The organism is Terrabacter terrigena (assembly GCF_042676085.1).
Classification (GTDB): Bacteria; Actinomycetota; Actinomycetes; order Actinomycetales; family Dermatophilaceae; genus Terrabacter; species Terrabacter terrigena.
Window position 1 is genome coordinate 681019 of sequence record NZ_JBHTKH010000001.1, and the last position, 56137, is coordinate 737155.

The 56137-nt window shown below is 70.8% G+C and carries 52 protein-coding genes and 3 tRNA genes (2 of these 55 running past the window's edge); 14 read left to right on the forward strand and 41 right to left on the reverse strand.

Going from position 1 to position 56137, the window contains the following annotated elements:
• From tuf to rpoB, 8 genes are all read right to left on the reverse strand, one after another.
• Positions 1-35 carry the start of an elongation factor Tu gene (gene tuf / locus ACFQ2V_RS03185; RefSeq protein ID WP_386050639.1) on the reverse strand. 1162 nt of this gene lie to the left of the window's left edge, so the window shows 35 of its 1197 coding nt (coding positions 1-35); its start codon is at positions 33-35; its stop codon lies beyond the left edge, outside the window.
• Positions 36-138: 103 nt separating this feature from the next.
• Entirely contained in the window at positions 139-2256 is a 2118-nt protein-coding gene (fusA, locus tag ACFQ2V_RS03190; protein ID WP_386050641.1) for an elongation factor G, read from the reverse strand.
• A 132-nt stretch (positions 2257-2388) separates the two neighbouring features.
• Positions 2389-2859: a 30S ribosomal protein S7 gene (gene rpsG / locus ACFQ2V_RS03195; protein ID WP_045191913.1), complete on the reverse strand. Its 471-nt coding sequence runs from the start codon at positions 2857-2859 to the stop codon at positions 2389-2391.
• On the reverse strand, positions 2859-3233 hold the full coding sequence (rpsL, locus tag ACFQ2V_RS03200; RefSeq protein ID WP_020143255.1) for a 30S ribosomal protein S12: 375 nt from the start codon (positions 3231-3233) through the stop codon (positions 2859-2861). The genes rpsG and rpsL overlap by 1 nt, the downstream gene beginning before the upstream one ends.
• 375 nt (positions 3234-3608) lie before the next feature.
• Positions 3609-4172, reverse strand: coding sequence for a hypothetical protein (locus ACFQ2V_RS03205; RefSeq protein WP_386050643.1), 564 nt, complete (start codon positions 4170-4172; stop codon positions 3609-3611).
• 35 nt (positions 4173-4207) lie between these two features.
• Positions 4208-5740, reverse strand: a complete 1533-nt coding sequence (dacB, locus tag ACFQ2V_RS03210; RefSeq protein WP_386050645.1) for a D-alanyl-D-alanine carboxypeptidase/D-alanyl-D-alanine endopeptidase — start codon at positions 5738-5740, stop codon at positions 4208-4210.
• Positions 5741-5989: 249 nt separating this feature from the next.
• On the reverse strand, positions 5990-9889 hold the full coding sequence (locus ACFQ2V_RS03215) for a DNA-directed RNA polymerase subunit beta' (RefSeq protein ID WP_386050647.1): 3900 nt from the start codon (positions 9887-9889) through the stop codon (positions 5990-5992).
• Between the two features lie 122 nt (positions 9890-10011).
• Complete coding sequence (rpoB, locus tag ACFQ2V_RS03220) at positions 10012-13494, reverse strand: DNA-directed RNA polymerase subunit beta (protein WP_386050648.1); 3483 nt, start codon at positions 13492-13494, stop codon at positions 10012-10014.
• 430 nt (positions 13495-13924) lie between these two features.
• Here rpoB and ACFQ2V_RS03225 point away from each other — a divergent pair, with 430 nt between their 5' ends.
• Positions 13925-14500: a DUF4282 domain-containing protein gene (locus ACFQ2V_RS03225; RefSeq protein ID WP_386050650.1), complete on the forward strand. Its 576-nt coding sequence runs from the start codon at positions 13925-13927 to the stop codon at positions 14498-14500.
• A gap of 24 nt (positions 14501-14524) precedes the next feature.
• Here the strand turns inward: ACFQ2V_RS03225 and ACFQ2V_RS03230 are convergent, their stop codons facing one another.
• From ACFQ2V_RS03230 to ACFQ2V_RS03290, 13 genes are all read right to left on the reverse strand, one after another.
• The gene (locus tag ACFQ2V_RS03230; RefSeq protein WP_386050652.1) at positions 14525-15535 is read right to left on the reverse strand and encodes an agmatine deiminase family protein; all 1011 of its coding nucleotides are present in this window, start codon (positions 15533-15535) and stop codon (positions 14525-14527) included.
• Positions 15536-15597: 62 nt separating this feature from the next.
• Entirely contained in the window at positions 15598-16560 is a 963-nt protein-coding gene (locus ACFQ2V_RS03235) for a nitrilase-related carbon-nitrogen hydrolase (RefSeq protein ID WP_386050653.1), read from the reverse strand.
• Between the two features lie 107 nt (positions 16561-16667).
• Positions 16668-17447 (reverse strand): hypothetical protein, encoded by a 780-nt coding sequence (locus ACFQ2V_RS03240; RefSeq protein ID WP_386050655.1) that lies wholly within the window; start codon positions 17445-17447, stop codon positions 16668-16670.
• The gene (locus tag ACFQ2V_RS03245; protein ID WP_386050657.1) at positions 17431-18138 is read right to left on the reverse strand and encodes a hypothetical protein; all 708 of its coding nucleotides are present in this window, start codon (positions 18136-18138) and stop codon (positions 17431-17433) included. Before ACFQ2V_RS03245 ends, ACFQ2V_RS03240 begins: the two co-directional genes overlap by 17 nt.
• A gap of 24 nt (positions 18139-18162) precedes the next feature.
• Positions 18163-19470, reverse strand: coding sequence for an MCE family protein (locus ACFQ2V_RS03250; RefSeq protein WP_386050659.1), 1308 nt, complete (start codon positions 19468-19470; stop codon positions 18163-18165).
• Positions 19467-20702 carry an MCE family protein gene (locus tag ACFQ2V_RS03255; RefSeq protein WP_386050661.1) on the reverse strand — a complete coding sequence of 412 codons (1236 nt, stop codon included), beginning with the start codon at positions 20700-20702 and terminating at the stop codon, positions 19467-19469. The genes ACFQ2V_RS03250 and ACFQ2V_RS03255 overlap by 4 nt, the downstream gene beginning before the upstream one ends.
• Entirely contained in the window at positions 20699-21913 is a 1215-nt protein-coding gene (locus tag ACFQ2V_RS03260) for an MCE family protein (protein WP_386050663.1), read from the reverse strand. Before ACFQ2V_RS03260 ends, ACFQ2V_RS03255 begins: the two co-directional genes overlap by 4 nt.
• Entirely contained in the window at positions 21913-22944 is a 1032-nt protein-coding gene (locus tag ACFQ2V_RS03265) for an MCE family protein (RefSeq protein ID WP_386050665.1), read from the reverse strand. The genes ACFQ2V_RS03260 and ACFQ2V_RS03265 overlap by 1 nt, the downstream gene beginning before the upstream one ends.
• A complete protein-coding gene (locus tag ACFQ2V_RS03270) occupies positions 22941-23972 on the reverse strand; it encodes an MCE family protein (RefSeq protein WP_386050667.1) in 1032 nt (343 codons plus the stop codon). The genes ACFQ2V_RS03265 and ACFQ2V_RS03270 overlap by 4 nt, the downstream gene beginning before the upstream one ends.
• Entirely contained in the window at positions 23969-25345 is a 1377-nt protein-coding gene (locus ACFQ2V_RS03275) for an MCE family protein (RefSeq protein WP_386050669.1), read from the reverse strand. Before ACFQ2V_RS03275 ends, ACFQ2V_RS03270 begins: the two co-directional genes overlap by 4 nt.
• Positions 25342-26202, reverse strand: coding sequence for an MlaE family ABC transporter permease (locus ACFQ2V_RS03280; RefSeq protein ID WP_449343036.1), 861 nt, complete (start codon positions 26200-26202; stop codon positions 25342-25344). The genes ACFQ2V_RS03275 and ACFQ2V_RS03280 overlap by 4 nt, the downstream gene beginning before the upstream one ends.
• 10 nt (positions 26203-26212) lie before the next feature.
• Positions 26213-26983: an MlaE family ABC transporter permease gene (locus tag ACFQ2V_RS03285; RefSeq protein WP_386050671.1), complete on the reverse strand. Its 771-nt coding sequence runs from the start codon at positions 26981-26983 to the stop codon at positions 26213-26215.
• Between the two features lies 1 nt (position 26984).
• Positions 26985-28034 carry an ABC transporter ATP-binding protein gene (locus tag ACFQ2V_RS03290; protein WP_386050673.1) on the reverse strand — a complete coding sequence of 350 codons (1050 nt, stop codon included), beginning with the start codon at positions 28032-28034 and terminating at the stop codon, positions 26985-26987.
• A 148-nt stretch (positions 28035-28182) separates the two neighbouring features.
• Between ACFQ2V_RS03290 and ACFQ2V_RS03295 the strand changes: the two genes are divergently transcribed.
• Positions 28183-28650, forward strand: a complete 468-nt coding sequence (locus ACFQ2V_RS03295; protein WP_386050675.1) for a DUF4178 domain-containing protein — start codon at positions 28183-28185, stop codon at positions 28648-28650.
• 3 nt (positions 28651-28653) lie between these two features.
• Here ACFQ2V_RS03295 and ACFQ2V_RS03300 read toward each other — a convergent pair whose 3' ends face one another.
• A complete protein-coding gene (locus ACFQ2V_RS03300) occupies positions 28654-29757 on the reverse strand; it encodes a hypothetical protein (RefSeq protein WP_386050677.1) in 1104 nt (367 codons plus the stop codon).
• A gap of 134 nt (positions 29758-29891) precedes the next feature.
• Here ACFQ2V_RS03300 and ACFQ2V_RS03305 point away from each other — a divergent pair, with 134 nt between their 5' ends.
• Both ACFQ2V_RS03305 and ACFQ2V_RS03310 read left to right on the forward strand, forming a co-directional pair.
• Positions 29892-31283, forward strand: coding sequence for an FAD-binding oxidoreductase (locus ACFQ2V_RS03305; RefSeq protein WP_449343037.1), 1392 nt, complete (start codon positions 29892-29894; stop codon positions 31281-31283).
• Positions 31283-32410, forward strand: a complete 1128-nt coding sequence (locus ACFQ2V_RS03310) for a pyridoxal-phosphate-dependent aminotransferase family protein (RefSeq protein ID WP_386050679.1) — start codon at positions 31283-31285, stop codon at positions 32408-32410. The genes ACFQ2V_RS03305 and ACFQ2V_RS03310 overlap by 1 nt, the downstream gene beginning before the upstream one ends.
• Before the next feature lie 124 nt (positions 32411-32534).
• Here ACFQ2V_RS03310 and rplL read toward each other — a convergent pair whose 3' ends face one another.
• Positions 32535-32921 carry a 50S ribosomal protein L7/L12 gene (rplL, locus tag ACFQ2V_RS03315; RefSeq protein ID WP_386050681.1) on the reverse strand — a complete coding sequence of 129 codons (387 nt, stop codon included), beginning with the start codon at positions 32919-32921 and terminating at the stop codon, positions 32535-32537.
• Positions 32922-32990: 69 nt separating this feature from the next.
• Positions 32991-33605: a 50S ribosomal protein L10 gene (gene rplJ, locus ACFQ2V_RS03320; protein ID WP_386050682.1), complete on the reverse strand. Its 615-nt coding sequence runs from the start codon at positions 33603-33605 to the stop codon at positions 32991-32993.
• Positions 33606-33929: 324 nt separating this feature from the next.
• On the opposite strand from rplJ, the gene ACFQ2V_RS03325 reads away from it, so the two are divergent.
• Positions 33930-34856, forward strand: a complete 927-nt coding sequence (locus ACFQ2V_RS03325; RefSeq protein ID WP_386050684.1) for a DUF3152 domain-containing protein — start codon at positions 33930-33932, stop codon at positions 34854-34856.
• Between the two features lie 102 nt (positions 34857-34958).
• Here ACFQ2V_RS03325 and ACFQ2V_RS03330 read toward each other — a convergent pair whose 3' ends face one another.
• The 7 genes from ACFQ2V_RS03330 to ACFQ2V_RS03360 all read right to left on the reverse strand — a co-directional run bounded on the left by ACFQ2V_RS03330 (position 34959) and on the right by ACFQ2V_RS03360 (position 41275).
• A complete protein-coding gene (locus ACFQ2V_RS03330) occupies positions 34959-36212 on the reverse strand; it encodes a choice-of-anchor P family protein (RefSeq protein ID WP_386050686.1) in 1254 nt (417 codons plus the stop codon).
• 205 nt (positions 36213-36417) lie between these two features.
• A complete protein-coding gene (gene ggt / locus ACFQ2V_RS03335) occupies positions 36418-38310 on the reverse strand; it encodes a gamma-glutamyltransferase (RefSeq protein ID WP_386050687.1) in 1893 nt (630 codons plus the stop codon).
• Positions 38311-38491: 181 nt separating this feature from the next.
• A complete protein-coding gene (gene rplA, locus ACFQ2V_RS03340; RefSeq protein ID WP_386050689.1) occupies positions 38492-39208 on the reverse strand; it encodes a 50S ribosomal protein L1 in 717 nt (238 codons plus the stop codon).
• Between the two features lie 119 nt (positions 39209-39327).
• Complete coding sequence (gene rplK / locus ACFQ2V_RS03345) at positions 39328-39759, reverse strand: 50S ribosomal protein L11 (RefSeq protein ID WP_386050691.1); 432 nt, start codon at positions 39757-39759, stop codon at positions 39328-39330.
• A gap of 95 nt (positions 39760-39854) precedes the next feature.
• Positions 39855-40736, reverse strand: a complete 882-nt coding sequence (nusG, locus tag ACFQ2V_RS03350; protein ID WP_386050693.1) for a transcription termination/antitermination protein NusG — start codon at positions 40734-40736, stop codon at positions 39855-39857.
• 82 nt (positions 40737-40818) lie between these two features.
• Positions 40819-41088 carry a preprotein translocase subunit SecE gene (gene secE / locus ACFQ2V_RS03355; RefSeq protein ID WP_045191936.1) on the reverse strand — a complete coding sequence of 90 codons (270 nt, stop codon included), beginning with the start codon at positions 41086-41088 and terminating at the stop codon, positions 40819-40821.
• A gap of 114 nt (positions 41089-41202) precedes the next feature.
• Positions 41203-41275 (reverse strand) — tRNA-Trp (locus ACFQ2V_RS03360).
• Positions 41276-41486: 211 nt separating this feature from the next.
• Here ACFQ2V_RS03360 and ACFQ2V_RS03365 point away from each other — a divergent pair.
• From ACFQ2V_RS03365 to ACFQ2V_RS03380, 4 genes are all read left to right on the forward strand, one after another.
• Positions 41487-42857 (forward strand): aminotransferase class I/II-fold pyridoxal phosphate-dependent enzyme, encoded by a 1371-nt coding sequence (locus ACFQ2V_RS03365; RefSeq protein ID WP_386050695.1) that lies wholly within the window; start codon positions 41487-41489, stop codon positions 42855-42857.
• Complete coding sequence (locus ACFQ2V_RS03370; protein WP_386050697.1) at positions 42854-43375, forward strand: DUF5709 domain-containing protein; 522 nt, start codon at positions 42854-42856, stop codon at positions 43373-43375. Before ACFQ2V_RS03365 ends, ACFQ2V_RS03370 begins: the two co-directional genes overlap by 4 nt.
• Before the next feature lie 109 nt (positions 43376-43484).
• A complete protein-coding gene (locus ACFQ2V_RS03375) occupies positions 43485-44585 on the forward strand; it encodes an adenosine deaminase (RefSeq protein WP_386050699.1) in 1101 nt (366 codons plus the stop codon).
• A gap of 125 nt (positions 44586-44710) precedes the next feature.
• Entirely contained in the window at positions 44711-45400 is a 690-nt protein-coding gene (locus ACFQ2V_RS03380) for a hypothetical protein (protein WP_386050700.1), read from the forward strand.
• A gap of 79 nt (positions 45401-45479) precedes the next feature.
• Here ACFQ2V_RS03380 and ACFQ2V_RS03385 read toward each other — a convergent pair whose 3' ends face one another.
• The 6 genes from ACFQ2V_RS03385 to ACFQ2V_RS03410 all read right to left on the reverse strand — a co-directional run bounded on the left by ACFQ2V_RS03385 (position 45480) and on the right by ACFQ2V_RS03410 (position 48123).
• On the reverse strand, positions 45480-46553 hold the full coding sequence (locus ACFQ2V_RS03385) for a UDP-N-acetylmuramate dehydrogenase (RefSeq protein WP_386050701.1): 1074 nt from the start codon (positions 46551-46553) through the stop codon (positions 45480-45482).
• A 17-nt stretch (positions 46554-46570) separates the two neighbouring features.
• Positions 46571-47011: a MaoC/PaaZ C-terminal domain-containing protein gene (locus ACFQ2V_RS03390; RefSeq protein WP_386050703.1), complete on the reverse strand. Its 441-nt coding sequence runs from the start codon at positions 47009-47011 to the stop codon at positions 46571-46573.
• Positions 47011-47457: an FAS1-like dehydratase domain-containing protein gene (locus ACFQ2V_RS03395; protein WP_386050705.1), complete on the reverse strand. Its 447-nt coding sequence runs from the start codon at positions 47455-47457 to the stop codon at positions 47011-47013. The genes ACFQ2V_RS03390 and ACFQ2V_RS03395 overlap by 1 nt, the downstream gene beginning before the upstream one ends.
• Positions 47458-47579: 122 nt before the next feature.
• A complete protein-coding gene (rpmG, locus tag ACFQ2V_RS03400; protein WP_034801502.1) occupies positions 47580-47750 on the reverse strand; it encodes a 50S ribosomal protein L33 in 171 nt (56 codons plus the stop codon).
• A 164-nt stretch (positions 47751-47914) separates the two neighbouring features.
• A tRNA-Met gene (locus ACFQ2V_RS03405) sits at positions 47915-47991 on the reverse strand.
• Between the two features lie 59 nt (positions 47992-48050).
• Positions 48051-48123 (reverse strand) — tRNA-Thr (locus tag ACFQ2V_RS03410).
• A gap of 157 nt (positions 48124-48280) precedes the next feature.
• Between ACFQ2V_RS03410 and ACFQ2V_RS03415 the strand changes: the two genes are divergently transcribed.
• Positions 48281-48784: a GtrA family protein gene (locus tag ACFQ2V_RS03415; RefSeq protein ID WP_386050707.1), complete on the forward strand. Its 504-nt coding sequence runs from the start codon at positions 48281-48283 to the stop codon at positions 48782-48784.
• 34 nt (positions 48785-48818) lie between these two features.
• Here the strand turns inward: ACFQ2V_RS03415 and ACFQ2V_RS03420 are convergent, their stop codons facing one another.
• The gene (locus ACFQ2V_RS03420) at positions 48819-49544 is read right to left on the reverse strand and encodes a glycosyltransferase family 2 protein (RefSeq protein ID WP_386050708.1); all 726 of its coding nucleotides are present in this window, start codon (positions 49542-49544) and stop codon (positions 48819-48821) included.
• A 6-nt stretch (positions 49545-49550) separates the two neighbouring features.
• On the reverse strand, positions 49551-50225 hold the full coding sequence (locus ACFQ2V_RS03425) for a class I SAM-dependent methyltransferase (protein ID WP_386050710.1): 675 nt from the start codon (positions 50223-50225) through the stop codon (positions 49551-49553).
• A gap of 185 nt (positions 50226-50410) precedes the next feature.
• Here ACFQ2V_RS03425 and ACFQ2V_RS03430 point away from each other — a divergent pair, with 185 nt between their 5' ends.
• Positions 50411-52678 (forward strand): hypothetical protein, encoded by a 2268-nt coding sequence (locus tag ACFQ2V_RS03430; RefSeq protein WP_386050712.1) that lies wholly within the window; start codon positions 50411-50413, stop codon positions 52676-52678.
• 28 nt (positions 52679-52706) lie between these two features.
• Here ACFQ2V_RS03430 and ACFQ2V_RS03435 read toward each other — a convergent pair whose 3' ends face one another.
• Positions 52707-53606, reverse strand: coding sequence for a hypothetical protein (locus ACFQ2V_RS03435; RefSeq protein ID WP_386050714.1), 900 nt, complete (start codon positions 53604-53606; stop codon positions 52707-52709).
• 59 nt (positions 53607-53665) lie between these two features.
• Here ACFQ2V_RS03435 and ACFQ2V_RS03440 point away from each other — a divergent pair, with 59 nt between their 5' ends.
• The 3 genes from ACFQ2V_RS03440 (at position 53666) to ACFQ2V_RS03450 (ending at position 56046) form a co-directional block, all read left to right on the forward strand.
• Positions 53666-54487: a hydrolase gene (locus ACFQ2V_RS03440; RefSeq protein ID WP_386050715.1), complete on the forward strand. Its 822-nt coding sequence runs from the start codon at positions 53666-53668 to the stop codon at positions 54485-54487.
• Positions 54488-54604: 117 nt separating this feature from the next.
• Positions 54605-54796 carry a BatC protein gene (locus tag ACFQ2V_RS03445; protein WP_386050717.1) on the forward strand — a complete coding sequence of 64 codons (192 nt, stop codon included), beginning with the start codon at positions 54605-54607 and terminating at the stop codon, positions 54794-54796.
• Entirely contained in the window at positions 54796-56046 is a 1251-nt protein-coding gene (locus tag ACFQ2V_RS03450; protein ID WP_386050718.1) for a cupin domain-containing protein, read from the forward strand. Before ACFQ2V_RS03445 ends, ACFQ2V_RS03450 begins: the two co-directional genes overlap by 1 nt.
• A 27-nt stretch (positions 56047-56073) precedes the next feature.
• Here ACFQ2V_RS03450 and ACFQ2V_RS03455 read toward each other — a convergent pair whose 3' ends face one another.
• Positions 56074-56137, reverse strand: partial view of a helical backbone metal receptor gene (locus ACFQ2V_RS03455; protein WP_386050720.1) — the 3' portion only. 701 nt of this gene lie beyond the right edge of the window; the window shows 64 of its 765 coding nt (coding positions 702-765); the start codon falls outside the window, past its right edge; its stop codon occupies positions 56074-56076.

Consider the following 56137-nt stretch of genomic DNA (forward strand, 5'->3'; position numbering starts at 1 on the left):
TGCGGCTTGGTCCGCTCGAACTTTGCCTTCGCCACTGTGGTCCTCCTCAGGACTTTCTCGTGTTACGCCGTACGACCAGGGCAGGACGTGGCGCTGTGGGGTGGTTTCCGATGGAAGAGACTACGGGATGGCCCGCAGTCACTCCCCGCGGGTCTTCTTGATGATCTCCTCGGCAACAGCCTTGGGGACCTCTGCGTAGGAGTCGAACTCCATGGAGAAGCTCGCACGGCCCTGCGTCTTGGAGCGCAGGTCGCCGACGTAGCCGAACATCTCGGACAGCGGGACGAGGCCCTTGACGACCTTGGCGCCGCTGATGTCCTCCATGCCCTGGATCTGGCCACGGCGAGAGTTGATGTCGCCGATGACGTCGCCCATGTAGTCCTCGGGCGTACGCACCTCGACGGCCATCATCGGCTCGAGCAGGACCGGGTCCGCCTTGCGGATGGCCTCCTTGAGGACCATCGAGCCGGCGATCTTGAACGCCATCTCCGAGGAGTCGACGTCGTGGTAGCCACCATCGATGAGGGTGGCCTTGATCCCGACGAGCGGGTAGCCGGCGAGCACGCCGTACTGCATGGCGTCCTGGATGCCGGCGTCGACCGACGGGATGTACTCACGCGGGACGCGGCCACCGGTGACGGCGTTGACGAACTCGTACATCGAGCCGTCCTCGGTCTCGCCCAGGGGCTCGAAGGACACCTGGACCTTCGCGAACTGGCCGGAGCCACCGGTCTGCTTCTTGTGCGTGTAGTCGTACTTCTCGACCGCGCGACGGATCGTCTCGCGGTAGGCCACCTGCGGCTTGCCGACGTTGGCCTCGACCTTGAACTCGCGCTTCATGCGGTCGACGAGGATGTCGAGGTGCAGCTCGCCCATGCCGGCGATGATCGTCTGGCCGGTGTCCTCGTCGAGGTGCACCTGGAAGGTGGGGTCCTCGGCGGAGAGCTTCTGGATGGCCGTGGAGAGCTTCTCCTGGTCCCCCTTCGTCTTCGGCTCGATGGCGACCTGGATGACCGGGTCGGGGAACGTCATCGACTCGAGCACGATCTGGTCGTTGATGTCGGACAGGGTGTCGCCGGTCGTGGTGTCCTTCAGGCCGATCGCCGCGTAGATGTGGCCGGCCATGGCCTCCTCGACGGGGTTCTCCTTGTTGGCGTGCATCTGGAAGAGCTTCCCGATGCGCTCCTTCTTGCCCTTCGTCGAGTTGATGACGCCGGTGCCCGAGCTGATGTGGCCCGAGTACACGCGGATGAAGGTCAGCGTGCCGAAGAACGGGTGCGAGGCGACCTTGAAGGCGAGGGCCGAGAACGGCTCGTCCTTGCTGGGCGCACGCGTCAGCTCGACCTCCTCGTTGCCCGGCTTGTGGCCGATCATCGGGGGCACGTCGAGGGGCGACGGGAGGTAGTCGACGACGGCGTCGAGCATCGGCTGCACACCGCGGTTCTTGAACGCGGAACCGCAGAACACCGGGTAGACCTCGGAGTTGACGGTGAGCTTGCGGATGCCCGCCTTGAGCTCGTCGATCGTGAGCTCCTCGCCACCGAGGTACTTCTCCATGAGGTCGTCGTCGGCCTCGGCGACACGCTCGACCAGGGCCATGCGGTACTCCTCGGCCTTGGCCTGCAGGTCCGCCGGGATCTCGGCGATCTCGTACTTGGCACCCATGGTCACGTCGCCCTTGGCGTCGCCGGGCCACACGAGGGCGCGCATGTAGAGCAGGTCGATGACGCCGAGGAAGTCGTTCTCGGCACCGATCGGCAGCTGCATGAGGAGCGGCTCCGCACCGAGGCGGTCCTTGATCGTCTGCACGGTGAAGTAGAAGTCGGCGCCGAGCTTGTCCATCTTGTTGACGAAGCAGATGCGCGGCACGTCGTACTTGTCGGCCTGACGCCACACCGTCTCGGACTGCGGCTCGACACCCTCCTTGCCGTCGAACACCGCGACGGCACCGTCGAGGACGCGCAGCGAGCGCTCGACCTCGACCGTGAAGTCCACGTGTCCGGGGGTGTCGATGATGTTGATCTGGGTGCCCTCCCAGAAGGAGGTCACGGCGGCAGACGTGATCGTGATGCCGCGTTCCTTCTCCTGCTCCATCCAGTCGGTGGTCGACGCACCGTCGTGGGTCTCACCGATCTTGTGGTTGACACCGGTGTAGAAGAGGATGCGCTCCGTCACCGTGGTCTTGCCAGCGTCGATGTGCGCCATGATGCCGATGTTGCGAACCTTCTTGAGGTCCGTCAGGACGTCGAGTGCCACGTCAGGTTTCTCGTCTCATTCGTCGTGGAGTGAAAATCGTGGGCGCCGCGCGCCGTCGTGCGACGGGCGGGCGCGTGCCCGGTGGTGTGCCGTGGAGCGAACGAGCTCCCCGGCACACCGCCGGACCGCTGGTCACCAGCGGTAGTGCGCGAAGGCCTTGTTGGACTCGGCCATCTTGTGGGTGTCCTCGCGACGCTTGACCGCGGCACCGAGGCCGTTGCTCGCGTCGAGGATCTCGTTCATCAGGCGCTCGGTCATCGTCTTCTCGCGACGCTGACGGGAGTAGCCGACGAGCCAGCGCAGGGCCAGCGTCGTGCTGCGGCCCGGCTTGACCTCGATCGGCACCTGGTAGGTCGCGCCACCGACGCGACGGCTCTTGACCTCCATGGCCGGCTTGACGTTGTCGAGCGCACGCTTGAGCGTGGCGACGGGGTCCGTGCCGGTCTTCTGGCGGCAGCCCTCGAGGGCGCCGTAGACGATCGTCTCGGCGATCGACTTCTTGCCGTCGAGGAGGATCTTGTTGACGAGCTGCGTGACGAGCGGGCTGGCGTAGACGGGGTCGACGACGAGCGGGCGCTTCGGAGCGGGTCCCTTACGAGGCATCAGCTCTTCTCCTTCTTCGCGCCGTAACGGCTACGAGCCTGCTTGCGGTTCTTGACACCCTGGGTGTCGAGCGTGCCGCGGACGATCTTGTAACGCACACCCGGGAGGTCCTTCACACGACCACCGCGCACGAGCACGATCGAGTGCTCCTGCAGGTTGTGGCCGACGCCGGGGATGTAGGCCGTGACCTCGATGCCGCTGGAGAGGCGCACACGGGCGACCTTGCGCAGGGCGGAGTTCGGCTTCTTGGGGGTGGTGGTGTACACGCGGGTGCACACGCCACGGCGCTGGGGCGAGCCCTTGAGCGCCGGGGTCTTGGCCTTGCTGGCCTTGTCCTGGCGGCCCTTGCGGACCAGCTGGTTGATGGTAGGCAACCTGGTTACTCCATAACGTTGCTCGTTGTCGGTCGTCCGATGGGACGGCTCCTTGGCTGTTCGGTTCGTCGACCCCCGAGGTCGGGTGTGTCGGAACCGGTTCTCCCCCCTGCACTTCCCGCTCCTGCGACTGCCTCACGGCGTTCGGAAGGGACGGGTTGCCCGGCGGAAGGTGTGCTCTGGACCGAAGTGGTGTCTCATCCGCATCGTGCGGTTGGACAGGGCACCGAGGCCGTCATCGCGCATGCCTGAGTACGTGCCTCAGACACAGTGTTCAAGCGTACCGGGGTGCGGCACGCCTACCAAATCGGTCGGGCGGGCCCCACGCTCCCGATCACGTATGCCGCCGGGTGGCGTCGGGCGCGACGGCTGGGCTCAGCCGAGCCGCCAGTCACCGGCGTACATGTGCAACACGGGCACGCCGAGCGACTCACGGGCCCGGGAGGCCCAGTCGCGGTGGAAGGTGTCCTCGACGGCGTGCGGCTCGGTGACGACGACGACCTCGCGCGCCCCGAGCCGGGCGACCTCCTCGACGAGGGCCGGCATGGGGTCGTCGGAGGTGATCTCGCCGGTGGCGTCGACGTCGTGGCGGTCGAACTCGGCCAGGGTGGTGGACAGCGCGGTGTCGGCGTCGGCGTGCGCCCCGGTGCGGCTCACCGGGCGCAGCGACTCGAGCGCCTCGCGCATCTCGAAGAGGCTCAGGTGGTTGAGGAACGAGCTGAGCAGGTTGCGCTGGGTGTCGGCCGGGACGAGCACGCGGTAGGTCGGTCGGTCGTCCTCGTGCAGCCCCACGATCTTGGCGACGTCGACGGGCTTGAGGGCCTCCTCGGTGAGCACGATGATCGTGGGCGCTGGGCCGTCACCGGCCGGTGCCCCGGCGGCCGCCGCGGCGTCGTCGGGCTCGGGCGAGTTCGGCGCGTCGGCCGTGGGCTCGGTCATGCGCCCACCCTACCGAGGCGGCCGCTCGCGGCGGGTCAGCGGTTGGTCATCCGCCACCTGGCGAGCAGCACGCCGAGGCGGTCCTCGACCGGGCGCGGCGAGGTGCCCGAGTAGTTGCTCATCATGACGAAGACGTAGCGTCGGCCGTCGGCGCCGGAGACGTAGCCGGCGAGCGAGGTGACGCCGGTGAGGCTGCCGTTCTTGGCCCGCAGGTTGCCGGCGGCGGCCGTGCCTCGCATCCGCGAGGCGAGCGTGCCGCCCTGCCAGCGCACCGGGTCGACGCCGGCCACCGGAAGCGCTGCGCGGAAGGTCGACCACCAGGTCGCGCGCTGCACCTTGTCGAGCAGGAGCGCGAGCTGGTTCGGGGTGAGCCGGTTGGCGCGGGCCAGGCCTGAGCCGTCGACGAGACGCAGCCCCGTGGTCGGGATGCCGATGGCGACGGCATACGCCCGGAGCGCCGCCGTGCCACTGGCCCAGCTGCCGGGCTGGCCGGACCGCGCGCCGAGCGTCTTGGTGATGGCCTCGGCGTGCGAGTTGTTGCTCAGCTTGAGGAAGGGCACGAGCAGCTGGGCGAGGGTCATCGAGGAGTGCCGGGCCAGCAGGGTGCGCGCCTTCGGCGTCGTTCCGCGAACAACCGTGCCGTCGACCCGGATGCCCGCTGCGCCCAGGCGTGCCCGCAGGGCGCGGCCGGCCATGAGCGCCGGGTCGTTCACCGTCACCCACTTGCGCGTGGCGGCGGCCCGCACGGGCACCTGGCCGCTCACGGTGATGGTGTTGGTGCCGGCGGTGCGGCTCACCGCGATCGTCGTCGCGCTGCCGGCCGCAGAGGTGCGCGACCGGTTGACGAGGCGCACGTGGGACGCGGCGGAGGCCGGGGTGACGGTGAGGTGCGGCAGGACCGCAGTCGAGGCTCCCGGGGTGGCGGTGACGATGACCGTGCCGGCGTCGTAGTCGGTGTTCGGCGACAGCGTGAGGGCCGACACCTGGGCCGCGTAGTACGAGGAGGCGTACGACGTCGACCAGTAGGGGTTGTAGCGCACGTCGTCGAAGGCCGAGGCGTCGGCGACGACGTCGCCGGTGACGCGCGTGACTCCCTGGGACCTCAGGGCGGAGGCGAGCGACGTGAGGTCACGCTCGAGCAGCGTCGGGTCACCACTGCCGCGCAAGTAGAGGCGCCCGGACACCACTCCCCCGGCACCGACCGGCGCAGCGGCGTAGACGTCGGTGGCCCACCGGTAGCCGGCGCCGAGCCGGCCGAGCGCCGCGGCCGCCGTGAAGGTCTTCTGCGTCGAGGCCGGGGCCAGCGGGGTGTCGGCGCCGCGCAGGTAGATGCGCGAGCGGGTCGAGCCGTCACGGACCACGGCCCCGACCTTCGCCGTCGACGCGGTGACCCTCGAGTCGGCGAACACCTTGGTGATCTCGCGGCGCAGCGCGGCGTCGCGGGCGTCGTAGACGGTGGCGCCGCTGCCCCGCGGCGCCGACGACAGGACGGCGGCGACGGCGAGCATGACGACGGCCAGCAGGAACGGCCAGCGCGCCTGCGTGCGTGGGCCGCTGGGGCCGCGCACGATCCGGGCTGCTCGCGGCGATCGTGGAGTACGGACCATGACGACCTCCCGACGGGCGTCGCCGGCTGGCTCGGACGCCGCCGGACGACCACCTCCCGAGCGAGGCTAGTCCGGTTTGTCCGTTTTGGGGAGGACGGGCGCCGACCGATCTGCTCCGGGTGTGCCGAGGGCCGGCCCCCGTGACGGGGAGCCGGCCCAGCGGCATACGTGGTGCTGTGTGGTGGCCCGGGCGTCAGCCCCGGACACCGGTCAGAACTGGTCGAGACCGAGAGCCTCGTCGTCGAGACGGATGGCCTCGCCCGAGCCCGAACCGAAGCCTGCGTAGTCGTAGGCGTCGTAGTTCGGCAGCGAGTACATCGCGGCCTTGGCCTCCTCGGTGGGCTCGACCTTGATGTTCCGGTAGCGGGGCAGGCCCGTGCCGGCAGGGATGAGCTTTCCGAGGATGACGTTCTCCTTGAGGCCGAGCAGCGGGTCGGACTTGGCCTCCATGGCGGCCTGCGTGAGCACGCGGGTCGTCTCCTGGAACGACGCGGCCGACAGCCACGACTCGGTCGCGAGCGAGGCCTTGGTGATGCCCATGAGCTCGGGGCGTCCGGCGGCCGGGCGGCCACCCTCGGCCATGACCTTGCGGTTCTCCTCCTCGAAGCGACCGCGCTCGGCGAGCTCGCCGGGCAGCAGGTCGGCGTCGCCGGCCTCGATGATCGTCACGCGACGCAGCATCTGACGCACGATGACCTCGATGTGCTTGTCGTGGATCGACACACCCTGCTGGCGGTACACGTGCTGGACCTCGTCCACCAGGTGCTTCTGCGCAGCACGCGGGCCGAGGATGCGAAGGACCTGCTTGGGGTCGATCGCGCCCTGGACCAGCTTGGAGCCGACCTCGACGTGGTCGCCGTCCGCCACGAGCAGGCGCGAACGCTTGCTCACGGGGTACGCGTGCTGCTCGGAGCCGTCGTCGGGCGTGAGCAGGACGCGGCGCGCCTTGTCGGTGTCCTCGATCTCGACGCGGCCGGTGGCCTCGGCGATCGGGGCGACACCCTTGGGCGTGCGGGCCTCGAACAGCTCGACGACACGCGGCAGACCCTGGGTGATGTCGTCGGCCGCGGCCGCACCACCGGTGTGGAAGGTACGCATCGTCAGCTGCGTGCCGGGCTCACCGATCGACTGGGCCGCGATGATGCCGACGGCCTCACCGATGTCGACGAGCTTGCCGGTCGCGAGCGAACGGCCGTAGCACTTCGCACACGTGCCGACGCGGCTGTCGCAGGTGAGGACCGAGCGCACCCGGACCTCGTCGACACCGGCCGCGTAGAGCGCGTCGATGACGACGTCACCGAGGTCGATGCCGGCCTCGGCGAGGACGGTGCCGTCCTTGTCGGTGACGTCCTCGGCGAGCGTGCGGGCGTAGACCGAGGCCTCGACGACCTCGCTCGGCGAACGCGTGCCGGTGGTCTCGTTGACCTGGGCGATCGGCAGCTTGAGGCCGCGCTCGGTGCCGCAGTCGTCCTCACGGATGATGACGTCCTGCGACACGTCGACGAGACGACGCGTGAGGTAGCCCGAGTCGGCGGTACGCAGAGCCGTGTCGGCCAGGCCCTTTCGGGCACCGTGCGTCGAGATGAAGAACTCGAGCACCGTGAGGCCCTCACGGAAGTTCGCCTTGATCGGGCGAGGGATGATCTCGCCCTTCGGGTTGGCCATCAGGCCACGCATGCCGGCGATCTGACGGATCTGGAACCAGTTACCACCAGCACCCGAGGACACCATCCGGTAGATGGGGTTCGTGCGCGGGAAGTTGGTCTCCATCTCCTTGGCGACCTGGTTGGACGCCTGCGTCCAGATCTCGACGAGCTCCTGGCGACGCTCGTCGTCGGTGATCAGACCACGCTCGTACTGGGTCTGGACCTTGGCAGCCTTCGTCTCGTAGCCCTCGAGGATGGCCGTCTTGTTGTCCGGCGTCGTGACGTCGGCGATCGAGACGGTGCAGCCCGAGCGGGTCGACCAGTGGAAACCGGCCTCCTTCAGGGCGTCGAGGGACGCGGCGACCTGGACCTTGGAGTAGCGCTCCGCGAGGTCGTTGACGATCGCCGACAGGCGCTTGCGGTCGACGGCCCGGTTCTCGAACGGGTAGTCGACGGGCAGCGTGTCGTTGAAGATCGCGCGGCCCAGCGTCGTGTCGAGCGTCAGCATCGGCACGAGGCCGTCCTCGCCGGCCTCGACACCCTCGGGCAGCTCGAAGCCGGCCGGGGGCACCGCGTCGGTGAGGCGCAGCTTGATCGCCGAACCGATCTGGATCTCGCCACGGTCGAAGGCCATGCGGGCCTCGGACGGCGACGTGAACGCGCGGCCCGCACCGAGACCGCCACCGTCGACGGCGTCGGTGAGGTGGTAGATGCCGGTGATCATGTCCTGGGTCGGCATGGTGACGGGGCGACCGTCGGCCGGCTTCAGGATGTTGTTGCTCGACAGCATGAGGATGCGGGCCTCGGCCTGCGCCTCCGCCGACAGCGGCACGTGGACGGCCATCTGGTCACCGTCGAAGTCGGCGTTGAAGGCCGAGCAGACGAGCGGGTGGATCTGGATGGCCTTGCCCTCGACGAGCTGCGGCTCGAACGCCTGGATGCCGAGACGGTGCAGCGTGGGTGCGCGGTTGAGCAGCACCGGGTGCTCCGTGATGACCTCTTCGAGGACGTCCCACACGACCGGGCGGGCACGCTCGACCATGCGCTTGGCCGACTTGATGTTCTGCGCGTGGTCGAGGTCGACGAGGCGCTTCATCACGAACGGCTTGAACAGCTCGAGCGCCATCTGCTTGGGCAGACCGCACTGGTGCAGCTTCAGCTGCGGGCCGACGACGATGACCGAACGGCCGGAGTAGTCGACGCGCTTGCCGAGCAGGTTCTGGCGGAAACGACCCTGCTTGCCCTTGAGCATGTCGGACAGCGACTTGAGCGGGCGGTTGCCGGGACCCGTGACCGGGCGACCACGACGGCCGTTGTCGAAGAGGCTGTCGACGGCCTCCTGGAGCATGCGCTTCTCGTTGTTGACGATGATCTCGGGGGCACCGAGGTCGAGCAGGCGCTTCAGGCGGTTGTTGCGGTTGATGACGCGACGGTAGAGGTCGTTGAGGTCCGAGGTCGCGAAGCGGCCACCGTCGAGCTGCACCATCGGGCGCAGGTCCGGCGGGATGACCGGGATCGCGTCGAGGACCATGCCCGACGGGTGGTTCGTCGTCGTCTGGAACGCCGTGACGACCTTGAGGCGCTTGATGGCGCGGGTCTTCTTCTGGCCCTTGCCGGTGGCGATGATCTCCTGGAGCAGCTCGGCCTCGGCCTCGAGGTCGAAGGACTCGAGGCGCTTCTGGATCGCCGCCGCGCCCATGCCGCCCTCGAAGTACAGACCGAAGCGGTCACGCATCTCGCGGTAGAGGATCTCGTCGCCCTCGAGGTCCTGGACCTTGAGGTTCTTGAAGCGGTCCCAGACCTGCTCGAGGCGCTCGACCTGCTGGTCGGCACGCTTGCGGATGTTGTTCATCTCGCGCTCGGCCTGGTCGCGGACCTTGCGCTTCGCGTCGGCCTTGGCACCCTCGGCCTCGAGCTCGGCGACGTTGCGCTCGAGCAGCTGGGCGCGGGACTCGACGTCGGCGTCGCGGCGGTTCTCGATCTCCTTCTTCTCGACCTGGATCTGCGCCTCGAGCGACGGCAGGTCAGCGTGGCGCTGCTCGTCGTCGACGGAGGTGATCATGTAGGCCGCGAAGTAGATGACCTTTTCGAGGTCCTTCGGAGCGAGGTCGAGCAGGTAGCCGAGGCGGCTGGGGACACCCTTGAAGTACCAGATGTGGGTGACGGGCGCGGCGAGCTCGATGTGGCCCATCCGCTCACGACGCACCTTGGCGCGCGTGACCTCGACGCCACAGCGCTCACAGATGATGCCCTTGAAACGGACACGCTTGTACTTGCCGCAGTTGCACTCCCAGTCCCGGGTGGGACCGAAGATGCGCTCGCAGAACAGGCCCTCCTTCTCGGGCTTCAGCGTGCGGTAGTTGATGGTCTCGGGCTTCTTGACCTCGCCGTGGCTCCACTGGCGGATGGACTCCGCGGTGGCAAGGCCGATGCGCAGCTCGTCGAAGAAGTTGACGTCGAGCACGTGGTTCCTTCTCTCGTAACTCTCGTTAAGTCGTGTGGTCTGAGTGGGATTCGTTGACGTGGGTGCGTATGCCGCCGAGCGGGCCCGGCGGCATACGCACCGCCTGTCGTGGTGGGGCCTTCTCAGACCTCTTCGACGCTGGACGGCTCACGCCGGCTCAGGTCGATGCCGAGCTCCTCCGCCGCGCGGAAGACCTCCTCGTCGGACTCCTTCATCTCGATCGTCGTGCCGTCGGAGCTCAGGACCTCGACGTTGAGACACAGCGACTGCATCTCCTTGAGGAGGACCTTGAACGACTCCGGGATGCCCGAGTCGGGGATGTTCTCGCCCTTGACGATCGCCTCGTAGACCTTGACGCGGCCGGGAACGTCGTCCGACTTGATCGTCAGCAGCTCCTGGAGCGTGTAGGCGGCGCCGTACGCCTCGAGGGCCCAGACCTCCATCTCACCGAAGCGCTGGCCACCGAACTGGGCCTTACCGCCGAGCGGCTGCTGGGTGATCATCGAGTAGGGGCCCGTCGAGCGAGCGTGGATCTTGTCGTCGACGAGGTGGTGCAGCTTGAGGATGTACATGTAGCCGACCGCGACGGGCTCGGGGAACGGCTCGCCGGAGCGGCCGTCGAAGAGGCGCGTCTTGCCCGAGGCGTCGATGAGGCGGACCCCGTCGCGCGTCTTGAGCGTCGAGTCGAGCAGACCCGTGACGACGTCCTCCGAGGCACCGTCGAAGACCGGCGTCGCCACGCGCGTGCCCGCAGGGGCCTCGTGCGCGTCGACCGCGATCTCCTTGGCCCACTCCGGGTTGCCCTCGATCTTCCAGCCGCGCGAGGCGGCCCAGCCGAGGTGCAGCTCGAGGATCTGGCCGAGGTTCATTCGGCGCGGCACACCGTGCGGGTTGAGCACGACGTCGACCGGCGTGCCGTCCTCGAGGAACGGCATGTCCTCGACCGGGAGGATCTTGGAGATGACGCCCTTGTTGCCGTGGCGGCCGGCGAGCTTGTCACCGTCGGTGATCTTGCGCTTGTTGGCCACGTAGACGCGGACGAGCTGGTTGACGCCGGGCGGCAGGTCGTCGCCCATGTCGGCGCGGAACTCCTTGACGCCGATGACCGTGCCGGTCTCGCCGTGGGGCACCTTGAGCGACGTGTCGCGGACCTCGCGCGCCTTCTCACCGAAGATCGCGCGGAGCAGGCGCTCCTCCGGGGTCAGCTCGGTCTCGCCCTTGGGCGTGACCTTGCCGACGAGCAGGTCGCCGTCGCGGACCTCGGCGCCGACGCGGATGATGCCGCGCTCGTCGAGGTCGGCCAGGACCTCCTCGGAGACGTTCGGGATGTCCCGGGTGATCTCCTCGGGGCCGAGCTTCGTGTCGCGGGCGTCGACCTCGTGCTCCTCGATGTGGATCGAGGAGAGGACGTCGTCCTGCACGAGACGCTGGCTGAGGATGATCGCGTCCTCGTAGTTGTGGCCCTCCCACGACATGAACGCGACGAGCAGGTTGCGCCCGAGCGCCATCTCGCCACCGTCGGTCGCGGGACCGTCGGCGATGACGCCACCGGCCTCGAGACGGTCGCCCTCGTTGACGACGACGACCTGGTTGTAGCTCGTGCCCTGGTTGGAGCGCGCGAACTTGGCGATGCGGTAGGTCTGGTAGGTGCCGTCGTCGTTGGCGACGGTGACGAGGTCGGCCGACACCTCCTGCACGACACCGGCCTTCTCGGCGCGGACGACGTCGCCCGAGTCGAGGGCGGCGCGGAACTCCATGCCGGTGCCGACGATGGGCGCCTCGCTCTTGACGAGCGGGACGGCCTGACGCTGCATGTTGGCGCCCATGAGTGCGCGGTTGGCGTCGTCGTGCTCGAGGAACGGGATCATCGCGGTCGCGGCCGACACCATCTGGCGCGGCGAGACGTCCATGTAGTCGACCTCGTCACCGGGGACGAGCTCGACCTCTCCACCCTTGGTGCGCACGAGCACGCGGTCCTCGGTGAAGTTGTTCTGCTTGTCCAGCGGCGCGTTGGCCTGGGCGACGACGAAGCGGTCCTCCTCGTCGGCCGACAGGTAGTCGACGTCGTCGGTGACGTGGCCGTCGACGACCTTGCGGTACGGCGTCTCGATGAAGCCGAACGCGTTGATGCGGCCGTAGGACGCGAGCGAGCCGATGAGGCCGATGTTCGGCCCTTCCGGCGTCTCGATCGGGCACATGCGGCCGTAGTGCGACGGGTGGACGTCACGGACCTCCATCTGGGCACGGTCACGGGAGATACCACCCGGGCCGAGCGCGGACAGACGACGCTTGTGCGTCAGACCCGCGAGCGGGTTGTTCTGGTCCATGAACTGCGAGAGCTGCGAGGTGCCGAAGAACTCCTTGATCGACGCCACCACGGGGCGGATGTTGATCAGGGTCTGCGGGGTGATCGCCTCGACGTCCTGCGTGGTCATGCGCTCGCGGACGACGCGCTCCATGCGCGACAGGCCGGTGCGGACCTGGTTCTGGATGAGCTCGCCGACGGAGCGCAGGCGACGGTTGCCGAAGTGGTCGATGTCGTCGACCTCGACGCGGACGTCGACCTCCTCGCCGTTCTTGACGCCCTTCATCGAGTCCTGGCCGTCGTGCAGCGTGACGATGAACTTGATCGTCTTGACGATGTCGTCGATGGACAGGGTCGACTCGTTGATCGACCCGTCGAGGCCGAGCTTCTTGTTGACCTTGTAGCGGCCGACCTTGGCGAGGTCGTAGCGCTTGCCGTTGAAGTAGAGGTTGTCGAGCAGGGTCTGCGCGGCCTCCTTCGTCGGCGGCTCGCCCGGACGCAGCTTGCGGTAGATGTCGAGCAGCGCGTCGTCCTGGCCCTGGGTGTGGTCCTTCTCCAGGGTGAGGCGCATCGACTCGAACTCGCCGAACTCCTCGAGGATCTGGGCCTCGGTCCAGCCGAGGGCCTTGAGGAGCACCGTGACCGACTGCTTGCGCTTGCGGTCGACGCGGACGCCGACCATGTCGCGCTTGTCGATCTCGAACTCGAGCCAGGCGCCGCGGCTCGGGATGATCTTGGCCGTGTAGATGTCCTTGTCGGACGTCTTGTCGGGCGTGCGCTCGAAGTAGACGCCCGGGCTGCGGACGAGCTGCGAGACGACGACACGCTCGGTGCCGTTGATGATGAAGGTGCCGCGCTCGGTCATGAGCGGGAAGTCACCCATGAACACCGTCTGGCTCTTGATCTCGCCCGTCTGGGCGTTCATGAACTCGGCGGTGACGAACAGGGGTGCGTCGTACGTCTGGTCGCGCTCCTTGCACGACTCGATCGTCTTGCGCGTCTCCTCGAAGCGGTGGTCACGGAACGACAGCGACATCGAGCCGCTGAAGTCCTCGATCGGGGAGATCTCCTCGAAGATCTCCTCGAGCCCGGACCGGTCGGGGACGTCGGTGCGCCCCTCGGCCTTGGCCGCGGCGACGCGAGCCTGCCAGCGCTCGTTGCCGAGCAGCCAGTCGAAGCTCTCCGTCTGAAGCGCCAGGAGGTCGGGGACCTCGAGTGGTTCGCGAATCTTCGCGAAGGACAGACGTCCCGAAGGGGTCTGTGCGGTGGACATGTTCGTCGCAGTGCGCGAGGCAGCCAAGGAGGGTCCTTCCACGGGCCTTTTTCGAATCTTCAGATCCGCGTTGCCGCATGGCTCCGCTCGCGGGTCCGATGGTCGGGCCGGATGCCGTGCGGCATGGTGAATGGCCAGACCGAGGTCGCGAGAGGTGGGCATGGGCAGCGCAAAGGCTTAGCCTACCGTCGAAGGGCAGGAGTGTCCAGCCGGGTCAAGAGGCGGAGATCGTGAGCCGGGGTACGGCCGGTCTCGAACGACCGGGCGCCCTCGGCGTGACCTGCCACACCTCCCGGACCGGGAGCTCGCGATGCGAACGCGACGAATATGGCCCGGCTCGGGCCTGACGTCAAGACCCGCCCACTCCGTAGGCGCGTCGTGGACCCGGTCGGCGGGCGGCGGGCACCTAGCATGGGGTGGGCCACAGTTCCGCAGACGTCACTTCGAGGGGAACGCCATGTCCGACCAGAACCCGCCCGAGCAACCGTCGTTCAACCGGCCCGCCGGGAGTGACCCGACCTCGCCCCTGCCGACCGGTTCGTCCGGATCGCCGGCATCGCCCGGGTCGTTCGACTCGCCGACCGCAGGGCCCCACCCAGCCTCGACGGAGCCCTCTGCTCGCCCCTCGAGCCCCGAGGGGTCCACGGGTCCCGGCAGCGCGCCGCCGCCCCCTCCCCCGCCGCAGGCGCCGTCCGGCCACTCGAGCGGCCCGTCCGGGATGTCGAGCCTGCCGAGCCCGGCACGCGAGGGCGCCGGCTTCTTCACCGCCCTGTTCGACTTCAGCTTCACCAACTTCGTCACGCCGATCCTCGTGCGCTTCGTCTACCTGCTCGCGACGGTCGCACTCGTGGCGACGTGGCTCGTGCTGCTCTTCTCCGGCTTCGTCCAGGGCGTCGGCACCGGGTTGGCGGTGCTGATCCTCGGGCCGATCTTCCTGGTCATCTACCTGGCCGTGATCCGGATGACGCTCGAGTTCTACCTGTCGGTCGTGCGGATGAGCGAGGACATCCACAAGCGCCTCCCCCAGGCCTGATCGGCACCCGCAAGCCCATCTCCCTCAGAGGCTGGGCTGCTGCTGGGTGATGCAGTGGATCCCGCCGCCGCGGTCGAAGAGCGGGCGGGCGTCGACACCGACGACCCGCCGGCCGGGGTAGGCCTCGGCCAGGACCGCGAGCGACGCGTCGTCCTGCGGGTCACCGAAGGTGCAGGCAATGACGCCGTCGTTGACGACGAGGTGGTTGAGGTAGCTCCAGTCCACCGGCCCCTCGTCGTCGGTGAGGGTGCGCGGCGCCGGCACCCCGACCACCTCGAACCGCTCGCCGCGGGCGTCGCGCGCGTCCTCGAGCAGAGCGCGCAGCTCGCGCGAGACGGCGTGGTCGGGGTGGGCTGGGTCGTGCTGCTCGTGGAGCAGCACGACCCCCGGGCTCGGGATGGTGGCGACGATGTCGACGTGGCCGCGGGTGCCGAACTCGTCGTAGTCGCGGGTGAGGCCGCGCGGCAGCCAGATGCACGTCGTCGCCCCGATGGTGCGGGCCAGCTCGGCCTCGACGTCGGAGCGGGTCAGTCCCGGGTTGCGGCCGGGGTCGAGCTGCACGGTCTCGGTCAGCAGGACGGTGCCGAGGCCGTCGACGTGGATGCCGCCGCCCTCGTTGACCAAGGACGAGCCGATGAGCTCGGCACCGCTGAGGTCGCCCACGAACGCGCCGATTCGGGCGTCGTGCTCCCAGGTGGCCCAGGACTGCGCGCCCCAGCCGTTGAACACCCAGTCGACCGCGCCGAGCCGGGTCCCGTCGCCGGAGTGCACGAAGGTGGGGCCGATGTCGCGCATCCACGCGTCATCGAGCGCGGCGGGGACGAGCTCGACGTCCGGGTGCAGGTGCTCGCGGGCCACCGCGAGGTCGTCGGGGACGACGACCATGCGCACCGGCTCGAACCGGACGACGGCGTCGGCGACGGCCGCCCAGGTGCGGCGCGCGGACGCGACCTCGTCGGCGGTGTCCCCCAGGGTGTAGCCCTGGCTGGGCCACGCCATCCACGTGCAGTCGTGGGGCGCGGTCTCCGACGGCATGCGCCAACCCGGCTTCGCGGCCCCGGCGCCATCTCCCCCTGTCGACACCGTGGCGGCGTCGGTCACTGGGCCGCCTCGCGACGGTGCTCGGCACGCACAGGGGTCGTCAGGGCGGCATACGAGTCGGGGCGGCGGGTCTCGAGGAACGGGAACAGCTCGAGCCAGTCACGGCGCTGGGCGAGGTCGAGGTCGGCGACCAGCACGGCGGCCTCGTCACGCGGGGCCTGCACGAGGATGCGGCCGTAGGGGTCGGAGATGAACGAGCTGCCGTAGAAGGTGATGAGGCCCTCGGTGCCGAAGCGGTTGGGCACGACCATGAAGAGGCCGTTGGCGATGCCGTTGCCGACGATGACCTGCTGCCAGAGCGGCTGGGTGTCGAAGTCGGGGTGGTCGGGCTCGGAGCCGATGGCCGTCGGGTAGCAGAGCACCTCGGCCCCGCCGAGCGAGTAGAGGCGGGCGACCTCGGGGAACCACTCGTCCCAGCAGGTCGGAAGGCCGAGCCGCACGGACGGATCGGCCAGGGCCACAACGGGATACGCATCCTCGGGCGGACCCGGCCGGAAGTACTTGTCCTCGTGGTAGCCGGCGGTCACGGGGATGTGCGTCTTGCGCGTGCGAGCCACCACCTCGCCGCTCGGGGCGACGACCACGGCGGTGTTGAAACCGAGCCCGTCACCGGCATCCGCACGCTCGTAGAGCGAGGCGTGGACGTGGACGCCGAACTCTCGGGCGGCGTCGCGCGCGAAGGTGGTCGTGGGGCCGGAGTCGAGGTCCTCGGCGATCGCCGACGGCGTGCCCTCGGGAAGCGTGTCGGCCGGGTAGCGCGACAGGGTCAGCTCGGGGAGGAAGACGATCGTGGCGCCGGCCTCGGCTGCCGTGCGGATGCCGTCGCGGAGGGTCTCGACGAGCGCGGCGGCGTCGTCGACCCACTCGTGCTGGACGACGCCGACGCGAACGGGCGCCGCCTCCGGCTGGTCGACGCGGGCAAGGGACTCAGGGACGCCATCGGCCTGGATCAGCTTCACAGCAGGCAGTATGCCGCAGCGTCGCGGGACGCTCCGACCGTGCCGGGGGGCTCGGTCCCGGACGTCATGTCGACGCCCGGGACCTCGGCCCCCAGGTTGCCCCCTCGTCAGAAGGCGGAGAGCTCACTGACGAGCCAGCGCTCGCCGACCTTCCGCATCGTGGCGATGACCCGGTTCTGGTCGATCGCGGGTGCCTGCTGCGCCTTCGTGGTGGTGGCCTGGTTGACGAACGCCATGACGCGCACCGTCGTGCCCTCGCCGCCGTCGCCCGTCGTGTCCATGACACCGGCCTCGTAGACCTTGGCCTGCACGGTCGCCTCGTTCTTGACGGCCATCGGCTTGATGTCGCTGGCGGCGACCTTGGTGAACTGGTCCTTGAACGGGGCCGTCAGCTGGGGCGCGACCTCGCCGACGTGCTTGTCGAAGGTGGCCCCGCTGTAGCTGAGCAGGCTCTCGAGGGTCGTCCGGGCCGAGCTCACCGCGGCGGTGCGGTCGGCGTCGGAGACGGTGGGGCGCAGGCCGAGGACGAGGGCCGTGGCGAGCAGGGCGAGGGCCAGGATGGCGCCGACGGCCGGCGCCCAGAGCCGCCCGGAGCCACGGCGGGCACGAGGCTCGACGACGTCGGTCGCCCCGTCATGCCCGTCGTCGGAGGTTGGGCCTGCGGGTGCGGGTGCGGGTGCGGTCGGGGGTGTGGCTGCCGGTGCGGGCGGCGTCGCGGTCTCGACGGAGTCGGGGCCCAGCGTGGTGTCGAGCTCGACGTCGGTGCTGCGGTCGAGCACGAGGGTGGTGGCGCCCGCGTCACGACCGCGGCGACGCGCGCCGGCGACGCGACGGCGCGAGGCCGCAGCTGCGCCGGCGGGGCGTCGGGAGTCAGCTGACGAAGTCAAGGGAGCTCACCTTCCAGGAGTCGCCGACCTTCACCAGGTCGAGCCGGAGCCGGTAGGTCTTCTTCTCGGCCTTGGGGGTCGAGGCGTTGCTCGTGGGTGCGACCACGCCGACGATGACCCTGGCCGAGTCGTCGTCGCCCGAGACGAGCGAGGCCTCGGCGCGCTCGACGGTGGAGACCGTCTTGTTGGCCGTCACGACCGGCTTGAGCTGCGCCAGCGTCGCGGCGTACTCCTTCTGGAACGAGCCCGTGGACTCGGCGAGCACCCGCTTGGTGTCGGCGTCGAACGTCGCGGCGTTCATCGTCACGAAGTTGACCGCGATCTGGCGCCCGGCGGCGAGCGCCGTGTCGCGGGCGTCGGCGGCGCGCTGCGCCTGCCAGGCCGAGCGGCCGAGCGTGGCCGTCACGGCGACCGCGGCGAGGAGCAGGACGGCCGTGACGGCCCAGAGCAGACGCGGGGTCGGACGCCACGTGCGGACACCCCTGAGGCCCGCACGTGGCACGTCGTCGTCACCGGAGGCAGCGGGGTCAGTCGGTACGTCCGTCAGGGTGTCGGTCGGGGTGTCGGTCGGGGTGTCGAACGCCTCGCTGGAGGCCGAGTCGGCGTCCGGTCCGTCGCCGGCGGTGTGGTCCGAGCGGTCGGGCGGATCGGTCTGCGCCCGGGAGGTCGAGCGGGTGGGGGCCATCGTCATCGAGGGGATTCCTTCCGTCACCGGCTAGCGGAGCGCCTCCTGCATCATCCAGAGCCAGCTCGTGCCGTTGTCGGTCCGTGCGTCGCCACCGGTCGGGGCGACCGGCGACTGGACTGACAACGACGCAGGGCTGCCCGAGGTCACGGCCGGGTTGCCGAGGGTGACCGGAGTGGGTCCGAACGCCATCGGGTAGCTCTGGCCGCCTTGGGTGCTCCGGCCGGATCGCGTGGGTCGGGGGGCGTTCTGCGCGCCGCGGACGTTGACGCCCGAGCCGCGGGCCGCAGCACAGTGTGCGTCGAGGTTGACCGGCGGCAGGCCGGCCGTGCGGTGCGGGTCGACCTTCCTGGTGCCCTCGTAGCCGGCTTCACAGGCCTTGGGGTCGTCGACGTTGAGCACGAGGCCGAAGTGGGCGGTGCCGTCACCAGGCACGACGGTGAAGCCGCCGTTGACGACGTCGGGGTAGGTGACGAGAAGCTGCTCGATGCCGTCGAGGCGCGCCGTGGTCACGTTGCCGATGGTGATGAAGTTGGCGATGAGCGCCGCGAGGTTCTGCTTGTTCTCGGCGATCAGCGCGTCGAGCTGCTTCGCGGCGACCGCGCCCCGGTCGAGCACGACACGAAGGTCGGGGTCGGCCTCACGCAGGGCGCCGGCCACGTCGGCGAAGCCCGAGACGCTCGTGCGGATGTCCTTGCCGGAGCGCACCTGCGTGTCGAGCACGATGCGGCCGTCGTCGATGAGCCTCGTCGTCTCGGGCAGGGCCTCGGAGGCCGCCCCGGTCAGGGCGTTGCCCGAGTCGATGAGCCGTTGCAGGTCGGCGCCGCCACCCTTGAAGGCCTGAGCCAGCTCGTCGACGGTCGTGACGAGGGGCTCGCGCGGCACGGACGCGACGGTGTTGTCGACGTGCTGGAGCAGCTGGTCGATGCGGATCGGGAACGTGGTGCGCTCGCGCGGGATGACGTCGCCCGCCGCGAGGTAGGGGGCGCGGGACGTGCGGGGCTGCAGGTCGAGGTACTGCTCCCCCACCGCCGACCGGTTCTCGACGACGGCCCTCGCGTCCTTGGGCACCTCGGTGCCGCGCTCGAGGCGGGCGTCGACGACGACACCGTCGCCCGAGAGGCGCAGCCCCTCGACCTTGCCGACCGTCACGCCGCGGTAGGTGACCTCGGCCCCGACGAAGATGCCGCCCGACTGGGCCAGGTCGGCGGACACGACGTAGCTGCCGCCGGCGATCTTGTCGGTCAGGCCGACGTAGTTCGCCGAGAGGATCGCGACGAGAGTCACGGACAGCAGGGCGAACGCCGCCAGCTGGAGGCGGACGGTGCGTGTGATCATCGGGAGCCTCCGGTGGGGAAGAGTGCCGACCACGACGCGGCATCGGCCTGCGAGCCGCCCGGCTGAGGGGCACCGAGGAGACCGCCGGGGAGGGTCGGCACGCCGGTGGGCAGGCCCGGGACGCTCGGGACCGGGATGCCCGGACGCGGCACCGACGGCAGCGGCACCGACGGCAGGGGCACGGAAGGCACCGGGAGTCCCGGCACGCTGGGCAGGGTCGGCAGCCTGCCGACGCCGAGGTTGCCCGCGAGGGTGTTGAGGTCGGTGTCGAGAGTTGCCCAGAGGTTGGTGTAGTCGCCCTTGATGGTGTTCTGGGCGTTGTTGGGGAACGGGTAGGTCAAGAGCAGCTGGAAGCTCTTCGGCAGGTCGTCTCCGGCCTTGTTGAGCTGGCGGAGGATCGGGCTGATGGCGCGCAGGTTGGCCTCGAGGTCGGCTCGCGACCCACGGATGACCCGGGTGCCCACCTCGCCGAGGTCGCTCAGGGCCGTCAGCATCGCCGTGAGCTGGCGGCGCTGGTCGGCGAGGATCTTGAGGCCCTTGGGCAGCTCGTCGAGCGCCTTGGCGATCTTCTCCTGGTTCTTCGCCAGGGTGCCCGACAACCGGTCGACGCTGTCGATGGCACGGACGATCTCGCCCTTCTGGGCGTCGAGGCCGCCGACGAAGGTGTTCAGCTGGCCGACGAGGTCCCTGACGTCGCCGGTGCGCCCGCGCAGGGCGTTGTTGAGCTCGGTCTCGATGGTCTTCAGCTGCGCCACGCCACCACCGTTGAGCAGCAGTGACATCGCGCCGAGGACCTCCTCGACCTCGGGGTTGCGGCTCGTGCGGGCGAGCGGGATGCGGTCGCCCTCGCCGAGCCGGCCCAGCGGCTTCGCGTCGGTGGGGGCGGCGAGGGCGACGTACTTCTCGCCCAGCAGCGAGGTCTGCTTCAGCTCGGCGGTCGCGTTGTCGGGCAGCACGACCTTCGCGGGCAGGCGCAGGCGGACCGTCGCCGTCCACCCCGTGACCCGGATGTCCTCGACGGTGCCGACGGTCACCTGGTTGACCTTGACCGAGGACTGCGGCACGAGGTCGAGCACGTCGGCGAACTCGGCGGTCACGGTGTAGGAGTCGTCGCCGGTGCCGGCGCCCCCCGGGAGCGGCAGGTCGTAGGCGCTGCATCCCCCGAGCACCAGCGAGCCGAGCACGACCGCGGCGAGGGCGGCACGCGAACCGGAGCGGACGGCATACGTCATCGGGAACCTCCGAGCAGTCCGCCGAGGGTCGGGTCGGCGCCGCGCAGGTTGACGAGGCCCCCCGGTTGCGGGCTGCCTTGCAGTGCAGCGCCGTTCGGCAACGATGGGAGCTGGGGCAGCTTGGGCAGCACGGCCTTCTTCAAGGAGTCGCACAGGCGCGTGTTGCCGGTGCCGGTCGGCCCGGTGAGGATCGAGCACACGAGCTGGAGGGGGTCGTCGAAGCCCTTCGCGTTGTTGCGCGTGTCGAGCGTGCCCGTCTCGGGGTGGTAGGCGTTCTGCAGGTTCGACAGTGCGACCGGGGCGTTCTCGAGCACCTGGGCGAGCGACTGGCGGTTCTTCGCGAAGGCCCCGGTGACGGTGACGGCACGGTCGAGGTTGCTCTTGAGCAGCGCCCTGTTGTCGGAGACGAAGCCCGACACCTCGTCGACGGCCACGCCCAGGCTGCTCAGCGTCGCCTTGAGGTTCTCGCGCTCCTCGCTCAGCTGGACGGCCACCGTCGCGAGGTCGGAGTTGAGGCGGCGCACCTGCCCGTTGTTCGAGGCGAGCATCGAGGTGAAGGACTGGAGGTTCTTCACCGTGCCGAAGAGGTCGTCACGGCTGCCCGACAGCGTCGACAGCGCCGTGGAGAGGTCGTGCACCGTGGAGTTGAGCTTGTCGCCGTTGCCGTCGAGGTTGGCTGCGGACGTCTGGAGCAGCCGGTTGAGGGCGCCGTCCTTGTTGGCGCCGTCGGGCCCGAGCGCGACCATGAGGTCGTCGAGGCTCTGCGACACCCGGTCGAGCTCGACGGGAACGGCGGTGCGCGAGATCGGGATCCGCGTGCCCGCCGCGAGAGCCGGCCCCGCCTCGTAGACGGGGAGCAGCTGCACGTAGCGGTCGGAGACGAGCGAGGGCGCCACGATGGCGGCCTTGGCGGAGGCCGGCACTCGGTACTTCTCGTCGTAGCTGAAGGTGACGTGCACGTGGTCGCCCTCGGGGACCACCGTGTCGACCTGGCCGACCTTGACGCCGAGGATGCGGACGTCGGACCCGGGGTAGAGCCCGACGGCGCGGGTGAAGTCGGCGCTGACGGTGGTCTGCTGCTGCCGGGGCCAGAAGAGGAACGCGGCCGCGACGAGGGCGACGACGACGAGGCCTGTGACGACCTTGCCGAGCGCGGTGGCGGGTCCGTGGAGCCGACCGAACGGCATACGGCTGCTGGTCTCGGCGGCCATCAGCGAGCACCTCCGGACGTGCCGGGCAGGAGCAGGTCGGGCAGCTGGGTGCCGGGCAGCGCCAGGCCGGGGGTGCCGACCGGCACGACGAGGTTGGACACCCACGTGTCGAACCAGCGGCCGGTGCCGAGGGTGTTGGCGTACACGCGGGTGAAGGGGGCCATGGCTCGGATCGTCTTCTGGAGGTCGTCGTCGTGCTTCTGGAGCAGGGCGAGGGTCTTGTCGAGCTCGGCGAGCGCCGGCTTCAGCTGGGCCCGGTTGTCGCGGGCGAGGCCGGTCAGCTGCGTGGCGAGCGCCGACGTGTTGCGGAACAGGGTGCGGATGTCGTCACGCCGTTTGACGAGCTCGACCATGAGCAGGTCGGCGTCCCTGATGAGCGTGCCGACCTGCTGGTTGCGGCTGCGCACCAGCCCCGTGACGCTGTTGGCGCGCTGGAGCAGCGAACCGAGCTCGGCGTCGCGGCTGGCGACCGTGCGCGACAGGCGGGAGAGCCCGTCGAGGGTGGCCCGGACGTACCGGGGGCTGTCCTTGAACTCGGTGGCGATGACCGACAGCGACTGGGCCAGCTGGCCGGTGTCGATGCGCTCGGTCGTCGTCGTGAGGTCCTGGAAGGCGTTGATGACGTCGTAGGAGCTGACCGTGCGCGAGACCGGGATCTGGCTGTCGGCGTCCAGCTGGCCGCCACCCTCGGGGTCGAGGGCGACGTACTTCTCGCCGAGGATCGTCTTCATCCGGATCGAGGCGCGGGTGCGGGTGCCGAAGGAGGCGTCCTCGGTGATCCTGAAGTCGACGCGGACGTGGCCGTCCTCGAGGTCGACGCCGGTCACCTTGCCGACCTTGACGCCGGCGATGCGCACGTCGTCGTCGGGTCGGATGCCGCCCGCCTCGGTGAACGCGGCGCTGTAGGACGTGCCGCCGCCGATGAAGGGGAGGCTCGAGGCGTTGAACGCGAGGAAGAGCAGCAGCCCGAGGATCGCCAGGCCGGCGGCGCCGATCGGCACGGGGTTGCGCTCGCGGAAGGGCGTGCTCATGAGTTGCACCTCGCGAACGAGACGTCGTAGGTGGGCGAGACGCCCGGCAGCAGTGGGCTCTTGGTGTCGAACCGGCAGAGGTAGAAGTTGAACCACGAGCCGTACGTGGCGGTGCGCGTCAGGGTCGTGATGCGCTGGGTGGCATTCGAGATGAAGCTCTCGAACTCCTTGACGTTGGCCGGCTTGTTGAGGGTCGTGGCGAGCGTGCGCAGCTGCGCGACGTCGTCCTTGATGAGCGGGCGGGTCGACACGAGCAGGTCGGCGGTCTCGGCGGACAGCGTGTTGATGCCCGAGAGGGAGCGCCCGATCGTCTCCCGGTCGGCCGCGAGACCGCTCGTGAAGCGCTGCAGCTGGTCGATGAGCGAGAGCAGCTGCTGGTCGTGGGCGTCGACGGTGCCGAGCACGGTGTTGAGGTTGTCGATCGTGCGTCCGATGACGGCGTCGCGGTCGGCGATCGTCGACGTGAGGCTCGCGGTCTTGGCCAGCAGGCTGTTCACGTCGCCGCCCTCGCCCTGGAGGGTCTGGATGAGCAGCCCCGAGAGGTCGTTGACGTCCTTCGGCGACAGCGCCGCGAAGAGCGGCTTGAAGCCGTTGAAGAGGACGGTGAGGTCGAGTGCCGGGTGGGTGCGCGTGAGCGGGATCGTCGCCCCGTCGGGGAGCGAGACCGGGTTGCCGGCCCCCTGCGTCAGCGCGAGGTAGCGCTGGCCTACGAGGTTGCGGTACTTGATGGTCACCTCGGTGCCCTGGGTGAGCACCGAGCTCTTGAGCACCGAGAACTCGACAGCGGCGGTGGCGTGGTCGGAGCCGGAGCCCGGGGCGACGTGCACGTCGGTCACCTCGCCGACGCGCACCCCGGCGATGCGGACGTCCTGGCCGGCGATGACGCCGGTCGCGTCGCTGACGAGCGCCGTGTAGGTCGCCTTCGACCCGAGCTGGATGTTCGCGATCGTGAGCGCGAGGATGCTCGTCGCGAAGAGGGTGACGGCGGCGAAGAGGATGAGCTTGACGAGGGAGCCCTTGACCTTCATCGGGTGCTCACCACCGTTCCGCGCATCATCGGGCCGGCGAGCAGCGTGCGTATGCCGTCCGAGCCGTCGTTCGCCTGCTGGCCGTCGCGCGCGAACAGGGCGCCGACGACACGCTGCTCGTCGGCCGTGCCAGCCGTGCCCGAGTCGGCCGCCGCGTCGCCCAGCAGCGCCTGGGGCACGCCGGAGAAGGGCGTTGACTCGCTCGCCGGCCTCGTGCCGTCGTCGAAGTGGTTGCCGGTGAAGGGGTTCGACTGCGAGCCGTCGGGGCTCGGCAGCCCGTAGCAGTGCGGACCCCGCTTGTCGCCCCAGCGCGGCTCCTCGCCCGGCTTGTAGGCCTGGCGCGGCTTCACGATCTCGAGGGTGATGTGGAAGGTTCCCCCCGAGAACGCCTGGTTGGCCCGGGGCAGCCAGTTGACCATGCCGGAGGCGAGACACGGGTAGACCGGGGAGTACTCGGCGAGCAGGGCGAGGGTGGGACGGTTCACCTGACCGACCTGGATGATGCGCTGCTCGTTGTCGCGGAGGAACCCCGCTGCCTGGTTGGCGAAGCCTGCCGTCCCGACGAGAAAGGCCGCCAGCTGCTGGTCCTTCTCGACGATGGTGCGGTTGGTGACCCGCAGCGACTCGGTGAGACGGAAGAAGTCGGGGGCGACGCCGTCGTAGAGGTCCGCGGTGTCGGCGAGCAGCGAGATGTCCTGTCGGATCGTCGGCATGCTGGGGTTGAGCGCCTTGAGGTAACGGTCGACGAGGACGAAGTTGCGACCGATCTGGTCGCCGCGCCCGTCGAGCGTCGTCGACAGGGCGTTCAGGGTCGTCGCCAGCTTGGCCGGCTGCACCGTGCGCAGCAGCGGGTAGAGGTTGTCGAGCACCGTCTCGAGCTCGATGGCGACCTTGCTGCGGTCCTGCGGGATGACGTCGCCGGCGCGGATCGACCGCTGGCTGGGGCCCGCCGTGACGAGGTCGACGTAGCGCTCCCCGAAGAGCGTCTTCGGCAGCAGCCGCGCCGTGACGTTCGAGGGGATCTTCGCGACCTCCTCGGGCTGCAGCGCCAGCTCGAGGCGGGCCCCGGTGGGGGTCGCCTCGACGGTGCGCACCTCGCCGACGAGCAGGCCGCGCAGCTTGACGTCCGAGCTCTCCTGCAGCTGGCTGCCGAGCCGGTTCGTCTCGAGGGTGACCATCACGACGGGTGTGAATCGCTTCTGGAACGACGCGATCGACAGCCCGAGCAGGAGGGTGAGCACGACGAGGAACACCACGCCGTATGCCTTCTGCCCCAGTCGCTTTCGCGTGTGCTGGGTGATCGGGCCGGGCGTCGCGTCGGTGCTCACCTCGCTGCGCGGGTCGGCGTTGGGGTCGCTGGGGGTGCGGCTCATCCGGCGATCCGAACGCTCGTGGTCGCGCCCCAGATGGCCAGCGACAGGAAGAAGTCGACGATGTTGATCGCGACGATCGACGTGCGTACCGCGGTGCCGACCGCCACGCCCACGCCGGCCGGTCCACCCGACGCGGTGTAGCCGTAGTAGCAGTGGATGAGGATGATCACGACCGCGAAGACCATGACCTTGGCGAAGGACCAGAAGACGTCGCCCGGTGGCAGGAAAAGGTGGAAGTAGTGGTCGTAGGTGCCCTCGGACTGCCCGAAGTAGGCGGTCGAGATGAACCGCGTCGCGGCGTACGAGCTGAGCAGCCCGAGGACGTAGAGCGGGATGACGGCGATGAAGCCGGCGATCATCCGGGTGGTCACGAGGAAGGGCAGCGACGGGATGCCCATGACCTCGAGCGCGTCTACCTCCTCGCTGATGCGCATCGCACCGAGCTGGGCGGTGAAGCCGCAGCCGACCGTGGCCGCGAGCGCCAGGCCCGCGACGAGCGGGGCGATCTCACGGGTGTTGAGGTAGGCGGAGAAGAAGCCGGTGAAGGCGCCCGTGCCGAGCTGGTCCAGCGAGGAGTAGCCCTGCAGGCCCACCTCGGTGCCGGTGAAGAAGGCGAGGAAGGCGATGACCCCGACGGTGCCACCGATGACCGACAGCGCACCGGTGCCGAGCGAGACCTCGGCGAGGAGGCGCACGACCTCCTTCTTGTACCGACGCAGCGTGCGGCCGCTCCACGCGAGGGAGCGCACGTAGAAGCGCATCTGCTCGCCGAGCGAGTCGAGCGCGCGGGAAGGCCCGCCTGCCAGGTGCAGCAGGCGCTCCGCGCTCTGCGGACGGGTCTGGGTCTTGGTCGCCATGGTCGGGTCCTCAGATCTTCTGCGGGACGACCTGGAAGTACACGGCCGTGATGACGAAGTTGACGACGAAGAGCAGCATGAAGGTGATGACGACGCTCTGGTTGACGGCATCACCAACACCCTTGGGTCCGCCTCCGGCGTTGAGTCCCTTGTAGGCCGCGACGACCGCCGCGATCGCCCCGAAGATCAGCGCCTTGATCTCGGCGGTCCAGAGGTCGGGAAGCTGGGCGAGGGCGGTGAAGCTCGCGATGTACGCGCCGGGCGTGCCGCCCTGGACGATGACGTTGAAGACGTAGCCGCCGACGACGCCGACGACCGACACGAGACCGTTGAGCAGCACCGCGACGAGCATCGAGGCGAGCACGCGGGGCACGACGAGGCGCTGGATCGGGCTGATGCCGAGCACCTCCATCGCGTCGATCTCCTCGCGGATCTTGCGCGAGCCGAGGTCGGCGCAGATCGCCGATCCGCCGGCGCCCGCGATGAGCAGCGCCGTGACGATGGGGCTCGCCTCACGCAGCACGGCGAGCACGCTCGCGGCGCCGGTGAAGGACTGGGCACCGAGCTGACGCGTGAGGGTGCCGAGCTGCAGCGCGATGACCGCGCCGAACGGGATCGACACAAGCGCCGTCGGCAGGATCGTGACGCTCGCGATGAACCACGCCTGCTGGATGAACTCCTTGACCTGGAACGGTCGCCTGGGCATCGCCCGGAAGACGTCGAGCGCCAGCGCGAAGAGCGAACCGGACTGGCGCAGCGCGCCGGTGAGGGGTGCGGCCACGTCAGCCCACCTCCCCCACCAGCGTGGACGAGCCGGCATACGGGCTCGTGGACGGCGACGTCACCGTCGGCTCACCCGACGTCGCCACGGTCGGGGCTGCGATCGCGCCGGCGGCCACGGTGGAGCTCTCGAAGGAACCGGGCGGCGGGGTGACGCCGTTCGTGCGGCACCACTCCCCCGCGGGTCGCGCCGTGCGGCGCACCGAGCCGTCGCTCGTCGGCAGCTGGAGCGCGATCGGCGGCAGCGGCGGCAGCTCCTGGCCCGACTCGGCGGCCAGCTCGTCGGCGTCCTTCTCCTCGGACATGCCGATGGGGCCGACCCTCTGGGCGTTGAGGAACTGCCGCACGACCGGCTCCTCCGAGCTGAGCAGCATCTCGCGCGGCCCGAACATCGCCAGGTGGCGGTGGTAGAGCAGCCCGATGTTGTCGGGCACCGTGCGCGCCGTGTTGATGTCGTGCGTGACGATGAGGAACGTCGCCTCGATCTGCGCGTTGAGGTCGACGATGAGCTGGTTGAGGTACGCCGTGCGCACCGGGTCGAGGCCCGAGTCGGGCTCGTCGAAGAGGATGATCTCGGGGTCGAGCACGAGGGCCCGGGCCAGGCCCGCGCGCTTGCGCATGCCACCGGAGATCTCGCCGGGCAGCTTGCCCTCGGCACCCTGGAGGCCGACGAGCTCGATCTTCTCGCCGACGATGCGCCTGATCTCGGCCTCGGTCTTCTTCGTGTGCTCGCGGAGGGGGAACGCGATGTTGTCGTAGAGGTTCATCGACCCGAACAGCGCACCGTCCTGGAAGAGGACGCCGAAGAGCTTGCGCACCTCGTAGAGGTCGTGCTCGCGCAGCTGCGTCAGGTCGCGGCCGTTGATGACGATCGAGCCGGTGTCGGGCTTCAGCAGCCCCACGAGCGTCTTGAGGAACACCGACTTGCCCGTGCCCGAAGGGCCGAGCATGACCGAGATCTCACCAGCGGGAAGCGTGAGGGTCACGTCCCGCCAGATCGTCTGCGACCCGAAGGTCTTGGTCAGCCCCGTGACCGCGATCTCCACACCCATGTGGCATCCACCTGCATCTCTCTCGCCGTCTCGACTCGGCTACGGGGGAAACGAGGGGCCGGGGCGGAAGTTACGCGCGAGTTCGGTTCGTCCGCTGCTTGCTGGTCGGTGGTGGTTACCCTGTGGTGACCGTGATGGAGGAGGGTGGATGCGAGCGGAGCTGCGTGAGTCGCAGGTCGGGCCGGGAGCGGTGCTCGAGGTCGAGGGCACGCGTCACCGCGTCGTCGGCACCCTGCGCTTCGACCTGGACGGCACCGGCTGGGGCGAGCACTGCATCACCGCGTCAGGACCCCGTGAATGGGTCTCGCTCCGACCTCGGGGCGGCTCCTCGATCATCCACTGGCGCTCCCGTCACGACCTCTTCGGTGAGCCCGACCTCGCCGGGACGACCATCGACGGCCGCGACTGGACCCTGGTCCAGGCCGGCTCGCTGACCTACACCGCCGAGGGCGACACGGGCACCGGCACGCGAGGCACGTGCGACTTCGTCGAGTTCACGCACGCGGGCGAGCTGCTCGTCTTCGAGAGCTTCGACGGCGCAGTGTGGGAGATCAGCATCGGCCGGCTCGTCGAACCCGCGCAGGTGCGCGGCTACCACGAGGTCGCGCGCGCCTGACGGTCAGTGGGTCGCGGTGACCTCGTGGGTCACCCTGTCGCCGTCGACGCGCACCGTGAAAGCGGCGACGGCCGAGCCACCGCTCACGGCCTCCCCGAGGCGCGCGAGCACGTCGCCCAGCCGGGCGAAGGTCTCCGGTGTCGGCACCGGCGCCTGGCCGTCGGCGTTGCCCGAGAGGCCGGTGAGGCCGTGGGCGGGGTCGACGGTGAGCGCCGCCGTCAGGCGCCTCACGGGCTCGCCGCGCTGGGCCTCGATGCCCCGCCGCAGCACCACGGCGAACTCGTCGAGCAGGGCTCCCACGGCGTCCGTGCCGCCGCCGTCCTGGGGTGCGTCCGCGGCGACGGTGGTGTGCCCCGCCGTGTGCGGCTCAGCCGGGTCGGGGGTGTGGCCGGGTTGGGCCGGCGCGGCCGTGTCAGCATCCGGCGTCCGGGTCGGGGTCGGCGTCGGCGTCGGGGTCGACCGTCCCGTCGGCTCTGGGCGCCCTGTCGGGGTGCCCGCTGCCGGGCGGGGCGCGTGCCCCTCGCTCAGGAAGCCGACGGCCGCGAACTCGATCTTGCCGAAGTCGACCTCTGCGTCACGCGCCAGCGAGTTGTCGATGACGTACGCGAGGTTGACGGCGAGGTCTCTCATGCCCGGGTGCAGCTGCTGGCCCACGAAGCGGGCACACAGGAGCAGGGCGTGGACCCGCACCATCGGACGGCCCTTGCGGTCCTCGACCCGCTGCTCACGCTCGACCCGTGCGAGGTCGAAACCGTTGCCGGGGTAGAAGTGCACCGGCCGCTCGAGGACGAAGAGCGAGTAGTCGGGCCGGTCGGAGCCCGGCATGAGGCGGTAGAGCTCACCGTTGAGCGGCAGCTGCCACTCGAGCTCGGGCGGGGCGGTGTCGAAGTGCGTGACCGCCACGAGTGGGCCGTAGTGCCCCGACGTTCCCGAGGACCCCTCGGACGGCACGGCAGCCCCGAGCGGGTGGTCGGGGACCGGCTGGGGCGCGACGGGGACCGGAGGTCCGGACTGGCCCGGCGCGCCGGCGGGGGTCGCTTGCAGCGTCGCCGGCACGGAGGCCGTGGTGTCATCGCCGGACCTGAACGTGCGCGACAGCCATCCCATGCGGGCAAACCTACCGGGACGTGGACCCGGACCGGGGGCGCCGGTGCAGCACGTCCGAGGTCTCGATGCGTGCACCGCGTGCAGGGCTGGACGTAGACAGGCCCTGGCGGTCCCGGCGTGGTTACGGTGGTGCCGTGACGACAGTGAGCAGGGCCGCTCCGGACCTTCCCGCCCTCGGTGACCTCGCCGAGAGCCTGTCACCCGGTGCGCTGCTGACCGAGCCCGACAGCCTTGCCGCCTACCGCTTCGACTACACGGCCGACGCCGGGGCAGGTATGCCGCTCGCCGTTGTCAGGGCTGGTTCGGCGGAGGACGTGCAGGCAACGGTGCGCTGGGCGGGGGCACACGGCACACCCGTCGTGCCGCGTGGTGCAGGCAGCGGACTGTCGGGCGGCGCCAACGCGGTCGACGGCTGCATCGTGCTGAGCCTCGAGCGCATGCGGGCGCTCGAGATAGACCCCACGACCCGGACGGCCGTCGTCGAGCCCGGCGCCCTCAACGCCGAGGTCAAACGCGCGGCTGCCCAGCACGGCCTCTGGTACCCGCCCGACCCGTCGTCCTTCGAGATCTGCTCCATCGGCGGCAACGTCGCCACCAACGCGGGCGGCCTGTGCTGCGTGAAGTACGGGGTCACCATGGACTACGTGCTCGGCCTCGACGTCGTGCTCGCCGACGGCACGCTCGTGCGCCTCGGCGGCCAGCGCGTCAAGGACAGCGCCGGTCTCTCGCTCGTCAAGCTCTTCGTCGGCAGCGAGGGCACCCTGGGCATCGTGACCCGCGCGACGCTGCGGCTCGTGCCGGCCCAGACGCCACCGGCGACGCTCGTGGCGACCTTCGACGACGTCGAGGCAGCCGCCCGGGTGGTCGTCGCGATCGGCAACCGGATGCGCGCCTCGATGATGGAGCTCATGGACCAGGCCTCGATCAACGCCGTCGAGGACCACCGCAGCATGGGGCTCGACCGCACGGCCGGGGCCATGCTGCTCGCGCAGTCCGACGCCCCGGGGGGCGCCCGTGGCGAGGAGATCGCCGAGATGGAGCGCGTCTGCTCCGCCGGCGGTGCCCGTGAGTGCTTCACGACGACCGACGCAGAGGAGGGCGAGATGTTCGTGGCCGCCCGACGGTCGGCGATCATCGCCATCGAGCGGCGCGGCGCGATCATGCTCGAGGACGTCGGTGTGCCCGTGCCGCGGCTGCCCGAGCTGCTCACCGGCATAGCGGCGATCGCACGGCACCGCGAGGTCGAGATCCCGGTGGTCGCCCACGCGGGCGACGGAAACACGCACCCGGTCGTCGTCCACCCGCCGGGAGACCCGGACGCCAAAGCGCGTGCGGCACAGGCGTTCTCCGAGGTGATGAGCCTCGCGATCAGCCTCGGCGGCACGATCACCGGAGAGCACGGGGTCGGCCGCCTCAAGCGCGCCGCCCTCCCAGAGCAGCTGGGCCCGGACGTCATGGCCCTCACCCACCGCATCAAGAACGCCCTCGACCCGCAGGGCATCCTCAACCCCGGAGCCGCATTCTGATGACGACCACACCCCCCACCACCTCGTCACGTCCCGTCGCCGAGCGCCACCTCTTCGGTCCCGGGCCCTGCAACCCCTACCCGGAGGCCACGCTCGCGCTCGCCGCGCCCCTGCTGGGCCACCTCGACCCTGACTTCCTCGCCGTCATGGACGAGACCTGTGACCTGCTCAGGTACGTCTGGGGCACGGCCAACCGGCGTACGCTCCCGCTCTCTGCCACGGGGTCGGCCGGCATGGAGGCCGCCTTCGTCAACACCGTCTCCCCCGGTGACGTCGTCGTTGTCGCCGTCAACGGTCTCTTCGGCGAGCGCATGGTCGACGTCGCCGGCCGCCACGGCGCCGAGGTCGTCCGGGTCGACCATGCCTGGGGCACCCCGGTCGACGCCGAGCGCGTGGCCGCCGCCCACCCGTCGCCGAAGATCATCGCCGCCGTGCACGCCGAGACCTCCACCGGCGTCCGGTCCGACATCGCCGCTCTCGGCGCGGTCAAGGGCGACGCCCTGCTGCTCGTCGACGCCGTCACGAGCATCGGCGGCATCGAGCTGCGCGCCGACGACTGGGGCATCGACATCGGCTACGCGGGCACCCAGAAGTGCCTCGGCGTCGCTCCCGGTCTCGCCCCCTTCACCATCAGCGACCGCGCCTTCGGGCGCCGGGTCGAGAAGCCGTCGTCGTGGTACCTCGACCTCGGGCTGCTCGGCGGCTACGTCGGCGAGGCCTCCGGTGCGGGCAAGCGCACCTACCACCACACCGCGCCGACAGCGATGGTCGTGAGCCTCCACGCCGGGCTGCGGCGCATCGCCGACGAGGGCCTCGAGAAGGTCTGGGACCGCCACGCCGAGGCCGGTCGCCTGCTGCAGGACGGCCTCGAGGAGATGGGGCTCGAGCTCTTCGCCCAAGAGGGGTCGCGCCTGCCCGAGCTGACGACGGTCCGGGTGCCCGACGGCGTCGACTCGGCAGCAGTGCGCGGCTACCTGCTCGAGAGGCACGACATCGAGATCGGCGCGGGCGTGGGCGAGTTCGCCTCGACGGTCTGGCGCATCGGCCTCATGGGCCACAACGCCCGCCCCGACCGGGTCGCCCTCGTGCTCGCGGCTCTCAAGGACGCCCTGGCCCACGCCAGCTGACAGGTGGGGCCGGCGCGCGTCGAGGTGATCGGCGACAGGCTGCCGACATGCGGAAGGCGGGTCCGACCGAGTGGTCGGACCCGCCTTCGCGGTGGAGCAGTGATCCCGGCAGTGCCGGGTCAGATCACTTGAGCTCGACGGAGGCGCCGGCGCCCTCGAGCTGCTCCTTGGCCTTCTCGGCCGCAGCCTTGTCGACACCCTCGAGAACGGGCTTGGGGGCGCCGTCGACGAGGTCCTTGGCTTCCTTGAGGCCGAGGCTCGTGAGCGCGCGGACCTCCTTGATGACCTGGATCTTCTTGTCGCCAGCGGCAGTGAGAACGACGTCGAACGAGTCCTTCTCCTCCTCCTCGACAGCGGCAGCGCCGCCACCGGCAGCCGCGGGGGCGGCGGCAACGGGGGCAGCAGCGGTGACCTCGAAGGTCTCCTCGAACTGCTTCACGAACTCCGAGAGCTCGATGAGGGTCATCTCCTTGAAAGCGTCAAGGAGCTCGTCGGTGCTGAGCTTCGCCATGGTGGCTTCCTTCCTAGATATTGCCGTGAGTGGCGTGTTGTTGAAGCGAGCTGGTGCGCAGGCGCGCAGTCAGCTCTCGTCGCCACCCTCGGCGACGTCGGTGGTTGCCTCGGCGGCCGGAGCCTCCGTGGCGGGAGCCTCGTCGGCGGCAGCCGGCGTGGCGGGACCCTGCGCCTCGACCTTCTGGCGCAGGGCGTCGACCACGCGGGCCGTCTGCGACAGAGGAGCGACGAAGAGGTAGGCGGCCTTGTTGAGGGAGCCCTTCATGGCGCCCGCAAGCTTGGCCAGGAGAACCTCGCGGGACTCGAGGTCCGCGAGCTTCGTGATCTCCTCGGGGGACAAGGTCTTGCCGTCGAGGACGCCAGCCTTGATCACGAGGAGGGGGTGTGCCTTGGCGAAGTCACGCAGACCCTTGGCCGCCTCGACCGGGTCACCGGTGATGAAGGCGATGGCCGACGGGCCCTGGAGGTGGCCGTCGAAGGCCGAGATACCGGCCTCCTTCGCGGCGAGCTCCGTGAGCGTGTTCTTGACCACGGCGTAGGTGGCGTGCTCTCGGATCGAGTTGCGCAGCTGCGAGAGCTGCTTCACGGTCAGGCCGCGGTACTCGGTGAGAACGGCCGCACCGGACTCACGGAACTTGTCCGTGATCTCGGCAATGGCTGCGCTCTTCTCGGCGTTCGCCATCTGGGCCTCCTTCCCTTGCGTGGTGCCGCCGGCGAAGGGGCCCCGGAGGGCCTGCACGAGAAGAGCCCCGGCGCAGGGCGCTCGGGGCTCGGGGCGGCATACTCGACGTATGCCGTGAGGCTGAGTGTCCTGCGCTGGCTGCCCGCATCGTGCGGGACCTTCGGGAGATCGTGGTTGCCCACGCCTCCAACCGGCGGTCATTGGTCGTGCACCAGAGTACGGGCAGTCCCCCTCCCCGACCAAATCGGGCCGGGCCGCCCCGCCGCCCGCGCGTCACGGGTGCGCTGCTCGCTTTGCGCGGGTAGGTGACCTAGCGTGGCCCGTATGCGAGGCAGCGTGGAGCGCGGCCCGACCTTCGGGCATCGGCAGGCCATCCGCCGTCGACGCTCGTGGGCCGGTCTGGCCGTCGTGCTCTGCGTCGCCGCCGACGTCTGGTCGGTGACCGGCGCCGGGGCGCGAGAGCCGGTGGCCCAGTCCGGACTCTTCAGGATCGAGCGGGTCGGGTTCACGGCCGGCATGGCTCCGGCCGTGGCCGTCGACCAGGTCGAGCGGGTGCCCGAGTCACAGGTCGACTCCCCTGGTGCAGCCGCCGCTGCCGACCCGACCAGCACGACCGGCGCGGCGACGAAGGGCGGCCCGGGCGGCAGCGCCGGCGCCGCGAACGACGGCAAGGACGCGAAGGGTGCCGTCATCGAGTCCGGAACCGGGCGGTTCTCCGTCGTCACGATGCCGGCCAAGGCCCTCCGGCCGACCCCGGCGAGCGGACGCACCGTGCGCTACACGGTCGAGCTCGAGGGCGGCCTCGACGTGTCCGGCGAGCAGCTGGCCACGGTGGTCGGCACCGTGCTCACCGACCCCCGCGGCTGGCAGGCCAAGGACGGCGTGCGGTTCGTCAACGTCCCGCCGGCCGCCGCCGCCAAGGGAGCCGAGGTCGACCTGCGGATCACTCTCGCGAGCCCGACCACCACCGACAGGCTGTGCGCACCGCTCCAGACCCGCGGTCAGGTGAGCTGCCACAACACCGGGCGTGTCGTGCTCAACCTCCGACGTTGGGTGCTCGGCGCTGCGGCATACGGCAGCGACGTCGACGGCTATCGCACCTACCTCGTCAACCACGAGGTCGGCCACGGCATCGGCCACGCCCACGCGTACTGCGGCGGCACGGGCAAGGTGGCGCCCGTGATGATGCAGCAGACCTACGGCCTCAAGGGCTGCACCGCCTGGCCGTGGCCCACGCCCAAGCCCGCCTGAGCGCCCTCGGCGCGAGGGACCAGCCCCCGCGACCAGCCCGCCGGGCGGCTGGTCGCGACGGGCGTCGCGACCAGCCTGCCCGGTCGTGCTCGAGGCGTGGGGTCAGAGGAGCGACGTCACGGATGAGCCGATGCGCACCACCGAGCCTGTCGGGAGGTTGCCCCGCACGCGGTCGGTGACGATCTCGATCATGACCACCTCGATGGACTTCGACGTCCGCACCACCTTGTGCAGCGTCACCTTGCCGACCCCGGGGACGGTGACCACGGTGTTGGGCCGGACCGACGAGGAGATGGCCGGGAGGCCGGGGATGCGCAGCCCCACGAAGCGGGACGCATCGGCAAGGACCGGGACGGCGCCGGGGCTGGACTGCCGGGCCGAGGTCTCGGCGACGACCGAGTCGACGCTGATCAGGCCACCGAGGACTCGTGGCGCGTTGATGGTGTTCCTCGCCCACGAGCTGCGCAGGGTCGAGGTGACCTTGGAGAGCACGTCGGTGGTCGCCGTGCCGGTCGCCACCAGGGTGGGGACGGTGGCCGACGCGAGCGTCGCCTGACCCGAGCCGCCGGTGCACGGCACCCCGGCAAGCGCCGTCCGACTCGATGACGCGGAGCCGTCGGGATGGCTGGCAGAGGTGGCGTACCCGAACCCGCCGACGAGCCCGCTCACGGGTCCGGTGAGCGTCGCACGGGAGACGCCGACGTCCATGCGAGAGCCGACGGGCAGGCCGAGCGGGTTCGACCCGGTGATGACGACCCGAAGGGCGGTGGTGGCGACCCGTAGCTCGTTGCCGACCACCGACTTGGTCTGCTGGTTGAGGTAGACGGTCGCGAACGCGGCCCCGCTCGACGTGCGCAGGGTGACTGCCGAGTTCGGTGCCGGCACGCTGTTGAGGGAGCGGCCGCCGACCTTGAGCCCGAGGAACTGGGACTGGTTCGAGCCGGCCAGCGCCCCCGCGACACTGCGCGTGGCGGCGCTCGTCGAGGTCACGTTGTCGGCGTGCACGAGACCCTTGAGCAGGTTCACGCCCGAGGTCGTGGACGACCCCCGGCTCGAGTGACCGGTCGTGGTCGTCGACGTCGTCGCACTGGTCCTGGTCGCGCCCACGGAGCCGGCCGGGACGTCGCCTGCGGCGGAGGACGCGACCGCAGACTTGCCGAACGACGTGGTGCAGCTGATCCCGGCGAGAGCCGTCGGACCGGAGCGGACGACGCCCCCGACGACGACGTAGCTGCCGTATGCGGACGCCGAGGCTCCCAGCAGAGGCGAGGCCGCTGTCGCCGGTGTCGCGGTGAGCGGCGCGGCCATCCCCGAGATGGCCGCCCCGACGAGGATCGCCGTGAGTTTCCTGTTCATCTTGCGTACTCCTGTCATCGATGCCCTGCCATCGATCCCCTGACCGATGTACGTGGACAACGACCTGCAGGAGCGGCACGTTATGGGACGAAGGCCCTGATATGTCCTTTTCGGAGGCTTTCTTCCAGCCCAGGGACGTCCGGTGACGACACGACCGAGGCCGCTCCGGGAGGGAGCGGCCTCGGTCGTCGTCAGGTCCGGTGACTCAGCGAGGGTGGACGACCATCGCCGAGCCGCCGCCGCGCCGGACCGTCTCGGCGGCCGCCTCGAACACGCCGCCGCCCAGGCTGCGGATCGCCGTGACCGCACCGATCTCGTTCGGCGTGCCGCCCGGCGCGAGCTTGTGGCCCATGGCCGTCAGGGCTGCGCCGGTGGGGCCGTCGAGGATCGCCGGCTCGGCGCCCTCGGAGCCGCCGTTGCGTGAGCTGAGGCGAGGCGCCGCGATGGCCTCGACCAGCGGCAGGTCGCGGTCGAGGTAGCCGAGGATCGTCTGCGACACCGACGTGATGATGGTGGCGCCCCCCGGCGAGCCGACCGCGAGGAACGGCTTGCCGTCCTGCAGCAGGATGGTCGGGCTCATCGACGAGCGGGGACGCTTGCCCGGGCCCGGCAGGTTGGGGTCGGGCACACCCGGAGTGAGCGGCGTGAAGTTGAAGTCGGTCAGCTCGTTGTTGAGCAGGAAGCCGTAGCCCGGCACCGTGATGCCCGAACCGCCGGTCTGCTCGATGGTCAGGGTGTAGGACGCCACGTTGCCCCACCGGTCGGTCGCGGTGAGGTGGGTCGTCGACTGGCCCTCGTACGGCTCCTTCTGTGCGGTGGAGCCCGGGGCGCACGAGGTGTAGGAGCCGTCGGGTGAGCCGAACGGGATCGGCCGCGCGTGTGCGGTGGCCGGGTCGAAGAGGCAGGAGCGCTCGCCGGCGAAACCGCGGCTCGTCAGCTCGCGAACCGGGACGTCGGGAACGTCGCCCACGTAGCGGTTGCGGTCGGCGAAGGCCGTCGCTGACGCCTCGGAGAAGCGGTGGAGGTACTGGACCTCGTCGACGGCGCCCGTCGCCATGCCCGTGCGCTGCTCGTAGGCCGTCATGAGGTTGAGGATCTCGGCGACGGCGATGCCACCCGAGCTCGGAACCGGCATCCCGTAGACGTCGAGGCCCTTGTACCGCGAGTGGATCGGGGCCTTCGTCAGCGCCCGGTAGGCGGCGAGGTCGCGCGTCGTCATCTGGCCGCCCATGACGGACACGCCCGGGGCGGTGTGCGGCGCGTTGGACTCGCGGACGATGGCCTCGCCGAGGCGACCGCGGTAGAGCACGTCGGCGCCTTGGGTGCGCAGCGTGCGGTAGGCGCCGGCCATGTCGGGGTTGGTGAACCGTGAGCCCACCTCAGGGGCCTTCCCGTCACGCAGGAAGACCCGCGCGGTCTCCGGGAACTTCGAGAAGCGCGCAGCGTTCTGGGCGGTCTGGTCGTGGAAGGTCTGGTCGACGACGAAGCCGTTCGCCGCGAGCCGTTCGGCCGGCTTGAGCGCGGCGTTGAACGAGAGGGTGCCGTGGTCGCGCAGGGCCTTGGCCCACAGCGCGGGCGTGCCGGGCACGCCCACGGACAGACCCGAGTTCACCACTGCGTTGAAGTCCAGTGCCTTGCCCGTCGCCGGGTCGGTGAAGGTCTTCTCGTCGAACGTCGCCGGAGCCGTCTCGCGACCGTCGATGGTCGAGACCTTCTTGCTGCGGGCGTCGTAGTAGACGAGGAAGCCGCCACCGCCGATGCCGGCGCTGTAGGGCTCGGTGACGCCGAGGGCCGCGGCGGTCGCGACCGCGGCATCGGCAGCGTTGCCGCCGCGGCCCAGCACGTCGATGCCGACCTGCGAGGCGTCGCGGTCGACCGAGCTGACGGCCCCGCCGGAGCCGACCATGACCGGTGCCTTGGGCAGCGGCGTCGGGTTGCCGTGCCGGCTGTGGTCGCGCTGCGGCGCCGGTGCTGCGGACGGCGACGCGGTCGGCTGGGCTCCGGCCGTGGCGGGGAGCAGGGAGAGAGGGAGCCCGACGACGAGTGCGCCGAGGACCCATCGGGAACGTGTCGTGGTGCGTTCGCTGTGACGACTCATCTTTCGACCGTACCCGCGCAAACGCCGCAGTTCGCGCCGAGGCACCTTCCCGATCCGACATGACGGAGTGTCTCTCGATCGGAGAGGGCGAGCGACTGCCGGCGTCGCGAGTCCGCCACTGGAACGGCGAGAGCCCGCCACCCCAAGGGGTGACGGGCTCTCGACTGCGTGGGTCAGGCGGTCAGGCCTGGTCCTCCTCCGCGAGGAGGTTGCGCGTCTTGGAGAAGTCGAGCGGGATGCCCGGGCCCATCGTCGTGGAGACGGTGGCCTTCTCGATGTAGCGGCCCTTGGAGCTGGACGGCTTGAGACGCAGGATCTCCTCGAGGGCGGCGGCGTAGTTCTCGACGAGCTTGGCCTCGTCGAAGGACGCCTTGCCGATGATGAAGTGGAGGTTCGCGTGCTTGTCGACGCGGAACTCGATCTTGCCGCCCTTGATGTCGGCGACGGCCTTGGCGACGTCCATCGTCACGGTGCCGGTCTTCGGGTTCGGCATGAGGCCACGCGGGCCGAGCACCTTGCCGAGACGACCGACCTTGCCCATGAGGTCGGGGGTGGCGACCACGGCGTCGAAGTCGAGCCAGCCGCCCTGGACCTTCTCGAGAAGGTCGTCGGAGCCGACGTGGTCGGCGCCGGCCTCGCGGGCGGCCTCGGCCTTGTCACCGTTCGCGAAGACGAGCACGCGGGCGGTCTTGCCGGTGCCGTGCGGCAGGTTGACCGTGCCGCGGACGGCCTGGTCGGCCTTGCGGGGGTCGACGCCGAGGCGCATGGCGACCTCGACGGTCTCGTCGTACTTGGCCTTGGCGGTCTGCTTCGCGACGCGGACGGCCTCGAGCGGGGCGTAGACCTTGCCGGGCGTGATGAGCTCGGCGGCTGCGCGGTAGTTCTTGCTGCGCTTCATGGAACTGCTCCTTGTGTGTTCTTCGTGGAGTCGTGGTGCGGACCAGCGCTGGTCCTCCCACGTGGCCGACGGCATACGGTCCGTATGCCGTGCGGCCGGGGTGACGCCTGGCTCTGGGCTCAGAGCTCGGTGTCGATGCCCATCGAACGAGCGGTGCCGGCGATGATGCGCGCCGCCATCTCCTCGTCGTTGGCGTTGAGGTCTTCCATCTTCTGGCGGGCGATCTCGAGGACCTGGTCACGCGAGAGCCTGGCGACCTTGGTCTTGTGCGGCTCACCGGAACCCTTGGCGACGCCCGCAGCCTTCTTGATCAGCTCGGCAGCCGGCGGGGTCTTCGTCACGAAGGTGAACGAGCGGTCCTCGTAGACCGTGATCTCGACCGGGATGACGTTGCCGCGCTGGGACTCCGTCGCGGCGTTGTACGCCTTGACGAACTCCATGATGTTGACGCCGTGCTGACCGAGGGCCGGGCCGACGGGCGGGGCGGGGGTGGCCTGACCGGCCTGGATCTGCAGCTTGATGAAGCCGGAGACCTTCTTCTTGGGGGGCATGGTTGCCTACCTTCTTCGTTGTGGACCGACGCCGTGGGCGATGACCCGGTTGCATGCCGGTGCGGGATGCCGCACCGAACGTGGTGGGACCCTGCTCAGATCTTGGCGACCTGGGCGAAGGAGAGCTCGACCGGGGTCTCCCGGCCGAAGATCGAGACGAGCACCTTGAGCTTCTGCGTGTCGGTGTTGATCTCGGAGATCGTGGCGGGAAGGGTCTCGAACGGCCCCTCCATGACGGTGACGGACTCGCCGACCTCGAAGTCGATGACGCGGACGTCCTTGGGGGCGCTGGACTTCGCGGCAGCACCGGTGCCGTCGGCCGCGCCGGCGGCCTCGAACGTCGGGGCGAGCATCGTGAAGACCTCGTCGATCGACAGCGGCACCGGCTGGTGCGCGTTGCCGACGAAGCCGGTCACACCCGGCGTGTGGCGCACGGCGCCCCAGCTCTCGTCGGTGAGGTCCATGCGCACGAGGACGTACCCGGGCATCCGGACCCGGCGGACCTGCTTCTTCTGGCCGTTCTTGATCTCGGTGACCTCCTCCATGGGGACCTCGATCTCGAAGATGAAGTCCTCCATGTTGAGGGTCTGGATGCGCGTCTCGAGGTTCGCCTTCACGCGGTTCTCGTAGCCGGCGTAGGAGTGGATGACGAACCAGTCGCCGAAGCGGCTGCGCAGGTCGGCCTTGAAGTCCGCGACCGGGTCGCCGCTGCCGGTGGCAGCAGGCGCGTCGTCCTCGGCGGCGTCATCACCGGAGACCTCGTCGGCGTCGTCGGTCTCGTCTGCCTGGTCCGCGGCGCCCTCGGCGGGCTCGGCGGGCTCGCCGGGCTCGTCGGTGGCCTCGGTGGCGTCGGCGTCCTCAGCACCCGGGGTGGCGTCGGAGGCCGAGAGCTCGTCGGACTCAACCGCGGGGTCGACGACGTCAGTCCCGGTGCTCTCGCCGTTCGGGGCGCCCTCGTGGGCGAACTGCTCGGACACGCTCTGACCTACTTCCTTGCTCGTGGACCAGCCGGTGGCGGCTGGCGGTGACATCCCGGGGCGCGGGCGAGACGCCCGTGCGTCAGATCGTCGCGCCGGTGAGGGCCCACGAGATCAGCTTGCTCAGACCGAAGTCGAGCCCCGACACGAGAGCCATCATGATCACGACGAACACGACCACCACGGTGGTGTAGCGCACGAGCTCGGGGCCCGTCGGCCGCACGACCTTGCGCAGCTCGTCGAGGATCTGGCGGACGAAGAGACTGATCGCGCCGAGGAACCGCGACACGGGGTTGCCGCCACGGGCCTTGTCAGCCCGGCCGGACCCGCGCTTGGCGCTCGTCTCCGTCACGATTCCTTCTTTCTGCCTGGGTACTGGCCCGCGACAGCGCCCGGGCCGTGGGGTGTCCACGCCGAGGCCGGAGCCGCGTGCCGCCTTGCACGACGACCACATCACTGGGATGCGCAGGGCAAGAGGGACTCGAACCCCCAACCGCTGGTTTTGGAGACCAGTGCTCTACCAATTGAGCTATTGCCCTTCGCCGAGACCGTGGGGTGGTCGCGGCGGGACGGCATGCGTCAGCATGGCCAGCGAAGCCGTCCGAGGGTCGATCATACGGGACGATCGGACCGCAAAGCGAACCGAGTGACAGCCGGCCACCGTCCGCGTGGCAGGCCCCCCGTCCGCGGCACCACCCGGCATACGGACCGGGCTGCTCGGCAGCACACGCGAGTGGCAGGATCGGGAGGGTGACGAACCCGCACACCGCCCTCGCGTCCCTGTCCGACGACGACCTGGCCGGCTTCCTCGCCGAGCAGCGTGAAGCCTATGCGGCCCTGAGGGCGCGCGGGCTCAAGCTCGACCTGACGCGCGGCAAGCCCTCGGCAGCGCAGCTCGACCTCTCGGACGCGCTGCTCGCGCTGCCGTCGACGACCAAGGACCGCGCCGGCGTCGACGTGCGCAACTACGGAGGCCTCGAGGGCCTCGCCGAGCTGCGCGAGATGTTCGCCGAGCTGCTCTGGGTCGAGCCGTCGCAGGTCGTCGCGGGCGGCAACTCCAGCCTCACGATGATGTACTCCACCATCGTCGACTTCCTGCTCTTCGGCGGCGTCGACTCCCCGCGGCCGTGGTCGCAGGAGGACACGGTCCGGTTCGTCTGCCCGGTGCCCGGCTACGACCGGCACTTCTCGATGCTCGCGGCGTTCGGCATCGAGATGGTCACCGTCGACATGCACGACGACGGCCCCGACATCGCCGCGGTCGAGGCGCTCGTCAAGGACGACCCGAGCATCAAGGGCATCTGGATCGTCCCGACCTACGCCAACCCGTCGGGTGCCGTCGTCTCGCAGGAGATCGCGGCCCGTCTCGCGGCGATGCCCACCGCCGCGCCCGACTTCACGATCTTCTGGGACAACGCGTACGCCTTCCACCACCTCACCGAGGTCGAGGCCAAGAGCGCCGACATCCTCACGCTCGCCGCGGCGAGCGGCCACCCCAACCGCCCGATCATGTTCGCCTCGACGTCGAAGATCACCTTCGCCGGCGCGGGCGTCGCCGTGCTCGCGGCCAGCGAGGCCAACGTGAAGTGGTACCTCAAGCACCTGTCGATGAGCTCGATCGGGCCCGACAAGGTCAACCACCTGAGGCACGTCGAGTTCTTCAAGGACGCCGAGGGCGTGCGGGCGCACATGCGCGGGCACCGCGACATCATCGCGCCGAAGTTCGCGGCCGTCGACGAGGCTCTCACCGAGGGGCTCGACGGGCTCGAGGTCGCCGAGTGGAGCCACCCCACGGGTGGCTACTTCGTCAACCTGGACGTGCTCGACGGCACCGCCTCGCGCGTCGTGGCCCTGGCCAAGGAGGCCGGCATCGCGCTCACGCCGGCCGGCGCGTCCTTCCCGCACGGGCACGACCCGCGCGACCGCAACATCCGCCTCGCGCCGACGTTCCCGGTGCTCGACGAGGTGCGCACGGCCATGGCGGGCGTCGCGACGTGCGTCGCCCTCGCGGCCGCCGAGAAGGTGACCGCTGACCGCTCCGCCGGGGTAGGGGACGGGGGCGACGCCGACGTCGCCGACGCGTCGACCACCGAGCCCGCCAGCGAAGGAGCCTCCCGATGAGCCAGATCGAGCCCAACGAGAACATCGACGACGACCTCACCACCTACAGCGTCGACGACGAGGACCAGCTCCAGCCCGAGGACACCCTCGAGGACGGTGAGCTCGACGACGTCCTCGACCGCGGATACTCCCCCAACGACCGGCCGCAGGGCGTCAACGCGCACGGCACGACGGCCTACGAGGAGTCGATCGACGAGACGATCGACGAGCGCATCCTGCAGGAGGAGCCCGACCCGGGCTCCGCCTACGGTCGACCCGACAACGAGAGCGGCCTCGACGGCGACCGGATCGGCGGCGACGACCCCGACTCGATCGACGCCGAGGACGACTGGCTCGGCGACAACGAGGTGGGCGACGCCCGTGCCGGCCGCCTCGTCGCCGACGACGAGGGCGCGCACGAGGACGACGAGAAGCAGGCGTGGGCCAGCGACGTCGGCGTCGACGGCGCCGGCGCGTCGGCCGAGGAGGCAGCGATGCACGTCGTCGACGAGATCGCCGACGAGCCCGAAGAGGGCTGACGAGGCCGACGAGGCCGACGAGGGCCTGACGTCCGCCCCCCGCCCCTGGGCCGCGTGGCCGGCGGAGGCGACCCGGATGACCTGGACGTCGGGTGACACACTGGCCCGCATGACGCGTGCGGTGGAGGACCTCCCCAAGGCCCACCTGCACCTGCACTTCACCGGCTCGATGCGCATCGACACGGTGCGTGACCTCGCAGCGGGCCACGGCATCCGGCTGCCCGACGCGCTCGTGACCGGGTGGCCTCCCAGGCTCGCGCGGGCCACCGACGAGCGGGGCTGGTTCCGGTTCCAGCGGCTCTACGACGCCGCCCGCTCGTGCGTGCGCAGTGAGGCCGACATGCGCCGCATCGTGCGCGAGGCGGCGCAGGACGACGCGACCGAAGGGTCGCGCTGGCTCGAGATCCAGGTCGACCCGACGTCGTACGCGCCGTTCGTCGGCGGCATCACGCCCGCCCTGGAGATCGTCCTCGACGAGGCCAGGGCGGTGTCGGCGGACGGGCGCATCGGGGTCGGTGTCGTCGTGGCCGCGAGCCGCATGCGGCACCCCTTGGAGGCGCGCACGCTCGCGAGGCTGGCCGCCCACCACGCCGGGGACGAGCCCGGTGACGTCGTCGGGTTCGGCCTCTCCAACGACGAGCGGCGCGGGCTCGTGGCCGACTTCGCCCCGGCCTTCGCCATCGCCCGGCGGGCCGGGCTGGCCCTCGTGCCCCACGGCGGCGAGCTGCTCGGCGCCCAGTCGGTGATGGAGACGCTCGAGCACCTCCACCCCGACCGCATCGGCCACGGTGTGCGCAGCGTGGAGGACCCGCAGGTGCTCGACGCAGTCGCGGAGGCCGGTGTCACGCTGGAGGTGTGCCCCGGCAGCAACGTCGCCCTCGGCGTCTACTCCGACCCCGCCGAGGTGCCCCTGCGCCGCATCGTCGACTCCGGGATCCCCGTCGCGCTCGGCGCCGACGACCCCCTGCTGTTCGGGTCCCGCCTGGCGGCACAGTATGCCGCCGCCCGTGACCTCGGTTTCGACGACGAGGGCCTGGCCCGGCTGGCGCGCAGCTCCCTCGAGGGGAGCCGGATGCCGCGGCGGCTGCGCGCGGCCGCGCTCGCCGGGGTGGACGAGTGGCTCGCCGGCCCCGGGTCCGGGCTCGCGAAGCCCGGCGCGGGCGACCGGGGGCGCCCCCCCGAGCCGGTCGCACCGCTACGTCCCGCGTGACTCGGGCCACACCGACGACCCGGGCACACCCGGACAAAACGCCCCACGCGTCGCGGTGGCCCACCGTCCACGCCCGTGCACCGAGTTTGCTCAGGGTCGGTGCGCCCGGTCATGCTGTTCGCGAGATGAAGACTTCTGCCGCAGCCCTCGCCCGCCCATCGACCGCCTCCGGTGCCCGCATCCGACGCCTCGCCGTCGTCGGCCTCGTCGCCCCTGTCGTCGCGCTGGCGGCCTGCAGCGGCGAGTCCCCGGTGACTGCCGACCCGACCGCGCCGGCGGCGGCCAGCACGGCCTCCACGAGCCCGGCGGAGACGTCTGAGGCGACGACGGCGACGCCCAGCCCCAGCACGACCAGCGCGCAGGCCCCCGTCGACAAGATGGTGACGAAGGCGATCACGTCCACGCTCAAGGACCCCGAGCTCGGGCACACGATCACGGCCCGGCGCATCGTGCGCAACCTCTCGTGGCCCTCCGGCCAGCCGGTCGGGGCCCGCCAGTTCGAGATCGTCGGTGTGTGGGTGACCTTGAAGGCGGGCACCCGCTACTCCGCCTCGATCGACCCCTCCATGCTCTCTCTGGTGGCGACGAACCCCGCCCAGACCGTCGTGCCCACCTCCGAGTTCACCAAGCGGTGGGGCGCCACGGTGCTCAAGCCGGCCAAGCGCTCGCAGACGAGCGCCGGCTGGGTGTTCTTCAAGGTCGACCGCGGCACGACGAGCGCCCTTCGTCTCGGGTTCAACCGCCCGGCCTACCAGGTCAGCACGACCGGCAAGAAGCTGCCGGCGAAGACCTTCGGCGTCGTCCTGACGAAGTAGCCCGCGCGACCCTCGTCGAGGGGAAGGCTCCGGCCCCTCTGGGACCCGGGGCCTTTCGGGTTGCGGCGCTGCGGCCGACTCAGAGGGTCTCGCCGAGCAGCACCGGCTCGTTCACGAGCGTGACGCCGAAGGCGGCGCGGACGCCGTCGCGCACCTGACGGGCGAGCGCCAGCACGTCGCCTGCGCTCGCACCGCCGCGGTTGGTGACCGCGAGGGTGTGCTTGGTCGACAGGGCCGCCGGGGCGGGCAGGCCGAACCCCTTGCCGAAGCCCGCGTGCTCGATGAGCCAGGCGGCGCTCGTCTTGACCCGACCGTCGGGCTCGGCGAACCGCGGAGGCGTCGGCCCGTCCCACCCGAGCCGCTCCCCCACCCGCTCGACGAGGTCGTCGAACTGGTGTCGGCCGAGGATCGGGTTGGTGAAGAACGACCCGCACGACCACGTGTCGGGGTCGGAGTCGTCGAGCACCATCCCGCGCGACCGGCGCTGCTGCAGCACGGCCTCCCGGGCGTCCTCGAGGGGGACCCGCGTGCCCAGCGGGACGTCGAGGCCCTTCGCCAGGGCCGCATACGCGACCGGGCGGCTGAGGTCGGCCAGCTCGAACTGGAAGAGCACGTCGAGGACGACGTAGCGGGCGTTGCCCTTGAAGAGCGAGTGACGGTAGGTGAACGCGCAGTCCGCGTTCATGAAGGTGCGGACGGTCTGCTCCCTGCGGTCCCACGTGCGCACCTGCGCGACGGTCTGCGAGACGTCCTGGCCGTAGGCGCCGACGTTCTGGATGGGGGTGGCACCGGTGCGGCCGGGGATGCCGCTGAGGGCCTCGACGCCCGCCCAGCCCTCCGACACGGCCCGCTCGACGACGTCGTCCCACACCTCGCCGGCCGCGACCCGCACCAGGGCGCCGCCGCAGGCGTCGGCCGACTCGCGTGTGACGCCGCTCGTCGCGACGTGCACGACCGTGCCGGGGAAGCCGTCGTCGGACACGACGAGGTTCGAGCCGCCCGACAGCACGAGCAGCGGCTCGTCGGCGTCGTCGACCTCGCGGACGGCGTCGACGAGCTCGTCGGTGGTCTCGACGGTGACGAGCCGGGCTGCCGGGCCGCCGACGCGCATCGTCGTCAGCGTCGAGAGCGGGACCCCATGGTCTTCGCGCACGCGGTGGACCCGACCGTTCAGTCGAGCCGGGCGACGGCCAGGGCGCGGCCCAGGACCTTCTCGCCGGCCGCGGTGGCGGTCAGCTCGACCGTGACCTGCCTCGTCTCGGGGTCGGCCTTCTTGACCACGCCGGAGACCTCGATGTCGGCGCCCGTCTCGTAGGGCACCACGACGGGTCGGGTGAAGCGCACGCCGTACTCGACGACGCGGCCGGCGTCGCCCACCCAGTCGGTGACGAGCGTGACGGCCGAGCCCATCGTGAACATGCCGTGGGCGATGACGTCGGGCAGGCCGACCTTCTTCGCGAACGGCTCGTCCCAGTGGATCCGGTTGCGGTCCAGGGACGCCCCGGCGTACTGGACGAGGCGGGGGCGGTCGACGTGCACGGTCAGCGGCGGCAGCGTGTCGCCGACGGCGACGTCGGCGAACGCGCGGACAGGAGTGGGCCGGGTGCTCATCACTCGCCTCCTCGGATGACGATGGTCGACGTCGCGGTGCAGACCGCCTCGCCCGCCTCGGTGGCGAGCTCGGTGCGGGTGGTGACCATGGCGTGGCCACCGGCCTCGCGCACCGCGTCGACGTGCAGGGTGCCGACGATCGCGTCGCCGGCCGTGAGCGGGCGGTGGTGGGTGAAGCGCTGCTCGCCGTGGACCACCCGGGAGAAGTCGATGCCGGCCTCGGGGTCGCGGATCAGCTGGGCGTCGCACTGCTGGGCGATGAGCACGGCGAAGGTCGGCGGCGCGATGACGTCGGCGTAGCCGCGGGCGCGGGCGACCTCGGCGTCGACGTGGACCGGGTCGGCCGAGCCGACGGCTTCGGCGAACTCGCGGATCTTGGCGGCACTGACCCGGTAGGTCTCGGTGGGCGGATAGGCACGGCCCTGGAAGTCTGCGTTCACCGGCATACGGGCACCCTATCGAGCGGCGGCGTCAGCGGCTCGGGGCGTCCCGGCGCGTTGGTCGAACCCGGGAACGACGACGCTCCCCCGGCCGGTGGCCGAGGGAGCGTGGACGTCGAGCGCTGGGCTCAGCGGGTCTCGCGGTGCTCCGTGTGCTTGCCGCACTTCGGGCAGAACTTGTTCATCGCGAGACGGTCGGGGTTGTTCCGACGGTTCTTCTTCGTGATGTAGTTGCGGTCCTTGCAGTCCACGCACGCCATCGTGATCTTGGGACGGACGTCGGTGCTCTTGCTGGCCACGGCAACCTGCTCTTTCGGGAACGTACGAGGGTTTTCTGTCGTCTTGCGACGGGTGTCGCGCGGCGCGTCACGCGTTCCGGGCTCCCGGGTGACACGCAGGCGCGACGTCCTAGGTTACGCGACACCCCGGCGATTGGAGAAATCGACGCCGGTGCGCGCGGAAGTGGTAGCGGGAGCGGGGCTCGATCCCGCGACCTCACGATTATGAGTCGTGCGCTCTAACCAGCTGAGCTACCCCGCCATGGGCTGCCGTGCCCGGACCTGCCGCGATGCTGCGAGAGGCCGGGACCGGCTGACCAGAGCCCCAATAGGGAATCGAACCCTAGACCTTTTCCTTACCATGGAAACGCTCTGCCGACTGAGCTATTGGGGCACGGCCGACGTCGTGGAAACCGTCACGAGGACGGGCCCGGGTCGACCTGCTGTGCGACGGCGAGACTACACGGTCGCGGCCGTTGATACGAAATCGGGCACCGGACCGCGGCGCTGGTAGCGTGACGGTGTCGCGCCACGAGCCGGAGAGCCACCCCGTGACCACGAACCCGCCCCCGCCGGAACAGCCAGGCGTCCTGCGCCAGGTCGTCCGCTTCTCGCTCGTCGGAGCCTTCGGGTTCGTCGCCGACGTCGGCGGGTTCAACCTGCTCCGGTACGCCGGCGGCGAGGGGCCGCTGCACGCGTACCCCCTCACGGCGAAGGTGGTCTCGGGCGTGCTGGCGACGGTGGTCGCCTGGCTCGGCAACCGCTACTGGACCTTCCGGAACTCGCGGCGGGACAAGGCCTACCACGAGTTCCTCCTCTTCGCGGTCGTCGCCGGCATCGGCACGCTCATCGCCATGTCGTGCCTGTGGGTCTCGCACTACCTGCTGCGGTTCACCTCGCCCCTCGCCGACAACATCTCCGCCAACGTCATCGGGCTCGGCCTCGCGCTCACGTTCCGCTTCTGGGCCTACCGCCGTCACGTGTTCAGCCGTACGCCGCCGCCTGTGTCGACGGACGAGGCGGCGCCGGACGTCTCGCGGGAGACGCGGCCCTGACGTGTGGCGCCGGGACGGCCCGGGCTGACCGGGCTCAGGGCCCGCGGCGGATGCGCCGGGCGCGCAGCCGCATACGGACGGTCAGGCGGACCATCTCGAGGCCGAGCGAGATCGTCTTGCCCAGCTCACCGGTCACGGACGACACCCCCACGCGGGGGTGGTAGTTCACGGGCACCTGGACCATGCGCACCCGGGTGATGACCGCGATCAGCAGCATCTCGAGGCCGTACGCCGAACCGGCCAGCGTGGAGCGGCGCAGGATGTCGTCGGCGCGTTCGGCCGTCATGACGCGGAAGGTGCAGCCCACGTCGCTGAGGTAGGAGGTGTTGTAGAGGACCTCGATGAGCTTGGCGACGAGCCAGTTGCCCCACTGCAGGAACCAGCCCATGTTGGCGCCGTCCCAGATGAAGTTCGAGACGGTGCGCGAGCCGATGACGAGGTCGCAGTCGGGCAGGAAGGCGAGCAGCTTGCGCAGGTCCTCGGGGTCGAACGTGCCGTCGGGCTCGCAGACGGCGACGAGGTCGGTGCCTGCCTCGCGCAGGCCCCGCTGGATCGCCGCGCCGTAGCCCTGCCTCGTCTCGAAGACCTCGACGGCTCCGGTGGTCGCCACCTCCTCGGAGGTGCCGGGAGCCGCGTTGTTGTTGACGACGATGACCCTGTCGACCTCGGGGACCGCCTCGAACCGCCGGATGCACTCGGCGATGCTGTCCTTCTCGTTGTAGGTCGGCAGCACGACGCCGAGGGTCTTGTCACGCCACATGAGCCCTCACCCACCGGGTCGGGCGACGACGAGCATCTGCCCCGCCATCGGCTTGATCGGCGAGCGCAGGTAGAGGGGCACGAGGAACGCGAGGCCCGCTGCGCGCGACTTCAGCGTGAGCGGCAGGAACCGGGCCTGCCGGACCTCGATGTGCCAGCCCAACGAGGTCAGGTAGTCGCTGAGCGACTGGTCGGTGTAGACGGAGACGTGGGTGAAGTCGTCGAAGTAGCGGCCCGGGTCGAGCCGGAAGTTGGGCTGCATGAGGATGAGGCGGCCGCCGGGGCGCAGCACCCGCGCCGCGCCGGCCAGCAGCCGCCCGGACTGGTCGCGGTCGAGGTGCTCGAGCAGGTTGCTGGCGAAGACGACGTCGAAGGAGTCGTCGGCGAAGCGCGCGAGGTCGGTGCAGTCGCCGACCTCGGCCCGGACGTGCGCGGCTGCCGCGCGAGCCACCGTCGCGTCGAGGTCCATGGCCACGACGTGCCCGGCCTCGACCTGGTTGGCGAAGTCGCACCAGCCGGCGCCGAGCTCGAGCACGTCGGCGTCGGGCGCGACGTACCGGGCCAGGTAGTTGCAGACGTGACGCCAGACCTTCACACGGTTGGGGTTCGGCGCGAGGCGCGTCTCGAAGTAGCCCGGCTCGTAGACGCCGGCCGGCTGAGGACCGTTGTGGGGGTCGTCCATCTTTCGTCTCTCGGGGGGTCGACTACGGGGACACCTCGGACCACGCGACTCGGGAGTCGTCCAGCACGACGACAGGTCGCTCATGGACACTAACAGGACCGAGGTCGGATCGATCCACGGCGGACACCCGCGCTACCGGCACGGGCGACGGGCAGGTGACGGCGACGACAGTGAGGACAGGGCCAGTGGCTGACGACGAGCACGCAGCGAGCCGGGTCGCGAACCCGGTGTCCGCTGCCGTCGTGGCCCTCGGTGTCCTCGTCTACGTGGGGCTGGCCGTGCGGACGGGCCTGACCGTCGGCGACGCCGCTGCGAGCCTTGCGGCGCTGCTCGTGACCCAGGTGCTTCCCGGCGTGCTCGTGTGGCGGTCCCTGCGGCCCCGCGCGGGCTGGCTGCTCGAGGATCTCGCGGCCGGATTCGCGATCGGGTCGGCGCTGGCGGTGCCGGTGCAGATCGTGGCCGGACTGACCCACCAGCGCTGGCTGGCCGCAGCGCTACCCGTGGCCCTCGTGCTGCTCCTCGTCGGCCTCCGCACCCCCAGGCGCCGCATCCTCGAGGCCAGGTGGCAGCCGGTGGCGTGGTGGTTCGCGCCGGTGACCGCCGTCGTGTCCCTCGCCGCGGTCCCCCAGTTCCTCGACTACACGGTGAGCAACAGGGTCGCCTACGCCGGGCCCACGGCGCCGCACATCGACACCTACCTTCACCAGGCGCTCGCCTCCGAGCTCCTCACCCGAGGACCCGTCTCGTGGCCGACGGTGGCCGGCGAGGACCTCGGCTACCACTGGTTCACGCACGCGTGGCTCGCCCAGGTGTCCGCCGCCTCGGGGGTCGAGCTGGATGCGGTCCTGACGCGCGTCATGCCCGCGCTGATGCCGATGGCGGTCGTGCTCGCCGTGGCCGTCGCCGGCTTGCGGCTGGGCGGCCGGTCCTGGGTCGGCGCCGCGGCCGCGCTGGTGACGATGTTCGGGGGGCGCTTCAACGCGTTCGAGGTGCCGGACCTCGCCTTCCCCCTCACGCCGTTGTCACCGACGCTGGCCCTCGGCGCTCCCACCCTGCTGCTGCTCGTCACCGTGCTCGCCCTCCGCTGGAGAGGTGAGATGCTCCGCGGCGCCTGGGTGCTCGTGCCCCTGCTCGCCGTCGTGTCCGCGGGCACGAAGGGCTCGACGGCTCCCCTCGTCGTCGCGGGACTGGCCGTGGCGGTGGCCGCGATGGCGCTCTGGAACCGGCGCCTGCTCGTGCCGACCCTCGTCGACCTGCTCGTCGTCGGGGCCGGTCTCGTGTTCGCCCTCATCGTCGTCTTCCACGGCTCGAGCGCCGGCCTGAAGCTCGGGGCGACCGACGCCGCCAAGCAGAGCCTGCTCGCCGGTCTGCTGACGCAGGTGCCTTCGGTCCAGCTGGTCTGGCTCGCGGTCACCCTCGGCGTCGTGAGTGGCATGTCGAGGGCCGCCCTGACGTTCGTGCTGCCCTTCCACGAGGACACCCGCCGCGACCCGCTCACCTGGGTGCTGATCGGGTCGACGTTCGCCGCGGCGTGCGCCGTCGCCCTCTTCTCGCACCCCGGGCGCAGCCAGGGCTACTTCTACCTGACGGCGATCCCCCTGGCGGCGCTCGGTTCGGTGCTCGGCCTGCAACGGCTCGCCCGGTCCCAGGGTGCTCGAGCCGTGGGCCTGGTGGCCGCGGCGGGCATCGTCGGCGGCCTCGCCACGTACGCCGTGCCGACGCTGGTGGCCGGCCACCTGCGCCCGCGCGCCTACTCGCAGGCCTGGGAGACGGTGTGGCTCGCCGCAGGGTGCCTCGCGGCAGTCGCGGTGATCGGCGTCGTGGCTGCGTGGCTGTCGACGCGGCGGCGGCCACGCGAGAACCCACGTCGGCCCGGCGCCGGGGTCGTCGTGCTCGCCTCCGTCGCGGCCTCCCTGCTCGTCGCCGGGTCGACCACGGGCGTGCTCGCCCTCAAGGGAGCGCTCACGCCGGTCCCGACGAAACCCGTCACCCTGAGGTCGCCCAACGCCGTGTCGCAGGGCCAGATCGACGTCGCACGCTACATCCGCGACCACTCGGGCGTCGACGACCTCGTCATGACCAACCGCCACTGCACGGTCCCGCGCCAGCCCTTCGGCGGCTGCGACAGCCGGCGCTGGATCGTCACGGCCTTTAGCGAGCGGCAGGCCCTCGTCGAGGGGTGGACGGCCACCCCCGAGGCCACGCGCGTGGCACCGCACGGCCGTGACTCGATCACGGTCGACTACTGGAAGCCCGACATCCTCCGGCTCAACGACCGGTTCACCCGCACTCCCGACGTGGCCGACCAGAAGGCGCTGTGGGACCTCGGCGTCCGCTGGGTCTACCTCGAGAACACGATGCCCCACGCACAGTCGCTCGCGCCCTACGCCGAGGAGCGCTTCCGCACCGCCGACGCGTCCGCGTGGCAGCTGAGCACGCCCTCGGCGCCCTGACGCCAAGGCGCACCGCCCGCGTACGCGGTCAACCGTCGGCGTCGTGGTCGGCGAGGGCCTGCTGCGCGGCCTCCTCGTCCTTCTCGCGCCGATCGCGTGTGCCGGTGGCCTCGTCGAGCTCGCCGGTGACCTTCTCGAGCCGGGCGCGGGCCGTGGCGAGACGCCGCTCGAGGTCGGCGATGCCCTCGGTCACCTCCTCGTGCCGGGCGGTGAGGACGGCGACCTGCCGGTCGGCCGTCCGCAGCTCCGAGCGCGCCGTCTCGAGCGCCGACTGGAGGCGAGCGCGCTCGGCGGCCCGCTTGGCCCGGCGGCGCTCCTCGAGGTCGACGGCATCTCCCTCGTCGTCGGCCTCGTCGTCCTTCGCGCCGGCGCCGCCACGGACGACCGACAGCGACGGGCGGCCGGCTCCACCGTCGTCGCCCCCGAGGGCGACGACGTCCTCGACGTCGACGGACCCGAAGCCCGAGTAGCTGAGTGAGCGCACGAGCGAGCCGGTGAGCACCGAGGCCTCGGCGTCCTCGTCGGCGATCAGGGCGGTGAGGGTGTCGCGCACCTCCTGGGCCACCCCGGCGCCGAGCTTCTGCCCCGCCTGCGCCGACTCCTCCGCGACCCGGTCGGCGAGCGCGTCGACCCGCCGCGAGCGCTCGCGACCGAGGAGTCGCAGCTGGTCAGCGTCGAGGGTGCGCTGCGCCTCGCGGAGCAGGTCGGCGAACGCACGGAAGTCCTCGAGCTCGTCGGCGTGCTCGCGCACGAAGTGGTTGACGGCCCACGCCGCCACCGTCGGCTTGCGAAGCGCGCCGATCGCCGCGGCGAGGTCCTTGTCGCCTGCCTTCTTCGCCTCGGCCACCAGCTCGGAACGCAACGGTGTGAAGCGGGCCGGCGGGGCGGCATACAGCTGCTCGACGGCGGCGCGCAGGTGCAGGATCACGGATGCATCCTCCCGCAAACCCGCTGGTGCCGTGAGTCCCAGCCGGGCAGTCTGGTCCGGTGATCTGGATCTGTGCGACGTGTGCCGTGGAGACCGACGACCTGGCGGAGCCGCCCGCCGAGTGCGAGGTGTGCGAGGACGACCGGCAGTGGGTGCCGGCCACCGGCCAGCGGTGGACGACCCTCGACGAGCTGCGCGACGCAGGGACCCGCGTCGTCGTCGAGCCCGTGGAGGAGGACCTGTGGGGGCTGCACGCCGATCCCTCGGTCGGCATCGGCCAGCAGACGATGGTGGTTCGCACCCCGGAGGGTGTGCTGCTGTTCGACTGCGTCGGCTACCTCGACGACGCCGCGGTGGAGGTCGTGCGGTCCCTGGGGCCGACGCTGGCCGTCGCCGCGAGCCACCCCCACATGTACGGCGTGCAGACCGAGTGGGCCCGGGCCCTCGGGGATGTGCCGGTTCTCCTGGCCGAGCGCGACGCGGAGTGGGTGCGGCGGAAGGACCCGCTCGTCGAGCTCTACGACGAGTTCCGCGAGGTGGCCCCGGGGCTGACGCTGCACCGGGTGGGCGGGCACTTCCGCGGCCAGGCCGTCGTCGAGTGGCGGGCAGGCGCCGAAGGACGCGGCGTGCTGCTCGCGGGCGACGCCGTCTTCCCCAACCCCGACCGGAGGTCGGTCAGCTTCCTCCGCAGCTACCCCAACCGGATCCCCTTGTCGGGCAATGTGGTCCAGCGCATCGCCGGGCAGCTCGAAGGGCTGCACTACGACCGGCTGTACAACAACTTCGGCGCGGTCGTGCCGCGCGATGCCAAGGCCGTGGTCCGGTTCTCCGCCGACCGGCACGCGGCCTGGACCCGCGGCGACTTCGACCACCTCACCTGACCGCGCGCCCTGACGCGTCGCCCGGTTCCCGGCCCACGTGCCAGAGCACGTGGGAGTGGGTAGGTGCAGAGGCGACGGCGTCGTCCGGCGCCGTCTGAATCAGCTAGAGGAGCAGCCATGAGCGACAACCCGCTGGACCCGCTGAGCGACGACCCGACGACCGAGGGGCCGGCTGACGGCGGCGCCGACGCGCAGACCCACGACGGTGGCGCCGACGGCGGCGCCGACTCGTCCTCCGACACCGAAGGCCCGGCCGACGGCGGTGCCGACACGGAGAGCCACGACGGCGGTGCCGACGGCGGGGCCTGATGGCCGCTGGCACGACCAGCCGGGTGTCCGCCGCTCACGGTGGACACCCGGCCCTCTCGCGCCTCGTCGCCGTCGACCCCGAGACGTTCGCCGGCGAGCACTGGTCACGCAGGCCGCTCGTGACGACGGCCGCGGACCTCCCCGGCGGCCTGACCGGCCTCTTCGACGAAGACGCCGTCGACGAGCTCGTCTCGCGCCGCGGGCTGCGCGCCCCCTTCCTCCGGGTCGCGCGTGACGGCCGGACGCTCGGCGACCGCGAGTTCACACAGGGCGGTGGCGTCGGGGCCACCGTCACCGACCAGGTCAGCGACGACAAGCTGCTCCGCCTCTTCGGCGACGGCTCGACCATCGTCCTGCAGGGCCTGCACCGCACCTGGGGCCCGCTCATCGACTTCACCCAGCAGCTGGCCGAGGACCTCGGCCACCCGGTGCAGGCCAACGCGTACGTCACCCCGAGCCAGAGCACCGGCTTCAGCGACCACTACGACGTGCACGACGTCTTCGTGCTGCAGGTGGCGGGCGAGAAGCGCTGGCGGGTCAGGGCACCCGTGCACCCCGCTCCCCTGCGCGACGAGCCGTGGACCGACCACCGCGCTGCCGTCGAGGAGGCGGCCCGGGCCGAGCCCGAGCTCGAGCTCACCCTTCGCCCGGGCGACGTGCTCTACCTTCCGCGCGGCTGGATCCACTCCGCCACGGCGCTCGGCGGCGTGAGCACCCACCTCACCCTGGGCGTCCACGTCTGGACGCGGCGCCACCTCGCCGACGAGCTCGTGGGCCTCGCCCTGGCGTCGGCCAGCCGCGACGAGCGGGTTCGCGCCTCCCTCGACATCACCCCGTCGGGCTTCGACCGCGACTCCCTCGCGGCCGACATCGACATCGTGCGCGAGAGCCTCATCCGTGGGCTCGGGTCGGTCGACGCGGGCGCCGTCGTCGACGCGCTCGAGGCGCGGGTCCGTGTGGCCCAGCGACCCGCACCGATCCGACCCCTCGCCCAGGTCGCCGCGGCCGACACGCTCACCCCCGCGACGGGACTGCGGCTGCGCGCGCACGTCGACGCCCGGCTCATCCCCGACCCGCAGGGCTCCGTCACCCTGCGCAGCCGGCTCGGGGACCGGCCGGTCGCCCCGCACGACGTCGGGACCTTCGTCGCCCTCGTGGGCGGCGGGGTGCTGCGGGCCGACATGGTGAGGATGGAGCTCGCGCGACAGCTCCTGCGCGAGGGCTTCCTGGTGCTCGCCGACCCCACCTGACCTCAACCGTCGAGAGGTCACTCCCGGTCAGCGGGTCACTGCCGCCGTGAGGGCGGCGCGGGCGCCGACGAGGGACGGGCCGTACCACGTG

Coding starts and splice junctions, on each gene's coding strand:
- rpsG (WP_045191913.1), bottom strand. CDS start 2,859: ATGCCTCGTAAGGGACCCGCTCCGAAGCGCCCGCTCGTCGTCGACCCC.
- ACFQ2V_RS03205 (WP_386050643.1), bottom strand. CDS start 4,172: ATGACCGAGCCCACGGCCGACGCGCCGAACTCGCCCGAGCCCGACGAC.
- ACFQ2V_RS03225 (WP_386050650.1), top strand. CDS start 13,925: ATGTCCGACCAGAACCCGCCCGAGCAACCGTCGTTCAACCGGCCCGCC.
- ACFQ2V_RS03230 (WP_386050652.1), bottom strand. CDS start 15,535: ATGCCGTCGGAGACCGCGCCCCACGACTGCACGTGGATGGCGTGGCCC.
- ACFQ2V_RS03245 (WP_386050657.1), bottom strand. CDS start 18,138: ATGACGATGGCCCCCACCCGCTCGACCTCCCGGGCGCAGACCGATCCG.
- ACFQ2V_RS03250 (WP_386050659.1), bottom strand. CDS start 19,470: ATGATCACACGCACCGTCCGCCTCCAGCTGGCGGCGTTCGCCCTGCTG.
- ACFQ2V_RS03255 (WP_386050661.1), bottom strand. CDS start 20,702: ATGACGTATGCCGTCCGCTCCGGTTCGCGTGCCGCCCTCGCCGCGGTC.
- ACFQ2V_RS03260 (WP_386050663.1), bottom strand. CDS start 21,913: ATGGCCGCCGAGACCAGCAGCCGTATGCCGTTCGGTCGGCTCCACGGA.
- ACFQ2V_RS03265 (WP_386050665.1), bottom strand. CDS start 22,944: ATGAGCACGCCCTTCCGCGAGCGCAACCCCGTGCCGATCGGCGCCGCC.
- ACFQ2V_RS03270 (WP_386050667.1), bottom strand. CDS start 23,972: ATGAAGGTCAAGGGCTCCCTCGTCAAGCTCATCCTCTTCGCCGCCGTC.
- ACFQ2V_RS03275 (WP_386050669.1), bottom strand. CDS start 25,345: ATGAGCCGCACCCCCAGCGACCCCAACGCCGACCCGCGCAGCGAGGTG.
- ACFQ2V_RS03280 (WP_449343036.1), bottom strand. CDS start 26,202: ATGGCGACCAAGACCCAGACCCGTCCGCAGAGCGCGGAGCGCCTGCTG.
- ACFQ2V_RS03290 (WP_386050673.1), bottom strand. CDS start 28,034: ATGGGTGTGGAGATCGCGGTCACGGGGCTGACCAAGACCTTCGGGTCG.
- ACFQ2V_RS03295 (WP_386050675.1), top strand. CDS start 28,183: ATGCGAGCGGAGCTGCGTGAGTCGCAGGTCGGGCCGGGAGCGGTGCTC.
- ACFQ2V_RS03300 (WP_386050677.1), bottom strand. CDS start 29,757: ATGGGATGGCTGTCGCGCACGTTCAGGTCCGGCGATGACACCACGGCC.
- ACFQ2V_RS03310 (WP_386050679.1), top strand. CDS start 31,283: ATGACGACCACACCCCCCACCACCTCGTCACGTCCCGTCGCCGAGCGC.
- rplL (WP_386050681.1), bottom strand. CDS start 32,921: ATGGCGAAGCTCAGCACCGACGAGCTCCTTGACGCTTTCAAGGAGATG.
- rplJ (WP_386050682.1), bottom strand. CDS start 33,605: ATGGCGAACGCCGAGAAGAGCGCAGCCATTGCCGAGATCACGGACAAG.
- ACFQ2V_RS03325 (WP_386050684.1), top strand. CDS start 33,930: ATGCGAGGCAGCGTGGAGCGCGGCCCGACCTTCGGGCATCGGCAGGCC.
- ACFQ2V_RS03330 (WP_386050686.1), bottom strand. CDS start 36,212: ATGAACAGGAAACTCACGGCGATCCTCGTCGGGGCGGCCATCTCGGGG.
- ggt (WP_386050687.1), bottom strand. CDS start 38,310: ATGAGTCGTCACAGCGAACGCACCACGACACGTTCCCGATGGGTCCTC.
- rplA (WP_386050689.1), bottom strand. CDS start 39,208: ATGAAGCGCAGCAAGAACTACCGCGCAGCCGCCGAGCTCATCACGCCC.
- rplK (WP_386050691.1), bottom strand. CDS start 39,759: ATGCCCCCCAAGAAGAAGGTCTCCGGCTTCATCAAGCTGCAGATCCAG.
- ACFQ2V_RS03370 (WP_386050697.1), top strand. CDS start 42,854: ATGAGCCAGATCGAGCCCAACGAGAACATCGACGACGACCTCACCACC.
- ACFQ2V_RS03375 (WP_386050699.1), top strand. CDS start 43,485: ATGACGCGTGCGGTGGAGGACCTCCCCAAGGCCCACCTGCACCTGCAC.
- ACFQ2V_RS03380 (WP_386050700.1), top strand. CDS start 44,711: ATGAAGACTTCTGCCGCAGCCCTCGCCCGCCCATCGACCGCCTCCGGT.
- ACFQ2V_RS03390 (WP_386050703.1), bottom strand. CDS start 47,011: ATGAGCACCCGGCCCACTCCTGTCCGCGCGTTCGCCGACGTCGCCGTC.
- ACFQ2V_RS03395 (WP_386050705.1), bottom strand. CDS start 47,457: ATGCCGGTGAACGCAGACTTCCAGGGCCGTGCCTATCCGCCCACCGAG.
- ACFQ2V_RS03420 (WP_386050708.1), bottom strand. CDS start 49,544: ATGTGGCGTGACAAGACCCTCGGCGTCGTGCTGCCGACCTACAACGAG.
- ACFQ2V_RS03425 (WP_386050710.1), bottom strand. CDS start 50,225: ATGGACGACCCCCACAACGGTCCTCAGCCGGCCGGCGTCTACGAGCCG.
- ACFQ2V_RS03445 (WP_386050717.1), top strand. CDS start 54,605: ATGAGCGACAACCCGCTGGACCCGCTGAGCGACGACCCGACGACCGAG.
- ACFQ2V_RS03450 (WP_386050718.1), top strand. CDS start 54,796: ATGGCCGCTGGCACGACCAGCCGGGTGTCCGCCGCTCACGGTGGACAC.